Genomic DNA, 57,671 nt, shown 5'->3' with positions numbered 1-57,671 from the left:
CTTCACGACGATCGCGGCGACCTGCTTTGTCGTGCTTTACCTGCCGATCGTGGTGCTGGTGATCTATGCCTTCAACGCGGCGACCTCGACCTCCGAATGGGGCGGCTTTTCGCTGAAATGGTTCCAGTCGGCATACCAGAACACGCAGGTCATCGACGCAACGCTGCGCTCGTTCCAGATCGGCTCCATCGCGGCGGTGCTGTCGACGATCTTCGCCACTATGGCAGCACTCGCCACCACGCGCACCGCCTCCTATCCCGGCCTCACCTTCAAATACGCGGCGATCAACCAGCCGCTGATGGTGCCCGAGATCGTCACCGGCGTGGCGCTGCTGATCTTCTTCTCGCGTATCAAGATCTTCACCGGCTATTCCGGCATCGGCTACCTGGTCGCCGCGCATACGGCGTTTTGCATTCCGTTCGCCTATCTGCCGATTCGGGCGCGGCTGGAGAATATGGACCTGACGCTGGAGCGCGCCGCGGCCGATCTCTACGCCACGCCGTGGAAGACTTTTCGGCGCATCACGCTGCCGCTTTTGTGGCCCGGCATCCTCGCCGGCCTAATGCTGGCTTTCGTCATCTCGCTCGATGACGTCGTCATCACCGAGTTCGTCAAATCGGGCGGCCAGGACACGCTGCCCACTTACATGCTCGGCCAGATCCGCCGCGGCATCACACCCGAGATCAACGCGATATCGACCGCTTTCCTGCTGCTTTCGGTCGCGATCGTCACGTTGTTTTTCTTCGTCAGCAGGAAACGAGACTGAAACCGATAATGGGAGTTAGAACGATGAACTGGAAGACAACAGCGACCGCCATGGGGTTGGCGCTGCTCGCTTCGACGGGCCTGGCCCGCGCCGAAGGCGTGCTCAACATCTACAATTGGGGCAACTACACCAGCCCGGACGTGATCAAGAAGTTCGAAGACAAATACAACATCAAGGTGACCATCACCGACTACGATTCCAACGACACCGCGCTTGCCAAGGTCCGCCAGGGCGGCACCGGCTTCGACATCGCCGTGCCGTCGCAGACCTACGTGCCGATCTGGATCAAGGAAGGCCTCGTGCTCGAAACCGATCCAGGCAAGATGGAGAACTTCAAGAACGTCGCGCCGGAATGGGCCAATCCCGACTTCGACCCCGGCCGTAAATATTCGGTGCCGTGGGCGCTCGGCACCGTCGGTGTCGTCGTCAACACCGATACCTACAAGGGACCGGCCGACAGCTGGGGTATCATCTTCAACACGCCGGACGAGTTGAAGGGCAAGGTCAATGTCGTTCCCGAGATGAATGACGTCATCTTTGCGGCGATCAAATATGTCGGCGGCCAGCAGTGCACCGACGACAAGGCGGTGCTGAAGAAGGTGCGCGACACACTGGTCGCAGCCAAGCCGAACTGGATCGCGATGGAGTACAACACCATCGAGAAGATGGGCGCCGGCGACTTCAAGGCCACCAGCGACTGGAACGGTTCGGCGCTGCGCCAGCGGCTGGCCAATCCGGCCATCCACTACAATTATCCGAAGGAAGGCTACGGCCTGTGGAGCGATAACGTCGTCGTTCTGAAGGAAGCCAAGAACGTCGACAACGCCAAGCTGTTCCAGAACTTCATCATGGATCCGGAAAACGCGGCCGGCCTCTCGGCCTTCCACCGCTATGCCAACGCCATCACCGGCTCGGACAAGTACATGCCGGCCGACATGAAGGATGCGCCGGAAGTCGTCATTCCGGCGGACGCCAAGCCGAAAGGCGAATTCCAGAAGATGTGCGCGCCGGAAATCCAGGACATCTACACCAAGATCTGGACCGAACTGCAGAAGTAATCGCATGCCGGACCCGGCGGCCAGGGCATGATGCCGAAAAGTGTGAAACGGTTTTCTCGGACAAACGGGTACCCGTTTGTCCAGGCATCATGCCCGATCTCTCTGACTTAGAGACGGATTCAGATTTCAGGTCGAACCGACCTGAAATCATCCGTCTCTAGGCCGCCGGGTCTTTTCTTTTCCGGGAATGACCTTTCATGGACTCCTACCGCAACAGCGATCCGCGGCCGCCGATCATGCAGGGCTCGCCGCCCGCCTTGGTGCCGCCGAAGCTCGACTGGGACCGGCCGCCATGGAACCGCTGGGCGTTCCAGCACATCCGCGAAATTCTGCCGACGGCCGAAGTCTGGCGCGGCAATGGCCATCGCCATCGTCTCGAACGCGCCGAGGTCGATCTCGACGGGCTGGCGGTCGAGGACAGCGAGGGCAAGCCGACAACGCTCGCCGGGCTGCTCGACGAGACCTATGCGGATGGCTTCCTGGTGCTCAAGCACGGCAAGGTTGCCTATGAGCGCTATTTCAACGGCATGGACGAGCGCACGCTGCATCTGTCGCAGTCGATGGCCAAGTCCGTCACCGGCTCGGTGTTCGGCATATTGGCCGGGCGCGGCCTGATCGATCCGGCCAGGCCGGTGACTGACTATCTGCCGGAGCTCGGCGCCACCGGCTGGGCCGGCGCCAGCGTCCAGCACGTGCTCGACATGACGACGGGCGTGCGTTTTTCCGAGGAGTACACAGACCGCTATTCCGACATCGGCCAGGTCGATGTCGCCACCGGCTGGAAGCCGGTACCGCCGGGCAGCGATCCGGACTTTCGCTGGCCCTCGCATATGTTCGAGCTGATCCTGGGCCTGAAGGACACTGTCCGCCCGCATGGCGCCCAGTTCGAATACCGCTCGATCGAGACCGACGTGCTCGCCTTCCTCATGGAGCGGGTGACCGGCAAGCGGCTGGCGCAGTTGGTGTCCGAGGAACTTTGGCAAAAGCTCGGGGCAGACGAGAGCGCCTGCTTCACCGTCGATAGCGCCGGTTATGCGCTCGCCGATGGCGGCTTCAACGCGACGCTGCGCGATTATGGCCGCTTCGGCCAGTTGATCCTCGACAATGGCGGCGGCATCGTGCCGGCCGACTGGATCGAGGCGACGCGCAACGGCAGGCATGGCCCTGATTTCTCCCCCAGCCTGCCGCAGGGCAGCTACCGCAACCAGTTCTGGATCGAGAATCCGAGTTCGCGCGCGCTGATGTGCCGGGGCGTGTTCGGGCAGATGATCCATATCGACTGGGACACAGGAATGGTCGTGGTGAAACTTTCGACCTGGCCGGATTTCAGCAATCTCGCCTACTCCACAGCGACGCTGAAGGCCGTGCACGCCATCGCCGCCGCGCTGAGCTGAGCCCCAATAAGAAACGATCTGGAAGGAAACGCCATGGCCGGCAAGACCGCGTTCGAGAACCGCTACGGCTTCGGCCGCAACGAGGTGCTGCTTTCCAACTGGCGCGAAAACCCGTTCAACCGATGGTCGTTCCAGAACCTTGGCGAACTGGTGCCGACGGCACGTGTGGCTGCCGCATCGGGTAGTGTCGAGGCGCCCGTGCGGGATATGGGCGGCCTGCTCGGCGAAAAGGTTTCGGTGGCCAGTGCGCCGGAGACGGTGGCCGAATTCCTCACGCGCTCCAGCACCGACGCTCTGACGGTGATGAAGGGTGGCAAGATCATCGGCGACTGGTTCGCGCCGCATATGGATTTCGGCGCCCGCCACATCATTTTCTCGATCAGCAAGTCGGTGACATCAATCATCGCCGGCATATTGGAAGGCGAGGGGGTGTTCGATCCGGAAGCGCCGGTGACGCAGTATATCCCGGAAGCCGCAGGCTCGGCCTATGGCGATGCGAGTTGCCGGCACGTGCTCGACATGAGTGTCAGCCTCGATTTCGAAGAGGCCTATCTCGATCCGGAAAGCGCCTTTGCCCGCTATCGCCGCGCCACGCTGTGGAACCCGGGCGGCGGCACAGAAAGCCTGCGCGAATTTATCCTGAGCCTGCAGCGGCTGGCCGAGCCGCACGGCCAGAGCTTCCGCTACCGCTCGCCCAATTCCGACCTGCTCGGCCTGCTGCTGGAACGCGCGTCCGGTCAGCGCTTCACCGAGCTGATGCGCGAAAAGCTGTGGCTGCCGCTTGGCGCCGTCAGCGAAGCCTCGATCGGCGTCGACATGGAAGGCACGGCGCGCACTGCCGGCGGCATTTCGGTGACGCCGCGCGACCTGGCGCGCATCGGCGAGATGATGCGGCAAGGCGGCACCGCCAATGGCCGCCGCATCGTGCCGGAGACCTGGGTGCGCGACACGGTCAGCACCGGCGGCAGTGCGGAAGCCTGGCAGCGCGGCACGATGGCTTTCCTGTTTCCGAACGGCCGCTACCGCAGCAAATGGTACCAGACTGGACACAAGAACGGTGCCTATTGCGGCATCGGCATCCATGGCCAATGGCTTTATGTCGACCCGAGGACGGAAGTCGTCATCGCCAAGATGTCGTCGCAGCCGGTGCCGGTCGACGATCCGCTCGATGCCGAGATTGTCGCGTTTTTCGAGGCGTTGAGCCGGATGGTCTGAACCGTCCGGAACGGTTCCTTGCCGCGTGCTTTCTTGTGGACCGCCTGCGCCGGTGGAAAACGTCGCGGTTGGCGGGGCAGGCATCTGCGCCTATGGTCGCCGCTCTTTTGATGAGAGCAGGAACAACATGGCATCCGACATCAAGCGCATCGCAGCCATCATCGCGGCCGAGATCAAGGCGCGGCCTGAACAGGCGGCCGCGGCGATCGAACTGCTTGACGAAGGCGCGACGGTGCCGTTCGTGGCGCGTTACCGCAAGGAAGTGACTGGCGGGCTCGACGACACGCAGTTGCGCGACCTTGCCGAGCGGCTCGCCTATCTGCGTGAGCTCGACGCCCGCCGCGACACCATCCTCGGCTCGATCCGCGAACAGGGCAAGCTGACCGAGGAGCTGGAAACCAAGATCGCCGCTGCCGCCACCAAGGCGGAACTCGAAGACATCTACCTGCCCTACAAGCCCAAGCGCCGCACCAAGGCCGAGATCGCTCGCGAGCGCGGGCTAGGGCCTCTGGCCGAAGCAATCCTTGCGAATCGCGCGCTGGTGCCGACCGAACTGGCGCTGGCCTATGTCACCGAGGAGGTGGCCGACGTCAAAGCCGCATTGGAAGGCGCGCGCGACATCCTGTCGGAACAGTTCGCGGAAAATGCCGATCTGGTCGGCAAGCTGCGCAGCTACATGAAGGAACGTGCCTTCATGCGCGCCAGGGTGGTCGACGGCAAGCAGGAGGCCGGCGCGAAATTCTCCGACTATTTCGACCATGTCGAGCGCTGGGCAAATGTGCCGAGCCATCGTGCGCTCGCCATGCTGCGCGGCCGCAACGAGGAGATACTGTCGCTCGACATCGAGGTTGATGCCGATGATACCTCGCCAGTGAAGCCGGTCGAGCGGATGATCGCCAACGCCTATGCCATTGGCGCCAGCCTGCCGGGCGATCGCTGGCTGATGGACGTCGCCGGCTGGACGTGGCGGATAAAACTTTCGCTGCACCTGACTCTCGATCTGATGCGCGACCTGCGCGAACGGGCCGAGGAAGAGGCGATCCACGTCTTCGCCCGCAATTTGAAGGATCTGCTGCTCGCCGCGCCCGCCGGTTCGCGGCCGACGATGGGGCTCGATCCCGGCATCCGCACCGGCGTCAAGGTGGCGGTGGTCGATGGCACCGGCAAGGTGCTGACAACGACGACGGTCTATCCGTTCCCGCCGAAGAACGATGTGCGCGGCACGCAGGCCGAACTCGCCAAGCTCATCCGCCTGCACAAGGTCGAGCTGATCTCGATCGGCAATGGCACCGGCAGCCGCGAGACGGAAAAGCTGGTTGCGGACATGCTGTCCGACATGCCTTCCGACGGCGGGCCGAAGCCGCTGAAGGTGATCGTCAGTGAAGCCGGCGCCTCGGTCTATTCGGCCTCGGCGACGGCGGCGGCGGAATTTCCTGGCCTCGACGTGTCTTTGCGCGGCGCGGTGTCGATCGCGCGGCGCCTGCAGGATCCGCTGGCCGAACTGGTCAAGATCGAGCCGAAATCGATCGGCGTCGGCCAGTACCAGCACGATGTCGACCAGTACAGGCTCGGCCGCTCGCTGGAAGCGGTGGTCGAGGACGCGGTCAACGCCGTCGGCGTCGATCTCAACACCGCCTCGGCGCCGCTGCTCGCCCGCGTATCGGGCCTTGGCGCGTCGCTCGCCGACGCCATCGTTGCGCATCGCGATGCGACCGGACCGTTTGCCAGCCGCAAGGACCTGCTCAAGGTGCCGCGGCTTGGGCCGCGCGCGTTCGAACAATCCGCCGGCTTCCTGCGCATTGCCAATGGCAGCGAGCCGCTCGATGCCTCGTCGGTGCATCCGGAAGCCTATGGCGTGGCCAAGAAGATCGTCGCCGCCTGCGGCCGCGACGTGCGCTCGCTGATGGGCGACAGTGCGGCGCTCAAGGCGCTCGATCCGCGCGTCTTCGTCGACGAGCGTTTCGGCCTGCCGACGGTGCGCGACATTCTTGCCGAGTTGGAAAAGCCCGGCCGCGATCCGCGCCCCGGCTTCAAGACAGCGACCTTCGCCGACGGCGTCGACGACATCAAGGATTTGAAGCCCGGCATGCTCTTGGAAGGCACCGTCACAAATGTCGCCGCCTTCGGCGCCTTCGTCGATATCGGTGTCCACCAGGACGGCTTGGTGCACGTTTCGCAACTGGCCGACCGCTTCATCAAGGACGCGCATGAGGTGGTCAAGGCCGGCGACGTGGTCAAAGTGCGCGTCGTCGATGTCGACATAAAGCGCAAGCGCATCGCGCTTTCCATGCGCAAGGATGGCGGCGAGGGGGGCGCACCACGCGGCGGGCCGCGCGACAATGGCGGCGGTAGGCCGGCGCCACGCTCGCCAGCGCCACAGCGCCAGCCGGAACGGCCTGCACAGGGCGCGTTTGGTGCAGCGCTGGCGGATGCGCTGAAGCGGAAGTAGCTACCACGCCAGAACAGCCGGCTCCTTCTCAACCTGGCCCAGCAGCCAGTCGCGAAAATTGGCGATGGGCGGATGGCCGCGCTTGTCGTGCGGGACGACGAGGTAATAGGCGCTGCGGCTTTGCATGGGCTGGCCGGGCGCGAGAACGAGCTGGCCGCGCTGCAATTCACCGGCGATGAGGAGCAGTGGCAACAGCGCGACGCCGAGGCCAGCCATGCAGGCCTGGGCGGCGGTGCCGAACTGTTCGAACTGCATGCCGGGTCCGGTCGGCGCGCTCAGGCCCTGATGCTCGAACCATTCGGTCCAGGCGCCAGGACGTGTCGCCATGTGTAGCAGTGGCAGGCGGCCGATATCGGCCGCCGTGGCGATGGCGCGGCCGGCGAGGAAAGCGGGCGACACCACCGGCGCCACCGTTTCGCGCACCAGAAGCGTGGAGTCCGCTTCCGGCCAGTCCGGCAGGCCGTAATGGATGGCGGCATCCAGCCTCTCCCTGGCGAAGTCGAAGCGGCCGACGCGGGTGACGAAGTTGATGGTGATGTCGGGATTGTTCTCGACGAAATCGGGGATCATCGGCATCAGCCAGCGCGTGCCGAATGTCGGCAAGATGGCCAGGTTCAGGATGCCACTATGCCGATTGCTCATCAATCCAAGAGCGGCGTCGCGCAACTGGCCAAGCGCAGAGCGCACCGCCTCGGCGTAGATTTCGCCCGCCATCGACAGCCGCACATTGCGGCTGTCGCGTTCGAACAGCTGGCGGCCGAACTGATCTTCCAACAGCCTGATCTGCCGGCTGACCGCGCCCTGGGTCAGATCCAGTTCCTGGGCGGCGGCGGTGAAACTACCAAGCCTAGCCACCGCCTCGAAGGCGGCAAGCGCGCTGATGTTGGGTAAAAGGCGGCGCTGGACACTCATGATCCATTCCTAACGCTCATTGATCCGTGAAGCAATTTCGTTTGATTTTTTGAGTCCGCGGGCCGATAAGCCGGGCTTCACCGTTTTGAGGACCGAGAAGCCATGGCCGCCGACAAGAATGCATTCGTCTGGGAAGACCCGTTCCTGATCGAGGACCAGCTTTCGGAAGAAGAGCGCATGGTGCGCGACGGTGCGGCCGCCTTTGCCGCCGACAAGCTCGCGCCGCGCATCGAGGATGCCTATCTCAACGAAACCTTCGACACCGCGATCTTTCGCGAGATGGGCGATGCCGGCCTGCTCGGCATCAACATCCCTGAAGAATTCGGCGGGCTCGGCGCCAATTATGTGACCTACGGGCTGGTCGCGCGGGAGGTTGAACGCGTCGACTCGGGCTATCGCTCGATGATGTCGGTGCAGTCGTCGCTGGTGATGTATCCGATCTACGCCTATGGCTCGGACGAACAGCGCAAGAAGTATCTGCCCAAGCTCGCCAGGGGCGAGTGGATCGGCTGTTTCGGCCTGACCGAGCCGGATGCCGGCTCCGACCCGGGCGGCATGAAGACGCGCGCCGAGAAGACCGCCAGCGGCTACAAGCTCTCCGGCTCCAAGATGTGGATTTCCAACTCGCCGGTTGCCGACGTGTTCGTCGTCTGGGCGAAGTTGAAGGGCGAGAATGGCAAGGATGAGATCCGCGGCTTCGTGCTGGAAAAGGGCATGAAGGGGCTGTCGGCGCCGAAGATCGGCGGCAAGCTGTCGCTGCGCGCATCGATCACCGGCGAAGTGGTGATGGAAGGCGTCGAGGTCGGCGAGGACGCACTGCTGCCCAACGCCAAGGGCCTTGGCGGCCCGTTCGGCTGCCTCAACCGAGCTCGCTACGGCATCTCCTGGGGCTCGATGGGCGCTGCGGAAGATTGCTGGCACCGCGCCCGCCAGTATGGTCTCGACCGCAAGCAATTCGGCAAGCCGCTGGCCGGCACGCAGCTTTACCAGAAGAAGCTCGCCGACATGCAGACCGAGATCGCGCTCGGGCTGCAGGCATCGTTGCGCGTCGGGCGCCTGCTCGACGAAGGCAAGATGGCGCCGGAAATGATCTCGATCGTCAAGCGCAACAATTGTGGCAAGGCGCTCGACATCGCCCGCCAGGCCCGCGACATGCATGGCGGCAACGGCATCCAGATCGGCTACCACGTCATGCGCCACGCGCAGAATCTGGAAACGGTCAACACCTATGAGGGCACGCATGACGTGCACGCGCTGATCCTGGGACGGGCGCAGACGGGTATCCAGGCGTTCTTCTAAGCTGCGCCTTAGGCCAGCTTTGGCTGCTTAAATTAGGTGCACCGCAACATCTGTGCTTGGAGAATGGCCGGCAGATGTGTCAGGGTTCGGCGAATTCATTTGAAACGCCGATCTCCGGGGACCCATGGCAATTTTGGCAGCCGTCTACCATCTGACCCATTACAAATACGACCGGCCGGTGGTTCTCGGGCCCCAGATCATCAGGCTGCAGCCGGCACCGCATTCCCGTACCAAGGTGCTCAGCCACTCTTTGAAGGTCGAGCCGGCGAACCACTTCGTCAATTTGCAGCAAGACCCTTACGGCAACTTCCTTGCTCGTTTCGTCTTCCCGGAGCCGGTGAGCGAGCTGAAGATCGAGGTCGACCTGGTCGCCGACATGACGGTCTACAATCCGTTCGATTTCTTCGTCGAGCCGTCAGCCGAGACGTTTCCGTTCGAGTATCCTGAAGAAATCCGCGACGATCTCGCCATCTACCGCACACCGGAGCCGGCGGGGCCGCTGCTCTCGGCCTTCCTGAGAACCGTCGACACCAGCGCGAAAAACACCGTCAATTTCCTCGTCGATCTCAATGCAAGGCTGCAGCGCGAGATCGCCTATATCGTGCGCATGGAGACCGGCGTGTTCTCGCCGGAGGAGACGCTCTCCGCCGGCAAGGGCTCGTGCCGGGATTCGAGCTGGCTGCTGGTGCAGATCCTGCGCAATCTCGGCATCGCCGCCCGCTTCGTGTCGGGCTATCTGATCCAGCTCAAACCCGACCTCATTGCGCTGGATGGGCCGGCCGGCACATCGGTCGATTTCACTGATCTGCACGCCTGGTGCGAGGTCTACCTGCCGGGCGCCGGCTGGATCGGCTTCGACCCGACCTCGGGCCTGCTCACCGGTGAAAGCCATGTGCCGCTTGCCGCGACACCGCATTTCCGCAATGCAGCACCGATTTCCGGCCTGGCGAGCTTCGCCAATGTCGAATTCGGCTTCGACATGCGGGTCGACCGCATCGCCGAGCATCCGCGCATCACCAAGCCATTTTCCGATGAAAGCTGGCAGGCGCTCGATGCGCTCGGCAACAAGGTCGATGCAGCACTTGGCGCAGGCGACGTGCGGCTGACGATGGGCGGCGAGCCGACCTTCGTGTCGATCGACGATTTCGAGTCCGCCGAATGGAACACCGCCGCCGTCGGTCCGACCAAGCGCGAAAAGGCAGATGCGCTGATCCGCAAACTGCGCGAGCGCTTTGCGCCGGGCGGCTTCCTCCATTACGGCCAGGGCAAATGGTATCCCGGCGAAAGCCTGCCGCGCTGGACCTTCTCGCTCTACTGGCGTGCCGATGGCCAACCGGTGTGGAGCGATCCGTCGCTGATCGCGCGCGAAAAGAGTTCGGCCGATATCGGCCCGCAGCAGGCCGAAAGCCTGCTTACCGCGATCGCCGGTGAACTCGGCATCGAAAAAACCATGGTCAGCGAAGCCTATGAGGATCCGGCCGAATGGCTGCTCAAGGAAGGCAAGCTGCCCGAAAATGTCGATCCGTCCAATTCGAAGCTGGAGGACCCGGAAGAACGCAGCCGCATGGCAAGAGTGTTCGAGCGTGGGCTGACCAAGCCGTCCGGCTATGTGCTGCCGGTGCAGCGCTGGAACAGCCAGGCGTCGGGCCCACGCTGGCGCTCGGAAAAATGGAAGACGCGGCGCGGCCGGCTGTTCCTGGTGCCGGGCGATTCACCGGTCGGCTACCGCCTGCCGCTGGGCACGCTGCCCTATGTGCCGCCGGCGCAGTTCCCCTATATCGTGCCGGTCGACCCGTCGCTGCCACGTGGGGCGTTGCCGGCGCGTGAAGCAATCTTGCCTGTCGTCGCTCCAGCCGAACTTGAAGGCGCCGACGAGATGGCACGCCGCCAGCAGGCGGTGTCGTTCACAGCAGCGACCGGCCAGCAGGATCGGGTCGAGCAGGAGATCACCGAGATCGGCGGCGCGGTGCGCACGGCATTGTCGGTCGAGCCGCGCGACGGCCGGCTCTGCGTGTTCATGCCGCCGGTCGAGGCGCTGGAAGACTATCTCGAATTGGTCGCCGCCGCCGAGAACGCGGCCAAGGCGATCGGCCTTCCGGTGCATATCGAGGGCTATGGCCCGCCGCATGACCCGCGCCTCAACGTCATCCGTGTGGCGCCCGACCCGGGCGTCATCGAGGTCAACATTCATCCGGCTTCCAGCTGGCAGGATTGCGTGGCGACGACCACGGCGATCTACGAGGAAGCACGGCTGACCCGGCTTGGCGCCGACAAATTCATGATCGATGGCCGCCACACCGGCACCGGCGGCGGCAATCATGTCGTCGTCGGCGGCGCGACGCCCAATGACAGCCCGTTCCTGCGCCGGCCCGATCTGTTGAAGAGCCTGGTGCTGCAGTGGCAGCGGCATCCCTCGCTGTCCTATCTGTTCTCCGGCCTGTTCATCGGCCCGACCAGCCAGGCGCCGCGCTTCGACGAGGCGCGTCACGATTCGCTCTACGAGCTCGAAATCGCCATGGCCCAGGTGCCGCATCCGGACCAGGGCGCGGCCCCCTTGCCGTGGCTGGTCGACCGGCTGTTCCGCAATCTGTTGACCGATGTCACCGGCAACACGCATCGCTCGGAAATCTGCATCGACAAGCTGTTCTCGCCGGATGGACCGACGGGGCGGCTGGGACTGGTCGAATTCCGGGGTTTCGAGATGCCGCCAAATGCGCGCATGTCGTTGGCGCAGCAATTGCTTGTCAGGGCGATCATTGCCCGTGCGTGGAAGAACCCGCTCGATGGCCGCTTCGTGCGCTGGGGCACGTCGCTGCACGACCGTTTCATGCTGCCGCATCATGTCTGGGCGGATTTTCTCGACGTGCTCGACGACCTCAAGCTCAACGGCTTCGAGTTCCGTCCTGAATGGTTCGATGCGCAGCTCGAATTCCGCTTTCCCTTCTGCGGCGAAGTCCAGCATGCCGGCATCAAGCTGGAGTTGCGGCAGGCGCTGGAGCCATGGCATGTCATGGGCGAGCAGGGCGCTATCGGCGGCACCGTACGCTTCGTTGATTCCTCGGTCGAGCGGCTGCAGGTCAAGACCGAAGGCCTCAACCCGGAACGCCATGCCATCGTCTGTAACGGCCGCATCGTGCCGATGAAGGTGACCGACAACCGTGAGGTCGCGGTGGCGGGCGTGCGCTTCAAGGCCTGGCAGCCGGCTTCGGGCCTGCATCCGGCGCTGCCGGTCAACACACCGCTGGTGTTCGACATCTATGATCGCTGGTCGGGCCGGGCGGTCGGCGGCTGCGTCTACCATGTCGCGCATCCCGGCGGCCGCAACTACGACACTTTCCCGGTCAATGGCAACGAGGCGGAAGCGCGGCGGCTCGCCCGCTTCGAACCGCGCGGCCACACGCCATCAGGCTACGTGCTGCGCGAGGAACAACCGGCGGAAGATTTCCCGATGACCCTTGACCTCAGGCGGCCGGCAAGACTCTGATCAGCGATGGCAAAGGGGAATCACAAAAGGATACGCGGCAAGCCGCAGATCCACAGCCTGCTGGAGCACTACCAGCCGATCGACGGCGTCGTCGACGAGATGGTCGACGCTGCCGGCAATCCCCGTCCGGTCTGGAAGCATTTCATCGAGGCGCTCGACGATCTCGGTGCCGAGAAGCTCGGCCAGCGTTTTGCCCGCGCCGACCAGTATCTGCGCGATGCCGGCGTTTACTACCGGGTCTACGACAAGGCCGGCGCCAATGAGCGCGAATGGCCACTGGCGCATGTGCCGCTGCTCATCGAAGACGCCGAATGGGCAGCGATCAGCGCCGGTCTCGTGCAGCGGGCCGAGCTGTTCGAGGAAACCATCGCCGATATCTATGGGCGCAACCGGCTGATCGAAAAAGGCATCCTGCCGGCAGGATTGATCGCGGCCAGTCCTGAATATTTGCGGCCTGTCGTGGGTACCACGCCGGCCGGTGGCCATTACCTGCATTTCTGTGCCTTCGAGCTTGGCCGCGGGCCTGACGGCCAGTGGTGGGTGCTGGGTGACCGTACGCAGGCGCCGTCCGGCGCCGGCTTCGCGCTTGAGAACCGCGTCGCCACGACGCGCGCGCTCTCCGATATCTATGGCGAGATGCACGTGCACCGGCTTGCCGGCTTCTTCCGCCGTTTTCGCGATGCGCTGATCGGCATGGCCAGGGAAAGCGAAGGCCGCGTCGCCATATTGACTCCGGGGCCGCTCAACGAAACCTATTACGAACACGCCTACATCGCCCGCTATCTCGGCATCATGCTGCTCGAAGGGGAGGACCTGACCGTTTCCGGCGGCAGGCTGATGGTGCGCACGGTTTCCGGCCTGATGCCGATCAGCGTGCTTTGGCGCCGCCTCGATGCCGCCTTCGCCGATCCGCTCGAATTGCGCTCGGATTCGCAGATCGGCACGCCGGGGCTGGTGGAAGCGATCCGCCAGGGGGCGGTTGCGACCGTCAATGCTCTGGGCTCCGGCCTGATGGAAACGCGGGCGCTGCTCGCCTTCCTGCCCAAGATCGCGCGCGAACTGCGCGGCGAGGAGTTGCTGCTGCCGAGTGTCGCAACGTGGTGGTGCGGGCAAGCCACCGAACGCGCCCATGTGCTTGCCAATATCGACCGCATGGTGGTCGGCCCGGCGCTCTCGACAAGGCTTGCCTTCGAGGATGACGGCCAGACCACGCTCGGCTCGACGCTGTCGGCCGGGGAACGGGCGGAACTGGTGGCACGCATCGAACGCGACGGCGGCGCTTTCGTTGGCCAGGAAGCGGTGACGCTGTCGACGACACCGGTCTTTGTCGGCGGCTGGCTGGAGCCGCGGCCGGCGAGCCTGCGCGTCTACCTGGCGCGCACGCCCGAGGGCTGGACGGTGATGCCGGGCGGGTTCGCCCGTGTCGGCCTGTCGCTCGACCCGACGGCGATCGCCATGCAGCGCGGCGGCCAGGCGGCCGACGTCTGGGTGGTCAGCGACAGGCCGGTCGAGCGCGAGACGCTGCTGCCGCAAGAGGGCGACAGTTTTACGCGCACCAGGCCGGGCAGCCTGCCCAGCCGCGCGGCGGAGAACCTGACCTGGCTCGGCCGCTATATCGAGCGCTCGGAAGACACGGTGCGCATCTTGCGCGCCTATCATGTGCGGCTGGCCGAGACATCCGATCCGGACATGCCGCTGCTCGCCGACATCAGGGACTATCTCGAGCCGTTCGGCATCGATGTCGAGACGGCAATCCCGTTGGGGCTGATCGGCACGCTTGACAGCGCCGTCTACAGCGCCGGACAGATCCGCGATCGCTTCTCGCCCGATGGCTGGCTGGCGCTCAAGGACCTGTCGAAGACCATCCATCAGTTTGCGACGACAGTGGCGCCGGGCGACGACGCGACGCGGGCGATGACGGTGATCCTGCGCAAGCTCGCCGGCTTCTCCGGCCTGCTGCACGAGAACATGTACCGCTTCGCCGGCTGGCGTTTCCTCGAGATCGGCCGGCGGCTGGAGCGCGGCATCCAGATCGCCCGTACGCTCGCCCGGCTGACCAGTCTCAAGGCGCCGGACGGCGCGCTCGATATGATGCTGGAGATCGGCGACAGCGTCATGACCCACCGCCGGCAATATCCGGTGCAGGCCGGCCGGCGCACGGTGATCGATCTTCTGGCGCTCGACCCGCTCAATCCGCGCTCGATCCTGTTCCAGTTGGAAAGGCTGAAGGCCGAGATCGGCCTGCTGCCGTCGGTCGGTGGCGAGGGGCACATGTCGCCGGCGGCGAAAGAGATCCTGCAGCTTAACACCCAGATCGCCATCAAGGAGCCTTCGGACATGACGGCAAAGGCGCTGGACGAACTCGCCTATGAAATCGGCGGCCTCTACAACAGCCTCGCCAAGGCCTATTTCGGCTAAGCAGGTTCCGCAAAAGTGTCGCGCGGTTTTGCGACAAGAACCTGCGTCAGGACAGAAAAGTTTGCATGCTTTACGACATCAGGCTTCATCTCCATTACGACTATGCCGCGGCGGCGGGTGGCGGCCGCCACCAGATCCGCGTGCTGCCATCGACGATATCAGGCGTGCAGCGGGTCATCGCCGCATCCCTGTCCTTCGCGCCGGCGCCCAATGAACGGTCGGATTTCTCCGATTTCTTCGGCAACAACGTCACCTCCATCGCCTTTCGCGACGCGCATGATGCGCTCGACATAAGGATGAGCGCCCGCGTTTCGGTGTCGCGGCCGGAGCCCGGGCTCGACGTCTCGCCCGATATCGGGCGGCTGCGGCAGGAGCTGGCCGCGGTGCGGTCGTTGGCGTCTGCTTCGCCACATCACTTTCTGGCGGGAAGCGCTCACTCCGGCATTGATGCGGCGATCACCACCTACGCCCGAGACAGCATCGCCGGCTCGGCCGCCGGCACGGCAATGAACCTATGCAACCGCATTCATCGCGATTTCACCTATGACGGTGACGCAACCACAGTGCGGACCCGGGCTAGCGATGCATTCAAACTGAAGCGCGGTGTTTGCCAGGACTTTTCGCACATCATGATTGCCGGGCTGCGCGGGCTCGGCATTCCGGCCGGCTATGTCAGCGGCTTCCTGCGCACCATTCCGCCCAAGGGCAAGCCCCGGCTGGAGGGCGCCGATGCCATGCATGCCTGGGTCAAGGTCTGGTGCGGGCGTGACGCCGGCTGGCAGGAGTTCGATCCGACCAACGGCATGCGGGCCAGCAACGACCACATCACTGTCGGTTACGGCCGTGACTATTCCGATGTCGCGCCGATCGTCGGCGTGCTGAAAACCACCGGCGGACAGGTCGGCGAGCAGGCTGTCGACGTCATTCCCGTCGCGCTCGAAAAGGCGTGAAAAGGGACCTGCTCACGCAAGGTGGTCCACTGGTACAATTCGGCATGAACAAAGATGACTTCTCAAATGGTGACGTGGCAGCTACCCTTTAGTCGGTTTCGAGAGGACCAATAATTGCAGTATTGATGCGCGTGGGCGCGGGGTTTGGTATTGAAAGCGGTCAGCGTCGTCATCCCTGCCCACAATGCGGCGAAAACCATCGCTACAACGCTGGCGTCCCTCGCCAGCGAGGCGGGGGTTATCGGCGAGATTCTGCTCGTCGATGATGCATCGATAGACGGTACGGCTGCCGCCGCGCTGCAGGCCGCGGCGAAATTGTCTCTGCCGCTGCGTGTGCTGCCGGCCAATTGTCGCGATGCCGGTGGCGCGCGCAACATTGCACTGGCGCAGGTGCTGTACCCCTGGGTGTACCTCATCGACGCTGACGACCTGCATCTTGAGCGCGGCTTGCGCGCGTTGCTCGAGCAGGCAGATCGCCAGCCAAAAGCCGACATGATCGTTGGCGCTTACCGGCGTCGGGTGAATGGCCAGGACCGCCAGATCAAGGTGCCGAACGGATATCAGGCCGGCTGTCTGGCAAACGCTGCGGCCTATGTGAAAGGCGACATTCGCTCCGTCGCGGTGGGCAGTGTGCTTGCTTCGCGGCACCTCATCGGCCAAACGCGGTTTCCGGTCGGGCTGGCCTATGATGAGGACACATTGTTTTGGGCGCGGCTGATGAGCACGGCGTCGCTGGCCATGATCGAGCAGCCTGTGATGGTCTACGAAGTCTCGCCGATGCGCTCCGACGATCGTTTTACGATCAACCCGGTGCGGCGCTTCCTTGATTGGCGCCGGGAACTGCGCACACTCACCGATTGCAGCATCCCGGTCTCGGCACTCAAGACCAGGGAGGGACTTGTCGCCCTCAAGATTGCTCGCGTCCACTATGCTCGCGGCGGCCTGGCCATGGCCGCGCGCTTCCTGGCGGTGGCCGCGGCCGCGCCGAAGCGACGGTCTGAGGCCTGGCGCTGCCTGCGTTACAGGCTCAAGCTCGCGGTGCGACGCCGGCTGTCGGCTCCACTGAACCAAATGCAGGACGCGCTGTAACCTGCCAGCCGCCAACACGTTCGGGATCGCCTGCTTTTCAGACGGTGTGTGGAACCAGCAGTCGGCCAACAGCTTATCTACGCATATTTGCGTGGAGCTTACATGCTGCAGAGATCCGGATTGCCGCACGGCCGGTCGACCGACGAAGACGCTGCGCCGAAGAATGGGGCGCAAAGCTCGGCCAGGGATGCCGCACTCACCTATGTCAGCGATGCCGAGCCTGGTATCCGCCGGCTGAGGACCAGCAAAGGATTTTCCTACACAGGACCGGACGGGAAAGCGGTCTCCGATGCCGCCAGGGCGCGTATCGAGGCGATCGTCATTCCGCCGGCCTGGACGGATGTGTGGATCTCGCCCGATGCCGATGGGCATATCCAGGCGACTGGAAGGGATCAGCGGGGGCGCAAGCAGTATCGCTATCATCCACAATGGGCCGAGGAGCGCGACGGCGCCAAATATTCGAGCCTCGTTGCTTTTGCTGAAAGCTTGGTCGACCTGCGGCGCACGATAGACAGCGATTTGCGCCGTCACGGCCTGCCATTTGAGCGTGTCGTCGCCGCAGTCGTCTGGCTGCTCGACAACACGATGATCCGCGTCGGCAATGCCGCCTATGCGCGCGACAATAAGAGCTTCGGCCTGACGACATTGCGGGACCGCCATGTCGACATCAAGGGATCGAGCCTGCGCTTTGCCTTCAAGGGCAAATCCGGCAAGGAATGGAAATTGAAGCTGGTCGATCGCCGCATCGCAGGGATCGTGCGGGGCGCGCAGGATCTGCCCGGCCAGAAGCTGTTCCAGTATCTCGACGAGGACGGCAACAGGCGCCCGGTCCGCTCCGACGACGTCAACCGCTATATCAGGGACGCCGCCGGCGATGCGTTCAGCTCCAAGCATTTCCGCACCTGGGGCGGCACCATCCACGCCGCGTCGCTGTTTGCGCAGACGGAGCTGCCCGAAGCCCAAGCCCAGCAAAAGCGGGTGATGAACAGCGTCATCGACAGAGTGGCCGAGCGGCTGGGCAACACACGCGCCGTCTGTCGCAAATGCTACATCCATCCGCAGGTTTTCGAGGCCTGGTCGCAGGGACGGTTGCTGGCCGAAATGGCGGAGGCCAACAAGCGCAAGCGGTCCATAGACGGTCTCGATGACGAGGAAGCGCTCGTGTTGAGATGGTTGAAAACGCACGAAGGGTGACACGCAACAATTGGCGGTCGCCATGTCAGATTTTTTTATCGACGCCGTGTCGGGATCAGTCTTACTGTTTCGTCCTTTGATACAGAAAAGGACGAAACATGCTCTACGCCATCCTCTGTTATGCCTCCGAAGACGTCGTCAGCTCCTGGAGCAAGGCACAGGATGACGAGGTTATGGCCAATCTCCTCAATGTTCAGGACAAGTACGCCAAGGCCGGCCGGCTTGGTCCGGTGGCCCGGCTGCTGCCGACGACGGCAGCGACCACGCTGCGGAAGGTCAAGGGCGAATCGGTGGTCATAGACGGGCCATTCGCCGAGACCAAGGAACAGTTCCTCGGTTTCTATACGCTGGAGTGCGCCGATCTCGACGAGGCCGTCGAATTCGCCCGTGAGCTCTCCGAGGTCAACCCGAGCGGCGGCTCCTATGAGATCCGACCGGTCTCGGTGTTTAATCCCACCAAGGTGGCCGTATGACCGAACTTGCCTGGATCAGCTCGGCGATCAGTTCTGCCCGCCCGCAGGCGATGGGCGCGCTGCTGCGCTATTTCCGCGATCTCGATACGGCGGAGGAAGCTTTCCAGGATGCCTGTCTCAGGGCGTTGAAGAACTGGCCGCAGAACGGGCCGCCGCGCGATCCGGCGGCCTGGCTGATCTTCGTCGGCCGCAACAGCGGCATCGATGCGGTGCGCAAACGCGCCAAGCAGGCGCCGATGCCGGAAGAGGACCAGATTTCCGATCTGGAAGATGCCGAGAGCGACATCGCCGAGCGGCTGGACGGGGCACATTACCGCGATGACATTTTGCGGCTGCTGTTCATCTGCTGCCATCCCGATTTGCCGGCAACGCAGCAGATCGCGGTCGCGCTGCGCATCGTCTCCGGTCTCACCGTCAAGCAGATCGCGCGCGCCTTCCTGGTTGGCGAGAGTGCCATGGAGCAGCGCATCACCCGCGCCAAGGCGCGCATCGCGGACGCCGGCGTGCCGTTCGAGACGCCGGGCGCGGTTGAACGGTCGGAGCGGCTCGCGGCTGTTGCTGCAATGGTCTACCTGATCTTCAACGAAGGCTATTCGACCAACAGCGGCGAGGCGCCGGCCCGCGCGCCGCTGTGCGAGGAGGCGATCCGGCTCGCCCGGCTGCTGCTGCGGCTGTTCCAGACCGAGCCGGAGATCATGGGGCTGACGGCGCTGCTTCTGCTGCAGCATGCACGTGCACCGGCCCGTTTCGACGAGAACGGTGAGATCGTCTTGCTCGAGGACCAGGATCGTAGCCTGTGGACCCGCAAGATGATCGACGAGGGGTTGGCGCTGGTCGACAAGGCATTGCGCCATCGCAAGCCCGGCCCCTACCAGGTGCAGGCGGCAATTGCCGCGCTGCATGCGCGGGCAGAGAAGGCCGAGGACACCGACTGGGTGGAGATCGACCTGCTCTACGGCCTGCTCGAACAGATGCAGCCGTCGCCGGTCATCACGCTCAATCGCGCGGTGGCGGTCTCCAAGGTGCGCGGGCCGGAAGCCGCGCTTGCCATGATCGAGCCGCTGGAAGAAAGGCTTTCCGGCTATTTCCACTTCTTTGGTCTCAAGGGCGGGCTGCTGATGCAGCTCGACCGCGGCGAGGAGGCGCGGGTCGCCTTCGACCGCGCCATCGCCCTTGCCAACACGGCGGCGGAAGCGGCCCATATCCGCATGCATATCGACCGTTTGATGAAAGACGGTGCCGTGCGCGCGCCGGCGAAAAAGGCGAACTGAGCCGCGTTTGCCCCTCTGGCTCAATCGTGTCGCCTGGATCAATCGTGTAATTTGGCCTTGGACCATGCCGGGGTGGCGATTTTCCCTCGAAACGAGTAAGGCCACGCCATGACTGCGCCTGAAGTGCCTTTCGGCATGCGGGGCGACATGGCGCGAGGCTTTGACCCGACGCCATATGGGATCTGAAAGGGATAAAAATGACCATAGCAAAGGAAACGGCCGAGCTTCTGGCGAAACTGGGTGTGGCGAAGGACACGCTGGTTGGCGGCGACCTGATCGTGCGCAGCCCGGTGACGGGTGAACAGATCGCGGCGCTGAAGACCATTTCGCCGGCCGATGCGGCCAAGACCATCGATGCCGCGCACAAGGCGTTCCAGTCCTGGCGGCTGGTGCCGGGCCCGAAGCGCGGCGAACTGGTGCGGCTGCTCGGCGAGGAATTGCGTGCGCACAAGGCCGAGCTTGGCCGGCTGGTGTCGATCGAGGTCGGCAAGATCCCGTCCGAGGGCCTCGGCGAAGTGCAGGAGATGATCGACATTTGCGATTTCGCCGTCGGTCTGTCCCGGCAATTGTATGGCCTGACCATCGCCACCGAGCGTCCGGGCCATCGCATGATGGAAACCTGGCATCCGCTCGGCGTGGTCGGCGTCATTTCGGCCTTCAATTTCCCGGTCGCGGTGTGGTCGTGGAATGCCGCACTGGCGCTGGTCTGCGGTGACGCGGTGGTGTGGAAGCCGTCGGAGAAGACGCCGCTGACCGCACTTGCCTGCGAGGCGATCTTCAAGCGGGCTGTGAAGCGTTTCGGCGCGGACGCACCGGCAGGATTGGCGCCGGTGCTGATCGGCGACCGTGCCGTCGGCGAAATCCTGGTCGACCACCCCAAGGTGCCGCTGGTTTCGGCGACCGGCTCGACCCGCATGGGCCGGGATGTCGGGCCGCGCCTGGCCAAGCGCTTTGCCCGCGCCGTGCTGGAACTCGGCGGCAACAATGCCGGCATCGTCTGCCCGACCGCCGATCTCGACATGGCGCTACGCGCCATCGCTTTCGGCGCCATGGGCACGGCCGGGCAGCGCTGTACGACGCTACGGCGGCTGTTCGTGCATGAGAGCGTCTACGATGCCTTGGTGCCGCGCCTGAAGAAGGCCTATCAGAGCGTGTCGGTCGGCAATCCGCTGGAGACGTCGTCGCTGGTCGGGCCGCTGATCGACAAGGCGGCGTTCGACGCCATGGAGAAGGCGTTGAAGGAAGCAGCCGCCCATGGCGGCAAGGTGACCGGAGGTACGCGCGTCGAGAACGGCCACCCGGATGCCTATTATGTGCATCCGGCCCTGGTCGAGATGCCGAAGCAGGTGTCGCCGGTGACCGAAGAGACCTTCGCGCCGATCCTCTATGTGATGAAATATTCGGATTTCGACGCGGTACTCGATGAGCACAATGCGGTGGGTGCCGGCCTGTCGTCGTCGATCTTCACCCGCGACCTGCAGGAATCCGAGCGGTTCCTTGGCGTCGACGGTTCGGACTGCGGCATCGCCAATGTCAATATCGGCACGTCGGGCGCTGAGATCGGCGGTGCTTTCGGTGGCGAAAAGGAAACCGGCGGCGGCCGCGAGAGCGGCTCCGATGCATGGAAGGCCTATATGCGCCGCGCCACCAACACGGTGAACTATTCGAAGGCGCTGCCACTTGCCCAAGGCGTCTCGTTCGACATCGACTGAGGCGCCGAGGCGTGCCTCGGGTCAATGTCGATCAAGCTTGTCGAGCGTCAAGTGAGACAGACGGAGGACCCACATCCCGCCGTGACGCTGGACAGCTTTCCGCGCTTGTCCAGCGTCGGTTTTTCGTACCGTCTTTTCATTTGGGGTCCCTCTCCAATCATAGCGCCGCGCGCATAGCGGGCATTGGAGTGCTAACGGGCATGATGGATTCGTGGATCCCCCGCGCGGGGGATGCCGCACCGGTCAGCGGCCTGCCGTCGGACCAAAGGCGTCGGCGAAGGCGGTATCCATAATGGCCAGCTTCACCGCCTGGGCGGTTATGTATTCCTGATGGAAGTCGCGCGACACCCACATCACCGAGTTACCGCGTTGGCCGAGCCAGCCGACGCTGCCGAGATTTTCGGCATCACGCAGCTTGCGGGCCAAATGGGTTCGCGACAGTTTCAGCCATCTGGCGAAATCGCCGATCGAGACGATGCCGGTCGGGATCCGATCGAGGCCGGCATGGTCGGGATCGACGCTCGATATCAGCCAGTCCATGACGACGCCGCCATTGTTGAGCCAGGTGAACAAGGAAAAGGTCCGCTTGGGCTCGCGCACTGGATTGGACGACAGCAAGCCATCGGCAATCCGTGGCTGCACCATGGCGAGTGCGTCCGGCCGAGCCAGGAACGCAGCGAGCCGGTTCCCGCCGTCGAGACTGTCCAGCGTCTGCAGATGCGCCGCAGCCAGAGCGTAACCGGCTCCAGCGAGGCCACCGACGGCTGCAGGGGCCGGATGCGGCGGTCCTGGGTTGCGGGCACATATTCGATGAAACCGTAGTGCAGCATTTCCTTGACGAAGGCGTCGGCGGTGTTGCGGCTGGCCACGGCATTCTGCCGGATCACGTCGATGAAGCGCGCAGCCGTCAGTTGCTTGCGATAGTCGTCATGCTCCCGCCTGAAATGCAGGGCGAGGCCGATATGGGCCATCAGCCAGCGTTGCTGCGTGGCGAACACCGAGGAAAGCCGCGGGTTCGTCTCATAGGTCTGGTTCATCGCCTGCGCCTGGACGCGAACACAGCGATGCAATGCCGGATGGCCGGCAATTTCTTCCAACGTGAGCGCCATTCTCCCCCGCTGCGATAAGCCCCCTTGTCGCGAAGACGCAAAAATACATTTTCAGCCTTCGCGGCTCGTGTCCAGACGCCGGCCGTCAATAGTGGGTGAATGTGTACAGTGGGAGCGAATTGCGGGAGCGCTACGTGCGCGCCGCCGCTCAGCCACCGCCTTGCGATGGCGGAAAACAAGCCTTGAAGGCGCTGTCGACGACAGCCAGCTTGGCGGCCTGCACGGTCATGTATTCCTCGTAGAAGCCGTGCGACACCCACATCACCGAATGGCCACGCTGGCCAAGCCAGCCAATGCTGCCGAGCTCCTCGGCGGTGCGCAGTTTGCGGCCGAGATGGGTCCGCGACAGTTTGAGCCATTTGGCGAAGTCGCCGATCGAAACCACGCTGGTCGGAATCCGCTCCAGGCCGGCATGGTCCGGATCGATGCCGGACATCAGCCAATCCATAACGATGCCGCCATTGTTGAGCCAGATGAACAGGGAAAAGGTCCGGTTGGGTTCGCGCACCGGCTCTGAGGCAAGCAGGCCGTCAGCGATCAACGGCTGCAGCGTGGCAAGCATATCGGGCCGGTCCAGGTACCTGGCCAGCCGGTGGCCGCCATCGACATGGTCAAGCGTGCGCAGATGGGCGATCACCCAGCCGGTGAATCTCTCGATTGTCGCCGCCGTTGGTTGCAGGGGATGCGTGCGGCCGTCGCCGCCCGCCACATACTCGGCGATGTTGTAGTGCAGCATCTCCTTGATGAAAGCATCCGCGGTGTTGCGGCTGGCCACCGCGTTCTTGTGCACGACCTCGATGAAACGCGATACGGTCAGCTCCTTGCGGCGGTCGTTCGGGTCTCGCCTGAAGTGCATGGCAAGGCCAACATGGGCCATAAGCCAGCGCTGCTGGGTGGCAAAGATGGAAGCCAGTCGCGGGGTTTCCTCATAGATGCGGATCAGGGACTGTGACTGTTCCTGAACGTAGCGGTGCAAGGCCGGATGGGCCGCTATGTCTTCCAGTTTCAGCGCGGATCTCCTGATCTCTTGAATCAACTCGTATCGCGAATTTGCGTTCCCCATTTTCCAGCCTTCAACACTTGTGTCCAGACGTACCAATTACGGAGAACAGGGCCAGCCGGGACACGCATCCACGGCGACGGGCTCATGGTTCAATCTGCTAACCGATTGCTATGGCTTGGAAAACCCCTCCCAATAATAGTCAGCCGAACGGCCGCTCGTTGAATTGACCTTCATCAGGGCCAGGCATTGTTTCCGCCTCATCCGACCGGCGGGGGCACGCCTTTCGGACAAGAGTGCAGACCAGCCGTGGTTTTGACGAGCGATAAGACATCGCGCGGCGGCGAAGCTTTGCCGCGTTCTACTTCGAAATGCGAGTGATGCACCGCGTAGGCGCTGGACAGTGGCACCGCCGCCAGAAGCGATGCGATTGCTATGATCTTCGGTGTAAAACTGCGCATGGTTGCGCCTCCCTTCAACGGGAAAAGCGGTATGGATATCGCTTTCCGATCTCGGGCCAATCTGCTCCCGTCGCGTCACGATGATCCTCTCATCGCCGGCGGTTTGCGGCCCGCACAATCCATATAGGGGTCTTCCAATCCGTTAGACGGCAAGGAACGCAAAGTTGACAGCTTGTGATCGGCGGAGAGAGCCGGCTCACTCTCCGGGTTGCACACCTGGCTGCCAGCGGTAGCGTGCCCGCGAACGCAACTGCCGGCACCAGCGTCCGAAACGGTCGACGTAGATGTAGATCACCGGCGTCGTATAGAGGGTCAGGATCTGGCTCAGGATCAGACCACCGACGATGGCGATGCCGAGTGGCTGGCGCAGTTCCGCGCCTTCGCCAAGGCCGATGGCCAGCGGCACGGCGCCGAACAGCGCCGCCATGGTCGTCATCATGATCGGGCGGAAGCGCAGCAGGCATGCCTGGTAGATGGCGTCATGTGCCGATCTGCCCTCGTTGCGCTCCGCGGCCAGCGCGAAGTCGATCATCATGATCGCGTTCTTCTTGACGATGCCGATCAAGAGGATGATGCCGATCAGCGCCATGATCGAGAATTCGATGTTGACCAGCGTCAATGCCAGCAAGGCGCCGACGCCGGCCGACGGCAAGGTCGACAGAATGGTCAACGGGTGCGCGTAGCTTTCGTAGAGAATGCCAAGCACGACATAGACGGCGATCAGCGCGGCAAGGATCAGCAGCGGCTGGTCGGAGAGCGAGTCCTGGAAGACGCGCGCCGTGCCCTGGAAGCTGCCATGGATGGTGGCCGGCATGCCGATGCGGTCGGCGGCCGCGTTGATCGCCGCGACGCCTTCGCTGAGGGCGACGCCCGGCGCCAGGTTGAACGACAGGGTGGTGGCGACGAACAGGCCCTGGTGATTGACCGACAGCGGCGTGCTGCCGGGGCCGTAATGCGCGACGGCCGACAGCGGCACCATGGTCTCGGCTCCGGTGCTGACCGCCGAACCGGTCGAGGCCGCCGTCCTGCCGGTGCTGGTGATGGAATTGTTGGCCTGGTTGCGCGCGGCATCGGCGGCGACCGATTGGGCAGTGGTGGACCGGCCCGGCGCGACGAATGTGCCGGCAACCGCGTTGCTCGACTGCGATCCACCAACCGATCCGCCCGATGTGCTGACATAGACTTTTTTCAACGCATCGGGGTTTTGCCAGTATTGCGGCGCCACCTCCATGATGACGTGGTACTGGTTGCGCTGGACATAGATGGTGGACACCTGGCGCTGGCCGAAGGCGTCGTAAAGCGTGTTGTCGATCTCGCTGGCCGATATGCCGAGGCGCGTTGCGGTGTCGCGATCGATGGTGACGTCGGCTTCCAGGCCCTTGTTCTGCTGGTCGGAGTTGACGTCGGTGAGCCTGGGTTCCGTTTGCAGCGCCGCTGCCAGCCTCGGCGCCCACTCTGCCACCTCGTCGAAACTGTCGCCTTGCAAGGTGTACTGGTACTGCGCGTTCGATTGCCGCCCGCCGACGCGTATATCCTGCACCGCTTGCAGGAAGAGCGTGGCACCTGGCACCACAGCCAGTTTGGGCCGCAGCCTGGCGATGACCTGGTCGGCGGAGATCTTGCGCTCGGCCAGCGGCTTCAGCGACACGAACATGGAACCGGAATTGGTCTGCCCGCCGCCGGTGAAGGCGACAGCGGCATCGACGGCCGGATCCTTGCTGACGATGCCGGCGAACTGGGTGAGCTTCTGCGACATCGACTGGAAGGAGGTTGCCTGGTCGGCCTGGATCGAGCCGGTCAGCCGTCCGGTGTCCTGTTGCGGGAAGAAACCTTTTGGGATGGTGACATAGAGATAGCCATTGAGGCCGAGCGTTGCCGCGAGCACCGCCGTGATCAGCAGCGGATTGTCGAGTGCCCAGGACAGCGACCGGCGATAGAAGCTCAGCATGGCCTCGAAGATGCGCTCGCTGAAGCGGTAGAGCCGGCCGTGTTCGCGTTGTCCCTCGGGGCGCAGCAAGATCGAGCACATCATCGGTGTGGTGGTCAGCGAGATGGCGAGCGAGACCAGGATCGCCGCCGACAGCGTGACGGCGAATTCGCGGAACAGCCGGCCGACAATACCGCCCATCAGCAGGATCGGAATGAAGACGGCGATCAGCGACAGGCTCATCGACAGCACGGTGAAGCCGACCTCCTGGGAGCCCTTGATGGCGGCTTCCATGCGGCCCATGCCGGAAGCGGTGTGGCGGGCGATGTTTTCGAGCACGACGATGGCGTCGTCGACGACGAAGCCGGTGGCCACCGTCATCGCCATCAGCGACAGATTGTCGATGCTGAAGCCCATCAGGTACATGGCGCCCAGCGTGCCGACCAGGGATACGGGCACCGCCACGATCGGCACCAGCGCCGAGCGCACGTCGCGCAGGAAGGCGAAGACGACGAGGATCACTAGGCCGATGGCGATCATCAGCGTTTGTGCGACCTCGCTCAGCGAGGCGCGGATGGTGGTCGAGCGGTCGACCGCCAGCGACAGGTCGATGGCCGGCGAGATCGAGGCGCGCAGCGTCGGCAGCAGCGCCTTCACCCGGTCGACCGTCGCGATGATGTTGGCGTTGGGCGAGCGGTTGAGGATGATCAGCACGCCCGGCTTGCCGTTGGCGAGACCGGCATTGCGGATGTTCTCGACGGAATCATTGACCTGGCCGACATCGGAAAGCCTGACCGGCGCACCGTTGCGGTAGGCGACGACCAGCGAGCGGTAGGCGTCGGCCTGGTTGGCCTGATCGTTGGCGTAGATCTGGTAGCGCTGGTTGCCGACATCGATGGCACCCTTGGGGCTGTGGGCGTTGGCCGAGGCGAGTGCGGCGCGCACATCCTCCAGCCCGATGCCGTAATCGTAGAGCACCTGCGGGTTGAGTTCGACGCGCACCGCCGGCAGCGAGCTGCCGCCAACCGACACCTCGCCAATGCCGTCGACCTGCGACAGCTTTTGCGCCAGCACGGTGCTGGCGGCATCGAAGAGCTGGCCCTTGGACAAAGTGTCCGATGTCATCGACAGGATGAGGATCGGGGCGTCGGCGGGATTGACCTTGCGATAGGTCGGGTTGGAACGCAGGCTGGACGGCAGGTCGGCGCGCGCGGCGTTGATCGCCGCCTGGACGTCACGCGCGGCGCCGTCAATGTCGCGGTCCAGCCCGAACTGCAAGGTGATGCGGGCGCTGCCGACGCTGCTCGACGAGGTCATTTCGTTGACGTCGGCGATCTCGCCGAGATGCCGCTCGAGCGGGCTGGCGACGGTGTTGGCCACCACCTGGGGGCTGGCACCCGGCAGTGAGGCCGATACCGAGATCACGGGGTAGTCGACCGCCGGCAGCGGCGCCACCGGCAGCTGCGGGAACGCTACCAGCCCGGCCGCCAGCAGGCCGAAGGTCAGCAGCGTTGTCGCCACCGGACGCCGGATGAAGGGGACCGACAGGTTCATGGCCTGGCGTCCGCACCATGTCCGCGGGGAAGATTGGGGCCACGGGGAAGATCAGGGGCACGGGGCAGATTGGGTTCGATGCCGCGGAGACGCGCGGCAAGGCGGTCGAACCAGAGATAGATCACCGGCGTGGTGAACAGGGTCAGCAACTGGCTGAGCAGCAGGCCGCCGACAATGGAGACGCCCAAGGGATGGCGCAATTCCGAGCCGACGCCGGTGCCGAGCATCAGCGGCAAGGCGCCGAGCATCGCCGCCAGTGTCGTCATCAGGATCGGGCGGAAGCGCAGCAGGCAGGCCTGGTAGATGGCCTCGCGCGGTGCCTTGCCTTCATTGCGCTGCGCGTCGAGCGCGAAGTCGATCATCATGATGGCGTTCTTCTTGACCACGCCGATCAAGAGGATGATGCCGATGATCGAGATGATGGTCAGGTCCTGGCCGGCGATCATCAGCGCCAGCAGCGCGCCGATGCCAGCCGAAGGCAGCGTCGACAGGATGGTGATCGGGTGGATAAAGCTCTCATAGAGCACGCCAAGCACGATGTAGACCGTCACCACCGCCGCCAGGATCAGGAACAGCGTGTTGTCGAGCGACGCCTGGAAGGCGCGCGCCGCGCCCTGGAAGCTGGTGATGATGCTGAGAGGCATGCCGATATCGGCCTGCGCTTGCTCGATCGCGGTGACCGCCTCGCCGAGCGACGCACCGGGCGCCAGGTTGAACGAGACGGTGGTCGCGGGGAATTGCCCCATATGGGTGATCTGCAGCGGCGTGGTGGCGATATGGGTGGTTGCCACCACCGACAGCGGCACCGGCGCGCCACCCGTCGACGAGGGCAGGTAGACGGACGAGAGCGCCTTGAGCGAATCCTGCTCCGAAGGTGCGGCCTCGAGAATGACGCGGGACTGGCTTGACGTGGTGTAGATGGTCGAGACCATGCGCTGACCGAAAGCGTCGTAGAGCGCGTTGTCGACGGTCGCCGGCGTGATGCCGAAGCGCGCGGCCTGGTCGCGGTCGATGTCGACAAAGACGGCAAGGCCGCTGTTCGACAGGTCACTCGCGACATCGGCGAGTTGCGGCAGCGTGTTCAGCTTGGCGAGCAGCTTCGGCGTCCATTCTCCCAATTCGTCGGCATTGGCGTCCTGGAGCACGAATTGATACTGGGTGCGGCTGACCTGGCCGTCGATGGTCAAGTCCTGGACCGGCTGCATGTAGAGCGTCACGCCCGCCACCGGAGCGGCTTCCTGTTTCAGGCGGGCGATGACTTGCGTGATATCGGCGCTGCGCTGCTCATGCGGTTTTAGGTTGATCAGGATGCGGCCGACATTCATCGTGGTGTTGGTGCCGTCGACGCCGATGAAGGACGACAGGCTGTCGACATCGGGGTCCTTCAGGATGATGGCGGCGAGCTGCTGCTGTCGGTCGGCCATCGCCGCATAAGAGATCGACTGCGGCGCCTCTGATATGGCCTGGATGACGCCGGTGTCCTGCACCGGGAAGAACCCCTTGGGGATGACCACGTAGAGGGCCGCCGTAAGCACCAGGGTCGCCGCCGCCACCACCAGCATCAGCGTTTGGCGGTCGAGTACCCAGGTCAGCGCGCGGCCGTAGCCCCGGATCACCCAGTCGAAGAAGTCGCGGCTGGCGTGCTGCAAGGCGTTCTCGCGCACCGCCGCCACCGGCTTGAGCAGCTTGGCGCAGGCCATAGGCACCAGCGTCAGCGACACCACGGCTGAGATCAGGATGGTGGTGGCAAGCGTGATGGAGAATTCGCGGAACAGGCGGCCGACGACATCGCCCATGAACAGAAGCGGGATCAGCACCGCGATCAGCGACACGGTCAGCGAGATGATGGTGAAGCCGATCTGTTGCGAGCCCTTCAGCGCCGCCTGCAGCGGTGTCGCGCCTTCCTCGACATAGCGCGCGACGTTCTCGATGACGACGATGGCGTCGTCGACGACGAAGCCGGTGGCGATGGTCAGCGCCATCAGCGACAGATTGTCGAGGCTGAAGCCGAACAGGTACATGACGCCCAGCGTGCCGACCAGCGACAGGGGCACCGAAAGGCTCGGGATGAGCGTGGCGCGCGCGCTGCGCAGGAAGACGAAAATGACCAGCACGACCAGGATGATCGACAGCGTCAGCTCGTATTCGACGTCGCGCACGGAAGCGCGGATGGTCGTGGTGCGGTCGGTCAGCACCTTGACGTCGACGGCGTTGGGCAGCGAGGCCTGGAGCTGCGGCAACAGCGCCTTGATGCGGTCGACCACGTCGATGACGTTGGCGCCGGGCTGGCGCTGGATGTTGAGGATGATCGCCGGCGTGCTGTTCATCCAGGCCGCCAGCCGGTTGTTCTCGGTGGCGTCGACCACATCGGCCACATCGCTCAGCCGCACCGGCGCGCCATCCTTGTAGGCGACGATCAGCGAGCGGTATTCGTCGGCGCTCTTCAGCTGGTCGTTGGCGTTGATGGTGTAGGCGCGCGACGGCCCGTCGAAATTGCCTTTCGGCGTGTTGACGTTGGCGCTGCCCAAAGTGGTGCGCAGATCGTCGAGATTGAGGCCATAGGCAGCGAGCTTGCGCGGATCGGCCTGGACGCGCACGGCCGGGCGCTGGCCGCCGCTGAGGCTGACGAGGCCGACACCCGGCAGCTGCGATATCTTCTGCGCCAGTCTTGTATCGGCAAGTTGCTGGACGTCGCGCAGCGGCATTGTGGCCGAGGTCAGGCCGAGGGTGAGCACCGGCGCGTCGGCCGGGTTGACCTTGGCATAGATCGGCGGCGCCGGCAGGTCGGCCGGCAGAAGATTGCCGGCGGCATTGATGGCGGCCTGTACCTCCTGCTCGGCGACATCGAGCGAGATCGCCAGGCTGAACTGCAGCGTGATGACGGAAGATCCCGCTGAACTGACGGAGTTCATCTGGTTGAGGTTGGCGATCTGGCCGAGCTGGACCTCCAGCGGTGCCGTGACCGAGGACGTCATCACGTCCGGGCTGGCGCCGGGATAGAAGGTCTGCACCTGGATGGTGGGATAGTCGACCTCGGGCAGGGCCGAGACGGGCAGATAGCGATAGGCCAGCAGGCCGGACAGCATGATCGCGACCATGAACAGCGATGTCGCCACCGGCCGCAGGATGAAGGCGCGCGACGGGCTCATTGCTGCTGCCCGGACTCCGAATGGCGGTGCTTGTGGCCCTGATGCTTGTGCGCCGTGCCATCCAGCGCCTGTCCGTCTGACGTCTCCCCATTTGGCTTCTGTCCGTCCGATGGGGCTGCTGCCTGTGGCGGGGTCTGGGCGGGTGTCTGTGCCGGCGTCTGGCCCGCCGCGGGGGGTGGTGCCGTCGCCCGGGGCTGTGCCGGGGCCTGGCCGTCCTGCTGAAGGTTGATATGGGCGCCGTCGCGGAGCTTGTCGGCGCCGTCGACGACGACGCGGTCGCCGGGGTTCAGGCCGGCGAGGATCTCGACGTGCTCGCCATTGGTGACGCCAAGCGTGACCTTGCGCACGGCGACCGTGCTGTCGGGGTTGACCAGATAGACGAAGGTGCCGGGCAGGCCACGCTGGATCGCGGCGATCGGGGCGATCGCGACGTCCTTGTGCTCGTCGACGAGAAGCCCGACGTTGACGAACTGGTTCGGATAGAGGAGGCGCGCCTCATTGGCGAAACCCGCGCGCAGCTTGATGGTGCCGGTGCTCGGGTCGATCTGGCTGTCGAAGGTCTCGAGCTGGCCGTCGGCGAGCTTCTTGGCTCCGGCGCGGTCGAAGGCAGAGGTGGGCAGCGTGGCGCCGAGCTGCATGCGCTGCGCGATCGCGGGCAATTCATCCTCGGGCACGGTGAACAGCACACTGATCGGCTGCACTTGTGTGATGATGACGATGCCGTTGGCATCGCTTGGGGTGACATAGTTGCCCTCATCGACCTGGCGCAGGCCGGCCCGTCCATCGACTGGAGAGAGGATGCGGCAATAATCGAGATTGAGGGTGGCGGTCTGTATCATCGCCTGGTCGACCTGGACTGAACCGGCGTCCTGAGCGACCAGGGCGACCTGCGCGTCGAGGGTCTGGGGTGTCGCCGCCCCCTGCGCCACCAGCTTCTGATCACGGACGAGATCGAGCTGGGCGTCTTTCAGCATGGCCTGGTCGCGCACCAGCTGGCCCTGGGCCTGGGCGAGCGCCGCCTGGAAGGGGCGGGGGTCGATCTCAGCCAGCAGGTCGCCCTTCTTGACGTCCTGGCCCTCTTTGAAATTGACCTGGATGAGGGGGCCGGTGACCTGCGACTTGACGGTGACGGTGGAGAGCGAGGTCACCGTGCCGAGGGCATTGAGGGTGACGTCTATCGCGCCTTTTTCGATGGCGGCGGCACCGATCGTCGTCGGTTGCGCGCCGCGTCTGCCGCCGGGCTGCCTGGCCTCGACATGCGGACGTTGATAGAGATAGGCGCCGGTTGCGGCGACAATGGCAATGAAGATCAGCCACGGAATCCAGCCACGCGAACGGCGTGGCGCGACGGTCGTCTGCAGGGGCATTTCCAATTGCTGGTCCATGGCGGCATCTTTCACCCCCATCCACCAATATGGCCGAACCCAGACGAAGTCGAATTAACAGTTGGACAGGTTTGGCGGGGTCTTGCGGGCCGCTCAATCGCCCCGGGGGCCGCTGCTCACTCGGCCGCTTGAACGCGGTTGGCCTGGATGAGGGCGCGGATCTCGGAGCGGCAGGAGCCGCAATTGGTGCCGGCCTTCAGGGCACTGCCGATGGCTTCGACGGTCGTACAGCCAGCCGCCACCGCGGCCACGATCTGGTTAGCCCCGACGCTGAAACAGGAGCAGACGGTGGCACCGGCATCGGGCCGTTCGGCACCGGCGCGGCCGGCGACGATCCGGAAGCGCTCGCGCTGGCTGGCGTGGACTTCTTCAAGCTGTTCCACCGCCCAGCCGCGCGACACAGCGACCGGGCCGGGCGCGACGAACAGCGCGCCCACGAGGCGCTCGCCATCGAAGGCAGCGATGCGGTGCTGGCCAGCGTCGCGGTCGTGATACGCGAGCATTTCGGCTGCGGGGGTGCCGAAGAGTGAGCCGGCAAAGGCTGTCCAGTCGATAGCGTCGTCGGCAAAGGCAAGCTCGACCCGCCATCCGCCCCGGCACTTGGCAACCGCCCAATAGCTCGCGTCAATCCGTTCCGGCTTCTGGCGCATCACGGCGAAACCAAAGGCCTTGGCGACAAATCTCTCGATGCGGGCCGCGACATGCTTCAACGCGGGTTGGCCTGAGACCGGATCGATGAGCGGTGCGGTCAGTGCGTCGAGCCGGCCTTTTGCCGCGAACTGATCGGTCCAGTGCATCGGTGCGAAGACGCTGCCCGGGCGCTGGCGGGGCGTGATCAAGGCGCGGACCAGCACGTCGCCGCGCGGGCTGGCAATACGCACGATGTCGGCGTCGCCGATGCCGTGGTGCTGCGCGTCCACGGGGTGGATTTCGACAAAGGGCTCGGCGATGTGCTGGGACAGACGCGGGCTTTTGCCGGTGCGCGTCATGGTGTGCCAGTGGTCGCGGATCCGGCCGGTGTTCAGGATGAGGGGGAAATCGGATGTGGCGCGGGTTTCGGTGGTGGCGCGGATGGCGATGAAGCGTGCCTTGCGGTCGGGTGTGTAGAAATTGCCGTTGGCGAAGAAGCGAATGGGTTGGTGCTCCGTAGTGCCGCCTCGTGGGCTCGGCGCTGGCCATTGGAATGGCTCAAGTGACGCGTAGCTTTCAGCATCAACCCCGGCATACGCCCCGATATCGAAATCGCGCACGCCATCATTCTCAAACCCAGACAGCGCGGCGTGCTCGCCAAAAATCTCCGCCGGCGTCTCATGCGCGAACGCCTCGCCAAACCCCATCCGCTGCGCCACCTCGGCGATGATCCACCAGTCCGGCCTCGCTTCACCGGGCGCGGGCAGAAAGGCGCGCTGGCGCGAGATGCGGCGCTCGGAATTGGTGACGGTGCCGTCCTTCTCGCCCCAGGCGGCGGCGGGCAGTCGGACATGGGCGTGACGCACTGTGTCCGTGCTGGCCAGCACATCCGACACCACGACGAACGGGCAAGCCTTGATTGCCGCTTCGACGGCGTCTGCGTCCGGCATCGAATCGACCGGGTTGGTGGCCATGACCCACAGCGCCTTGATGCGCCCGTCGGCAACGGCCTGAAACATCTCGACCGCCTTCAGGCCGGGCTTTTGCGCGACATCGGGCGCGTTCCAGAAGCGGCGCACACGGTCGCGGTGTTCAGGGTTGTCGATCTCCATATGGGCAGCGAGCATGTTGGCCATGCCGCCGACCTCGCGGCCGCCCATGGCGTTGGGCTGGCCGGTCACCGAGAACGGCCCGGCTCCCGGCCTGCCGATGCGACCGGTGGCGAGATGGCAATTGATGATGGCGTTGACCTTGTCGGTGCCGGACGACGACTGGTTCACGCCCTGGCTGTAAACGGTCACCGTCTTCGCGGTCGCGGCAAACAGGCTGTAGAAGCGGACAAGTTCGTCTTCGCTCAGGCCGGTGGCAGCGGCAACATCGGCGAGATCAAGCGCGGAGGCGGCGAAAAGGGCTTGCTCGAAGCCGGTCGTGTGCGCCGTGATATAGGCGCGGTCGAGCGCATTGTGCTGGCCGAGCCAGGCGAGCAGGCCTGTGAACAGAGCGACATCGCCATCCGCCGCGATCGCCAGATGCATGTCGGCGATATCAGATGTCATGGTGCGGCGCGGGTCGACCAGCACGATCTTCATCTCCGGCCGCTTTTCCCGGGCGGCGGCAATGCGCTGGAAGAGCACGGGATGGCACCAGGCGAGGTTGGAGCCGACCAGCACGATGAGGTCGGCGCGTTCCAGATCCTCATAGGTTCCCGGCACCGTGTCGGAGCCGAAGGCGCGGCGGTGGCCGGCGACCGACGAGGCCATGCAGAGGCGCGAATTGGTGTCGATATTGGCCGAGCCGACAAAGCCCTTCATCAGCTTGTTAGCGAGGTAATAATCCTCGGTCAGCAACTGGCCCGAGACGTAGAAGGCGACCGCATCCGGCCCGTGCTCGGCGATGGTCTGCGAGAAGGTCGAGGCAACGTGGTCGAGCGCCTCGTTCCAGCCCGCGCGGCGGCCGTGGATTTCAGGATGAAGCAGCCTGCCGTCGAGGTCGATCGTCTCGGCCAGGGCAGAGCCCTTGGAGCAGAGGCGGCCGAAGTTCGCGGGATGATCGGGGTCGCCGCGGACGGACACTTGCCCGTCCGCGGCGACCTTCGCCAGCACGCCGCAGCCCACCCCGCAATAGGGGCAGGTGGTCCTCACCTCGCGTGCTGCGTCGATCTCCATGTTCAGGCGGCGCGGCTGGCCAGCGCTTCCAGCGCCAGGAACAGGCGTTCGCCCTCGACCTTGACCGGAATGGTGCGCACCACGCCTTCGTCGGCACCGAGCGCCTTGCCGGTCTCCAGCGAGATCACCCAATTGTGCAGGGGACAGGTCACCGCCGCGCCATGGACAATGCCCTGGCTGAGCGGCCCGCCCTTGTGCGGGCAATGGTCGTCGATGGCATAGACCTGATCGTCCTGGGTGCGGAAGACCGCGACCTTGCCTTGCGGGGTGGCCACGCAGCGCGCGCCACGCCGCGGGATGTCGGAGATGGTGCCGATGGCGATCCAGTTCATGTGAATTCCCTTTTTGCGCGTGTTCTTAACCGAAAACCGGTTCCCACTTTTCGGGAACACGCGCTCACTCCGCCGCCTCGGCAAACCCGACCGAAGCCATCGGCCGGAACTCGTGCTTGTCCTTGCCGGAGACGCGCTCCGACCATGGGTCGACCTGGGCGAATTTCTGGCTGAAGACGAAGCGGTCGTAATAGGCCTTGCGCTTCTCGCCATCGTCCATGATCTGGCGCTTGATCTCGGGGATGCCGATACGCTTGGCCCATTTGTAGATGCGTTCGAGATAGCGGCCCTGCTCGCGGTACATCTGGGTCAGCGCGACGATGTGCTCCAGCGCTTCGTCTTCTGTCTTCACAAGACCGAGCACTTCGGTGCCCTTGATGTCGAGGCCGGCGGCGCCGGCGAAGTGGATCTCGTAGCCGCTGTCGACGCAGATGACGCCGACATCCTTGCAGGTCGCCTCGGCGCAGTTCCTCGGGCAGCCCGACACCGCCATCTTGACCTTGGCCGGCGTCCACGAACCCCACATGAATTTTTCGATACGGATGCCGAGACCTGTCGAATCCTGCGTGCCGAAGCGGCACCAGTCGGAGCCGACGCAGGTCTTCACCGTGCGCAGGCCCTTGGCATAGGCATGACCGGAGACGAAACCGGCCTGGCCGAGATCGGCCCACACCGCCGGCAAATCTTCCTTGCGGATGCCCAGCATGTCGATGCGCTGGCCGCCGGTGACCTTGACCATCGGGATCTCGAACTTGTCGACGACGTCGGCGATGGCGCGCAGTTCGGCGGCGTTGGTGACGCCGCCCCACATGCGCGGGACCACCGAATAGGTGCCGTCCTTCTGGATGTTGGCGTGCACCCGCTCATTGATGAAGCGCGACTGATAGTCGTCGGCATAGTCGTTTGGCCAGTCGCAAACGAGGTAGTAGTTGAGCGCCGGACGGCATTTGGCGCAGCCGCAGGAGGTCTTCCATTCCAGCTCCTGCATGACGGCGGGAATAGTCTTCAGGTGCTTGGCCTTGATCAGCCGGCGCACCTCGTCATGGCCGAGCGTGGTGCAGGAGCACATGGGTTGGACGGCCGCCGGGTTGTATGTGTCGCCGAGGGTCAGCACCATCAGCTTCTCGACCAGCCCGGTGCAGGAGCCGCACGAGGCCGACGCCTTGGTGTGGGCGCGCACGTCGTCGAGCGAGGTCAGGCCTTTGGCCGTGATCGCGCCGGTGATCTTTCCCTTGCAAACGCCGTTGCAGCCGCAGATTTCCGCATCATCCGGCAAGGCTGCAACGGCCGCCATAGGGTCCAGCGGGGCACCCCCCTGGTAGGACTGGCCGAAGATGAGCGTGTCGCGCATCTCCGAAATATCGGTTTGCTTCTTCTTGAGGTCGTTGAACCAGGCGCCATCTGACGTCTCGCCGTAGAGCACCGTGCCGATGATGCGGTCGTCCTTAAGCACCAGCCGCTTGTAGACACCGGCTGAAGCATCGCGCAGCACAATCTCCTGGCGGTCGTCGCCATCGGCGAAGTCGCCGAGCGAGAACAGCTCGATGCCGGTGACCTTGAGCTTGGTCGGCGTGTCCGAATGGACGAAAGCAGCGGTCTCGTCGCCGGCAAGCTGGCTGGCGGCAACGCGTGCCATCTCATAGAGTGGTGCCACCAGCCCGTAGACCATGCCGTTGACCTCGGCGCATTCGCCGAGCGCGTAGATGTCGGGGTCGTTGCTGCGCATGCCGGCATCGACAACGATACCTCTGTTAACGGCGATGCCGGCATCTTTCGCCAGCGCCGAATTCGGCCGGATACCGACGGCCATGACCACCAGGGTCGCCGGTATGATGGTGCCATCGGCGAGTTCCACCTGCTCGACCTTGCCGTTGCCCGTGATCGCCTGCGTGTTGGCCTTGGTGATGACCTTGATGCCGCGTTGCTCCACCGCGCGCTGCAAGAGGTAGCCGGCGGCCGGATCAAGCTGGCGCTCCATCAGCGTCGGCATAACATGCAGCACGGTGACGTCCATGCCTTGCGCGTTGAGGCCGGCCGCGGCCTCCAGGCCGAGCAGGCCGCCGCCTATGACGACCGCCTTGGCCCGCGACTGGGCGGCAAGCATCATGGCGCGTACGTCGTCGAGATCTCGGTAGGTCAGCACGCCGGGCAGATTGTGGCCCGGCACCGGGATGATGAACGGCACTGAGCCGGTGGCGATGACGAGCTTGTCGTAGGGCTCGGTTACGCCGTGATCGGAGGTGACGGTCTTCGCCTGCCGGTCGATGGCAATGATCTTGTGGCCCTTGTAGAGGGTGATGCCGTGCTTGATGTACCAGCCGTCACCATGGATGATGATCTCCTCATAATCCTTTTCGCCCGACAGCACCGGCGACAGCATGATGCGGTCGTAGTTCACACGCGGCTCGGCGTTGAAGATGGTGACCTGGTAGAGGCCGGGCGCCTTTTCCAGCAGATGCTCGAGCATGCGCCCTGGCGCCATGCCGTTGCCGATGATGACGAGTTTCTCTGTCATGTCCGGTCTCACTCAGCCGCGTAGGAAAGGGGTGAAGGTTCGGCGGATGCCGCGCGCTCCATGCGCCGGATGGAGACATGCATCCAGGCAAGGCAGGTGACGACGATGACGAAGAGCAGCATGAAGCAACTCGACCACACGCCGGTGAGGTCGTTGAGGGCGCCGAAGGCGATCGGCAGGATGAAGCCGCCGAGCCCGCCGATCATGCCCACCACACCACCGACCGCGCCGACGCTCTGCGGATAGTAGGCCGGGATGTGCTTGTAGACGGCGGCCTTGCCGAGGCTCATGAAAAAGCCGAGCACGCAGGCGACGGCGATGAAGGCGAGCGGGCCGATCTCGAAATGGAAGGCGATCGGCCCGCTAATGCCGCGCACGACGTAGTCTGCCGAGGGGAGAGACAGAACGAGAGTCGCGACGGCACTGACGGCGAACGTCGAATAGAGTACGGTCCGGGCGCCGATCCGGTCGGCAAGCACGCCGCCATAGGCGCGGAACACACTTGCGGGAATTGAATAGGCGGCGCCGATCATGCCGGCGGTCGCAAGCCCGAAGCCGTAGACGCCGATCAGGTAGCGCGGCAGCCACAGCGACAGCGCCACGAACGCGCCAAAGGCGAAGAAGTAGTAGAAGGCGAAGCGCCAGACCTGCACATTCTTGAGCGGCGCGAATTCCTGCCAGAAGCTTCTCGTGGGTGCTGCCTTGCCGGCGCGGCGCTCGCGGATGACGGGATCATCGCCGGTGGTGAACCAGAAGATGGCAGCCATGACGACGAGCGCTGCCGCCCAGATCAGAGCCACCGACTGCCAGCCCCAGGAGAGAAGCACGAAGGGCGCCAGGAATTTGGTGACCGCGGCCCCGACATTGCCGGCACCGAAGATACCGAGGGCCGTGCCCTGCTTGTCGGCCGGGAAGAAGCGCGAGACATAGGACACGCCGACAGCGAAGGAGCCGCCGGCGAGCCCGACGCCGAGCGCCGCAACCAGCATCTGCCCGTAGGTGTGCGCGAAAGCCAGCAGGAAGGTCGCAACCGCCGCCGCAAGCATGGTCGCGGTGTAGACCAGCCGTCCGCCAAAGCGGTCGGTCCAGACGCCGAGCACCATGCGCACGAGCGAACCGGTGAGGATCGGCGTGCCGACGAGCAGGCCGAACTGCGTCTCGTTCAGTCCGAGCTCCTGCTTTATGCGCACGCCGATGATTGAAAAGATCGTCCACACCGCGAAGCATACGGTGAAGGCGATGGTGGACATCACAAGCGCCTGCCGGGGAGCACTGTCCTGGCTGGGCGCGGCTGGGAGATTTGCGGTCAATGTCTGGCTCCGGTTTGCGGCGTGGGAGGCGCCGCGGATATTTTGTGGGTGAATGGTCAGCGGCGCGGCATCGATGGGGGCAACGAGACCCGGTTCGCGACGGTCAAGTCCTTGCTTTGGGTTTTGGCGCCGATCGGAAACAGCAGGAGCGCGGCGGTGAACAGTGCCGCCGTCAGCGCGCTGCTGGCCAGAAAATCGCGGCGCGTGAAGTCCGCGAGGGATGCGCCAGTTCCGATCCGTTTCGTCATCGTCGTCTCCGGTTGGGCGCCGCTTGGACCAGCGCCGTCGATCGCGCAAAAAACAAAAAAGCCGCCGGCCAGGTCTTCGCGCGTCCGTCCATCCGGGATCGCGCATTGACCTGAGCGGCAGCTTTGCCTGTGGCGCCCGCCATTGGACGCCGTGTCACTTGGCCCTTGCGGACCTACATTCTGCAAAGCAGGAAGCGTGCCAATTCGACAGCGCCCTAGATTATCGAATGAAATCAATGTGGGCCGCAGCTGGGCGACTTTTGACCGAGCCCGGCAGCGGATCAAAGATTAGTCAGACTGCCTTGCACGGCAGCATAATATTTGTGCAGTGCGGTAGGCTGCCTATTGTCGATGCAGATTGCCAATTGGCGATGATTGCGCGTTTTTCGGTCATGATCTTACTCCGCGGCTGCGACGAAGCGGTGGCGCTCGTAGAGGAACTTCAGCACCGCCTCGCGGCAGCGCAGGAAGGTGCGGTCGGAGGAAAGCTCGACACGCCGGCGTGGTCGGGCCAGCGGCACGGCAAGCACCTCGCCGATGGTCGCGGCCGGGCCGTTGGTCATCATCACGATACGGTCGGACAAGAGCACGGCCTCGTCGACATCGTGGGTGATCATGATGGTCGTCGAGTCCAACCGCGAATGGATGTCCATCACCGCGTCCTGCAGATGGGCGCGCGTCAGCGCGTCGAGCGCGCCGAACGGCTCATCGAGCAGCAGGATCTTCGGCTCCATGGCCAGTGCTCGTGCAATGCCGACACGCTGCTTCATGCCGCCGGAAATTTCGGCCGGGCGCTTGTCCCTGGCATGCGCCATCTGCACGAGGTCGAGATTGCGCATGATCCAGTCGTGCCGCTCCGCTCGGCTCTTGCTGCGGCCGAAGACCTTGGATACTGCGAGGTTGATGTTCTCGTAGACGGTGAGCCAAGGCAGCAGCGAGTGGTTCTGGAACACCACGGCGCGTTCCGGGCCGGGGCTGTCGACCTCCTTGTTTTCGAGCAGCACGGCGCCGGCGGATACATTCGTCAGGCCGGCGATCAGGTTGAGCAAGGTCGACTTGCCGCACCCGGAATGGCCGATGATGGAGACGAATTCTCCCTTGTTGATGGTCAGCTTGATGTCCTTCAGCACCTCGCTGACCTGACCGCCGCGCGAAAAGGATTTGTCGATATGGTCGAGCTTCAGATAGGCCGTCATCTTGCCCCCCCTCATTTTGCCGTTGTGCCGCGGGTGACAAAGGCGCCGACCGCCGCGACCAGCCGGTCGAGGCAGAAGCCGGTGACGCCGATATAGGCGAGCGCGACGATGATGTCGGGTAGCCGCGACGAGTTCCACGCGTCCCAGATGAAGAAGCCAATGCCGACGCCGCCGGTCAGCATTTCGGCGGCGACGATGGCGAGCCAGGACAGGCCGATGCCGATGCGCAGACCGGTGAAGATGTAGGGGGCCGCGGCCGGCACCATGATCTTGACGAAGAATTCGAACGGGTTGAGCCGCAGGATGCGGGCGACGTTGCGGTAATCCTGCGGGATGTTGCGCACGCCGACGGCGGTGTTGATGATGATCGGCCAGATCGACGTGATGAAGATGACGAACAGCGCCGACGGGCTGGAATCGCGGAACGCCGCCAGCGACAGTGGCAGCCAGGCCAGCGGCGGTACGGTGCGCAGGATCTGGAACACCGGATCGAGGCCGCGCATCGCCCAGACCGACTGGCCGACCAGCGCGCCGAGCGCGACCCCGACCACCGCCGCCATGCCGAAGCCGATGGCGACGCGCTGCAGCGAGATAAGCACCCGCCACGCCAGCCCGATATCCTGCGGGCCGTTGTCGAAGAACGGATGCGCGATCAGGTCATAGGCCTCGTTCCACACCTGGCTCGGCGGCGGCAGGCTTGATGTGGGTGACGAGCAGGCGACCTGCCAGACGACGAGCAGGACGAGGATGACGACGGCCGGCGGCACCAGCGCCGTCGCCAGCTTGCCGGCAATGGCGAGCGGGTCGATGCGGCGCCGGGCCTTGGCTGTGAAGGTGACCAGTTCGGCGGGCTTTGCCGGAAACGCCTTCACCTTGGTGTCCTCGATGGTTTGGATGGACATGTCTTGGAAAACTCCTGGGCGTTGGGCGACAACGCGCGAGCGGCGTTGCGCCTAAGCCGATGCCTTGATCTTGAGGCTGTCGAGGTAGGCGGACGGGTTGGCCGGATCGAAGACCTTGCCGTCGAAGAAGGTCTCGACGCCCCGCGACGAGGATGCCGGAATGTCGGTGGCCGCCACGCCGAGATCCTTGGCTGCCTCGCGCCACAGATCCTCGCGGTTGACCTGATCGACCAGCGCCTTGACGTCGGTGGTTGGTGCGAATTTGCCCCAGCGGATGTTCTCGGCGAGGAACCACGAATCATGGCTCTTGAACGGATAGGAGACGCCGCCCTTCCAGAACTTCATGTAGAGGTCGGTGCCCTTGGCGACGCGGCCATTGCCGTAGTTGATATCGCCCTTGAGGCGACCGATGATGTCAGCGACGGGCACATTCATCCACTGCCGCTTGCCGATGATAGCGGCCATCTCGTCCTTGTTCTCCATGGCCTCGCACCATTGCTGGGCTTCCATGACGGCCATCAGGATCGCCTTGGTGGCGTTCGGGTTCTTCTCGATGAAGGCGGCGCGCAGGCCGAGCGCCTTTTCCGGATGGCCCTTCCACAATTCGCCCGTGGTGGCGGCGGTGAAGCCGACGCCCTGATGGACGAGTTGCTCGTTCCACGGCTCGCCGACGCAGAACACGTCCATGTTGCCGACCTTCATGTTGGCCACCATCTGCGGCGGTGGCACGACGATGGTCGAGACGTCCTTGTCGGGATCGATGCCGCCGGCGGCCAGCCAGTAGCGTATCCACAGGTCATGTGTGCCGCCCGGGAAGGTCATGGCGGCCTTCACTTCCTTGCCGGCGGCCTTCTTGGCGGCGAAGGCTTCCTTCAGCTTGGAGGCGTCGAGGCCGACGCCGGTGGCGGCGTATTCCTGAGCGACGGAAATTCCCTGGCAGTCGTAGTTCAGCCGCGCCACGATCGCCATCGGCATCGGCTGGTTGTTCTGCGTCACCTTGCCTGTGTGCATGAGGTAGGGCAGCGGCGTCAGGATGTGGGCGCCGTCAATGCCGTTGGCCTCTCCGCCGAGCATCAGATTGTCGCGCGTGGCGCCCCAGGAGGCCTGCTTCAGCACCTCGACATCGGGCATGCCGTATTTGGCGAACAGGCCCTTCTCCTTGGCGATCATCAGGGGCGCCGCATCGGTCAGCGCGATGAAGCCGAGCTTGGCGCCGGTGACTTCCGGGGCGGCGGTCGCGGCATAGGCGCCAGAGGGGAGCAGCGCACGCGCGGCTGCCAGGGTTGCCGCGGTGGCAGCACTTGCCATCAGAAAATTGCGACGGGTCATGCCTTCAAGGGGGGCTTCAGTCTTGATGCGTTTCGTCATCGTCGTCTCCCGTTGGGCACTGCTCGGGATCAGCGCCGTCGATTGCGTGTTCGGTCAAAACAAAAAAGCCGCCGGCCAGGCCGCGCGCGTCCGTCCATCCGGGATCGCGTGTTGACCTGAGCGGCAGCTTTGCCTGTAGCGCCCGCCATTGGACGCCTGTTACGTGACCCGAGAAGAGTCTGCCCATTGCAACGCAGGAACCGTGCCAGTTTTGGAATGGATGATAAATATCAATAAAATCAATGATATGGTACGGTATCGGCGCACGGGCCCGCAGGGCGAGCAAGCCAAAGATTGTTCATCAACGCACGTGCACGCACAATTTTTGTGCAATGCACAAGAGTGGCGCGGAAATGATCAGGCTTCCGCGCGGGCCGATTTCTGATGCGCTATGTAGGCGTCGATCTCGTCGGGATCGAAAATCTGGCCGTCGAAGAAACCGTCCGGGCCGAGCACCAGGCCGGCGCCGGTCGCGCCGACCGCGGTGGCGACCTTGAGCGCGCCTTCGACCTTCGCATTGGCGCCGGGGAGGGCGACACCAAGCGGCTTCAGCGCCGAGCGATAGAGGTCGGGCCGATAGCAATCCCGGGCGATCGCAAGGTTTTCCGGCGTGTGCGCCACATGCCCCCAACGCACCATCTGGGTGTAGAACCACAGCGCATGGCTCTTCCACGGAAAATTCGCCGCCTTGTCGAAGGGCAGGAAGAAATCGTCGATATCTCGCTCTGCCCCGCCGCCCAATTGGAGATGGCCGGTCAGGATCGGCATCTGCACGGCCGGCGGCAGGCCGAGGAAGCCGGGCTGCGCCATCACATTGGCCAGTTCGCCGTGGTTGACCGGATCCTGGCACCAGCGCGCCGAGTGATGCAGCGCGCGCAGCAGTGCCGCCAGAGCCTCGGGATTCTCGTCCGCCCAGACTTTGCGCACGCCGATGACCTTCTCCGGGCTGTTTCGCCATATCTGTGCCTTGACGGTGACGATATGCCCGGTGCCGGCGGCCACCGCAGCGCTGTTCCAGGGTTCGCCGACGCAGTAGCCGTCGATGCGCCCGGTGGCCAGCGCGTCGGCCATGAAGGGCGGCGGCACGATGACGATCTCGATTTCACGGTCTGGGTCGACGCCGCAGGCGGCGAGCCAGTAGCGCAGTTCGTAATTATGCCCGGAATGCGGATGCACGACGGCAAAGCGCAGCGGCTCGCGGCCTGCCACCGCCCGTTCCCGGATGAATGCGCCAAGTGCCGCCCCGGCGCGCGCCGGATCGAGATCGGCTTCAGCGCCATGCGCCGCCATGCCGGCCCAGACAGCGTTGGAGATGGTGACGCAATTGCCGCCGAGCCCGAGCGAGAACGGCACGATGGTTTCCGAAGCGAGCGGCGTCAGCCCGAGATTGCAGGCGAGCGGCATGGGTCCCAGCATATGGGCGAGATCGAAGTGGCCGATGGCGATGCGGTCGCGGATGTTGGCCCAGGACGTCTCGCGGTGCAGCGTCAGGTCAATGCCTTCGCGTGCGGTGAAGCCAAGCTCGCTTGCGGCGACCAGCACGGCGCTGTCGAAAAGCGGCATGAAGCCGGCGGTGATCTGGTGCCTCATGCTCATTCGTCCTCCGCCGGCCCCAGCAAACCGGCCGCGGTCACCAGGCTCTGGGCGATATCGCTGATCTTGCGGTTCTGGTTCATCGCCGTCTTGCGCAGCAGCGTATAGGCGGCCTCTTCGGAGAGGCCGCGCGACTTCATCAATATGCCCTTGGCGCGGTCGATCACCTTGCGGCTCTCGAGTTCGCTGCGCGCCTCTTCCAGTTCGCGCGCCATGCGCGAGAAGGCATTGAAGCGGCTGACGGCCATGTCGAGGATCGGCTTGACGCGCTCTTGCCGCAACCCATCGACGACATAGGCCGAGACGCCGGCATCGACCGCCGCCTCGATCGAGGCCTGGTCCGAACGGTCGACGAACATGGCGATCGGGCGCTTCACGGCACGCGACAACTGGAACATGTTTTCGAGCATGTCGCGGTTGGGGTTTTCGAGATCGATGACGATGACGTCGGGTTCGATCTCGGCGATCCGCCGGGCAATGCCGGTCACGTCATGGATGACGGTGACCCGCTGATGGCCGGCCTCGCGCAAGCCGGCCTCGATGATCGAGGCACGGATGCGATTTTCATCGATCACCAGGACGGCTAGGGAGGATCGGACCATGCCTGCATTGTGGGCAAGGTCACGAAATTGTGCAATGCGGCATAGCCACGTCCTTTTGAAGGGCGTGGCTATGCCGCATCATCGCTTACCGCTGTGGATTGCTTCCTGCTCGGAAGCAGATCACGTCGTCTTGCTGCAAAGGCAGGGTGTGGGTCAGCCGCAGACGCGAACCTGCTCGATCACCCTGTGATGGTGGCGCCAGTGCTTGATGATCTCGATATGACAGCGGTGATGCCGGTGGTGGCGGCGATACTGGCCATCGTTGTTGTCATCATATTGCACGTTCTGGTCGTCGCCATACTGGTTGTCGTAATTCTGCCGGTGATGGCGGCGAACGATAATCTGGCCGTTGTCGGATTCATCGTCCGGTGAATACCGGTTGCCGTCGTCCGACTGGATAATCACGCTTGCGGCTTGCGTCGGCGCAATGACTGCGGCTGTGGCGGCCAATGCCACCATAGAAGCCAGAAATAACTTCTTCATGTTTCGTTCTCCTGAGGTTCAATGCGTATCAACTCGCAGAAAGAATTAGCGTTCCAAAATGAATCCCGAGCTTTTCGAAGCCCTGCATGACAAGCCGGGCCTATAGGCGAACAAACGCCGTGAGCGGCAGATGGTCGGAGGCAACGCGCGAAAGTGGCGTATCATGCGCTTCCACCGCTGCGATCATTCCGTGCCGATTGGTCATGATCCGGTCGAGCGCCAAAAGCGGCAGGTTCGAGGGGAAGGTGGGGACCGCCGGTGGCTGCGGCCCGAAAGTCGCATGCAGCGTGTTGAGCGCGGAGCGGTTGCCGAGCCGCCATTCGTTGAGGTCGCCGAGCAGCAAGGTCGGCTTTTCATCGGCGCTGCTCATGATGTCCAGCACGACGCGGGCCTGCTGCGAGCGCGAGTGGCGCAGCAGGCCGAGATGGGCTGCGATGATGCGCAAGGTCCGGTCTCCGTCGAGGTCGATCTCCGCCACCACCGCACCGCGCGGCTCCAGGCCCGGAAGCCTGATCTGATGCACGTCGCGGACGACGCCCTTCTTGAACAGCAGGACATTGCCGTGCCAGCCATGGCCCTTGCCGGTGGCTGAAATCGGCACCGGCACAAGGCCGGTTTCCCGCTCGAGGCGCGGCAGGTCGAGAAGCCCGTCACGGTCGCCGAAACGGTTGTCCGCTTCCTGCAGGGCGATGACGTCAGGATCGATTTCGCGGATGACGCGGCTGGTGCGCTCAGGATCGAACTTGCGATCGACACCGATGCATTTGTGGACGTTGTAGGAAGCGACCAGCGTGCCTGTGGTGGCGGTCGCCTTGTGCGCAGCCGCGTTTGCCTTGCGCATCCGCCTGTCGCGGATGGACAAAAGCATGGTTGCCGGGAGGCTGCGTCCGTTCATCCGCACCGTGTGCCTGCCATGCGTGCTGCTTCCACCATGCACCTCAAATAGAGTCTCTGCGCGTATGTTCCATGGCCGACACCAAACTATCCGTCAAACACGTCGTTTTGTTAAAGACGAGAGACCTTTCTAGAGATAGGGCGATCCCAGCCACAGGATGCGGTCGAACAACCGGATGATGAACGGCCGGGCCCGCAAGGAGTCCAGCGTGACAGGAATGGCCGTTTCGATTGCCGAGCCAATCCGGGCTTCGATCTCGTGGGCAAAGCCTGCGTCGAGGACCTCCAGATCGATCTCGAAGTTCAACCGCAGCGACCGGGCGTCGAGGTTGGACGAGCCGACATAGGCCCACACGCCGTCGATTGACAGCAGCTTGGAATGGTCGAATGGGCCCTCCGTTCGCCAAATGCGGCAATAATTCTTCAGGATCTGGTCGAACTGCGCGGTCATGGCGCGGTCGACAAGGAAGAGATTGTTGACCGCGGGAACCACGACATCGATCTCGACGCCGCGTCGGGCGGCGGTGATCAAGGCGCTGATCAGTTCCCGGTCCGGCAGGAAATAGGGCGACATCAGGCGGATCGACTTGCGCGCGACCGAGAAGGCGCCGATCAGCAGCTTGTGGTTGGTCTCATTGCTGGCATCCGGCCCGGACGCGACCGCCCGCACCAGCATCGGCTGGCCGGGTGCCGGCGATAGCGGGGCAATATGCCAGGCATCGCCCTTCAGCGCTTCGTTGGCGGCGAAACGCCAGTCTTCGGCAGCAACCGAGAACAGGTCGGCGACGACAGGTCCGGTGACCTTGAAATGCGTGTCCCTGGCGCTGCTGGAGCCTGCGAACTCGGCGGAAAAACCCTTGCGGATGTTCATGCCGCCGGTGAAGGCGACCGTGCCGTCGACCACCAGGATCTTCCGATGGGTCCTGAGGTTGGCGTAGGGCAGGCGCAGGCCCATGACGATGTTGCCGTTGAAGACATCGGCGGGGATGTTGGCGCGGCGCAGATGGCCGAGGATGCTGGGGACGGAGTAACGGGCGCCGACGGCGTCGATCAGCACGCGAACGGTGACGCCGCGCGCGACGGCGCCGGCCAGCGATTCGACGAAAAGCAGGCCGACGGCGTCATTGTCGAAAATATAGGTCTCGAGCAGGACGCTGCGTTCGGCGCCATCGATCGCCGCGCACATGGCGGCATAGGCCTCGTCGCCGGTCTCCAGCACGTCGATGGCATTGCCCGGATTGAGCGCGCGCCGCGCCACCCTGTCGCCCAGCGTGCGCAGGCCGGTGAAGCGCTGACCGTAGCGCTCGACGATCAGCGCCTCCTCGGCGGCGATGTCACGCTCATCCTTGGCGGATACTGCGTCGCCGGCAAGCGGGCGCTGCGCGGTGATCGTGGCGCGGCGGATGCGGTTGATGCCGGCCACGGCATAGATCAGCACGCCGAGGATCGGTGACAGCACCATGACGCCGACCCAGCCGGTGGCGGCGCGCACATCTTCCTTGGTCATGACGGCGTGGGCGATGCCGACGGTCGCCATCACCACCGAGATGATCGCCAGGATTTGGGTCCAGTGAGTCGCAATAGTCTCGAACATTGCCGGGACTATCCAGCGGGCGATTGCAGAAGGCAATGCAGGCGGTCATGCCTGGCATTCGCCGGATGGCGGTCGCGACCTGGCCAGCGCCTCGGCTGAGGAAATCTATTCCCAGGTTGAGTTTGGGTCGATGAAATTCCCCGGAAATCCCGCCTGGGAAAGCCAACTTGACCCGAGGTAAAGCATAGAGACGGCGTGGTCCGGCATCGTCCTGTGCTGCCTTGGTGGTCCAAGACCTGCTGTACTTTGGTACCACGTCTGTTGTATATCAGAGGGAACGAAAATAACGATATAACACTTTGATCGGAGGCGGGGGGAGCGCCGAATGATGAGATTCAACTTCGAGGGACCTCTGGTGGGGGACGGCGACATGTCGGCCGCATGCCAGGGCCAGTTGCTTCCTCTTGTCCATGAGATCGTCCAGGCGGCGCTCGCGGCCGGCTGGAATCAGGACGATGTCCTCCTGGCTTTTGTGGAACTCACCTGGGATCTGTACGAGCAACGTCGCGGTGATCTTTAGCAGCCTGCCGGAATCAGTCGGTTCGGCGCCCCGTCTTGCCTTGCCGCCGATTTCGGTGGCAAAGAAACAAGCAGTGGATTCGCGGAAGCCGCACCAAGGCTGATGAGCGAAACTCAGGGATGGCGAAGACCTGCCAACCCTATGAAATAGAATTCTCGCCTACTTCCTCGATCGGTCATTTTTTTTGTCTTTTCGCGAATAAAAATTTTTCTTTGCGCGGGGGAGTTCTTCCCTAGCCGAGTTGTGTGCGTTACGCTGTTTTCGGGTCGGGCAAAGGGGGATTCGAGCGGCAGCAAGACGGCCGAGGCGATGTAATGAAAAATGCGGACGAGGCTCGGGAGGGCGGCGTTTCCCGAGGCGTCGATCGGACAGCCCGATACGTCTTGGACATCATTCCGGAAAGTGCTGGTCCCAGAAGAGCCACCGCGCGCGGCAGCGTCATCCATTCCGTCCGCGGTCCTGGGTCGCAGACGTTCCTGGCCATGGAACATTCCGCGGGCATTGTGCTGAGGCCAGGGCGCAAATTCAGAGCCTCGCTCGGCAGCGACAAGATCACGGAATACGATGCGCCGGTCGGATGCCTCATCATCAACCCGGCGGGGGTCGACAGCACCTTCGCCTGGTCGGAGACCAGGGAAAACGCCGTCGTCTCCATATCGCCGGAAGCGCTGTCGGAACTGGCCGCGCATGAGTCCGATCGCGCCGACGTGGAGCTTGCGCCGCCTGCGTTCGGCACGGTCGACCTGAGAGCCCTCAACATAGCCCAGATGATCACCGCCGAGCTGACCGGGACGCTGCCACCGAATGAGCTCTATCTGGATTCGCTACTCACCGTATTCGGCGTGCATCTGCTGCGCACATATACGAGCCGCAGCAGGCCGGCCGTGTTGCCCAAAGGCGGGCTCTCTGCGGTTGGGGCCCGACGCGTGCGCGAGTATCTCGACGAGAACTTCGTGCGAAAAGTCATGGTCGCCGAGCTTGCCTCGGTCGCGGGGGTTTCCCCCAATCATTTCATAGCAAGGTTCGCCAGGACATTCGGCATGCCGCCGCATCGCTATCTGATCAATCTGCGCCTGGACCTCGCGGAAAAGCTGCTGGCCGGCGGCGAGTTCGCGATAGCCGAAGTCGCCTACCTCGCCGGATTTTCAGATCAGAGCCACCTGGCCGCGACCATGAAGAAGTACAGGGGAAGGACGCCGACCAAGACCGGATATGCGCCGGGCAGAAACTGAAAGCTCGGTATGGCAAAGTGGCAACACCTGCCGTCCGACAATCCAAGACCGGAATTTCCTACAAAGCTTCCGGAGTTTTCCAAAATACGTCCATCACTACTTTGCCCCAAGGCATAACGGGAGTCATTCGGAATGGCATGGAGCCTGCGCATTGTTCGCCATCTGGTCGGACTGATCGAATGAATTGGAGCGACATTGCAGCCACGGCTCGATCGATCACGAATTGTTTTTGGGAGGAACGGCGAGGGCGGTCCCGGGTTGAATTCCATCTGCGAAATATCAAGGGACCGAAAGATGCGGTCTGATGATGGCGCTTCGGAATCGGCGTCCGGACCTCCCGCGCGACAACCGGCGCTGAACGTGAAAGGCGGGCTTTCCACACACGGCGCGCGCAAGGTGCAGGAATTCCTGGGTCAGAACTTTACGCGCAAGCTGGCGCTTGCCGAGATGGCGGCGGTTTGCGGCCTTTCATCCTATCACTTCGTGCGGGCTTTCTCCCGCACGTTCGGGGTGCCGCCGCATCAATACGTCCTCGATCTGCGGCTGGACTTTGCCGAAAGACTGCTTGCCGAAAGCCACATGACGATCGCCGATATCGCCCATTTGAGTGGTTTTTCGAGCCAGAGCCATTTTACTACTGTGATGAAGAAATATCGGCATGTAACGCCATTGCAAGCGCGCTTTGGTAAGCTTAACTCAAAGCGTAAGTGATGTATGCACGCCTCAACATTGTTTTGCGTTACCTTATCATAGCGCTAACTAAAGTAACTATCCGTTAACTCCTGCGAAGTTGTGCTGATTTTTCTCAAAAAACAGCAATTTCCTGAAATACGGCAAACCAGAATCGTGTCTTTCTGCGACGTGCTGGAATTGTCAGACATTTCCTGACGGCTGGCGAACGGAGAGGGACCATGGCCGACAATCGCATTTCAAGTGGCTCGCTTGTTCAGCGTCGCGCGGCGCCTTTCGCCGGACATTGGATTGCTGGCGCCGATCACGGCTCCCGCTCGGTCCGCCGGCGCCTGATGGCGGTCCTGCGCATGGCGCATCGCGTGCTCGGCATGCGCCGCAAGGGACATGGACTCGGCATGCTCGGCACCGGCAGGATTTTGGCGGCGGCGCTGGGTGCGATCGCATTGGGCGGCATCGCCACGCCGGCATCAGCACAGGTTTTCGGCGGCGGCGGCACGGCAAACGGAGTGCGCGGTATCGCGTTTGGGTCCGGAGCCGTGCAAAACGGAGCCGACTCGATAGCCGAGGGCACCAATGCCAGCGCGGGCGCCCAGAATGCCGTAGCGGTTGGCTTCCAGTCGCTCGCGACCCAGATCAATTCCATCTATCTTGGCTCGCGCACCGCAGTAGGAACGGGCGCTCTTGCACAGAGCGCCATCGGCATCGGCACGGATGTCACGGCATCTCAGGCCGACGCCATCGGGATAGGGCGTTCATCCGTTGCGTCGGCACAATACTCGGTGGCTCTCGGCCTGAATGCGAAAGCCACAGGCACTGGCGGCGCGATGGCGCTCGGCCAAGGCACGATCTCCAACGGCGTTAATTCAGTAGCGCTCGGTGTTCAGGCCCAAGCCCTCGGGGCTGGCGCCAACGCCTTGGGCACTTTCTCCGTTGCTTCGGGAGGGAACTCCACCGCCCTTGGCACCAGCTCCACGGCCAGCAACAACTATGCGACAGCCGCAGGCTGGGGATCCGTCGCCAGCGGCGCCGATTCCGCTGCCGTAGGACGTGAGGCCGCCGCGTCGGCGCTTGACTCAACGGCGATGGGGTACATAGCCAAGGCCTCGGGCCAATACAGCACCGCCGTCGGCGCCAACGCCAATGCCTCAGCGACGTCTAGCACCTCGATCGGCCAGAACACGGCTGCGTCGGGCGTTCAAGCGACCGCTCTCGGCTTCAACGCCAATGCCAGCTTCCTGAATGCGACCGCGCTAGGCGCCAACTCCACCGCCAGCGCCACGAGCGCCATCGCCGTCGGCAACAATGCCAAGGCCGATTCCGCCGAAGCGGTCGCCATGGGCACCAATGCGGTGGCGACCGGCGGCAAAGCCGTCTCCATAGGTTCCGGCAACACGGCCTATGGCAACGGTGCCGTCTCCATCGGTGATCCGAGCTATGCCAGCGGCACCGGTGCTTTCACCGGCGGCGCCAACAACATCGCCAACAGCGACGGCACGGCAACCGCGACCGCCGCCAACCAGGCCAACGGCGCGGTCGCCATCGGCAACAACAACAAGGCCATCGGCCAAGGCTCCGTGGCGCTGGGCAACGGCTCCACCGCGGGTGCTTCGGGTCTCGCCGGCAATGTCGCGCTCGGCAATGGCGCCACCGCGGCGGCAAGCTCCGGCGACGTGGCGCTGGGTTCGGGCTCGGCGACCGTCGCAGCGGTAGGCACTCCCAATGCGGTGATCAACGGCACGACCTATGCTTTCCAGGGCACCAATCCGACCTCGACGGTCAGCATTGGCGCGCCCGGCGCGGAACGCACGCTCACCAACCTGGCGGCGGGGCGGATCAGCGGCTCCTCGACGGATGCGATCAACGGCTCGCAGCTCTTCGCCACCAACCAGGCGGTCAACGCCATCGGCACCACGCTCAACAACATCAATGTCGGCGGCGGCATTAAGTATTTCCATGCCAACTCGACGCTGGCGGACTCGTCGGCGACGGGTACGGACTCCGTCGCGATCGGACCCGTCGCGACCGCGGTAGGAGACAATTCTCTCGCCGCCGGCGTCAGCGCCAACGCCGGCGGACTCGACAGCACCGCTCTCGGCATCGGGACCATTGCCAGCGCCGACAATTCCACAGCCGTCGGACGTGAAGCCCGCGCCACCGGACTCAACAGTACCGCGCTCGGCCGCGGCGCCCAAAGCAGCGCCGTGAACTCCATCTCTCTCGGCGCTGGGACGAGGGCGACCGGGATAGGCGCCGTCTATGTCGGCTCAAGCACTTTTGCAACGAGCGCCAGTGGAGACAACGCCATCGGCATCGGCACGGACGTGACGGCATCCGAGGACGACGCCATTGCAATGGGGCGTGACAGCCAGGCGACGGCAACCAACGCCGTCGCGGTCGGTCTACAGTCCGCCGCGCTCTCCGCCGACTCTATCGCCATCGGCACGGGCGCGACTACCGACGGTGGCAAGGCCGTGGCCATCGGCGCCGGCAACACCGCTTATGGCGACGGCGCGGTGGCCATCGGCGATCCGAGCTACGCCAGCGGCACCGGCGCCTTCACCGGCGGCGCCAACAACATCGCCAACAGCGATGGCACGGCGAGCGCCACCGCGGCCAATATGGCGGCGGGCGCCGTCGCCATCGGCAACAACAACAAGGCGATCGGACAGGGTTCCGTGGCGCTGGGCAACGGCTCCACCGCGGGTGCTTCCGGCCTCGCCGGCAATGTCGCGCTGGGCAATGGCGCCACGGCGGCGGCGAGCTCCGGCGACGTGGCGCTGGGTTCGGGCTCGGTGACCACGGCGGCGGTGGGCACGGCCAGTGCCGTGATCAACGGCACGACCTATGCCTTCCAGGGCACCAATCCGACCTCGACGGTCAGCATCGGCGCGCCCGGCGCGGAACGCACGCTCACCAATCTGGCGGCGGGGCGGATCAGCTTGACGTCGACCGACGCGGTCAACGGTTCGCAGCTCTTCGCCACCAACCAGGCAGTCGACGCCATCGGCACCACGCTCAACAACATCAATGTCGGCGGCGGCATCAAGTATTTCCACGCCAACTCGACCTTGCCGGATTCCCAGGCGCTTGGAACGAATTCCGTCGCGGTCGGACCGAATGCCGTGGCCAACAATGCCGGTGACGTGGCGATCGGCCTGAATTCCGCATCCGGCACCACGACGGCGGTGGGCGGCACGACGATCGGCGGCGTGAACTACACCTTCGCCGGCACCACGCCAGCCGGAGCGTTCTCTGTCGGTTCGGTGGGAGCCGAACGCCAGATCCAGAACGTCGCGGCCGGACAGTTGAATGGCGGCTCGACCGACGCGGTCAACGGCTCGCAGCTCTTCGCCACCAACCAGCAGGTGACGCAGAACACCACCAATATCGCTGCCAACACCGCCGACATCACCAATCTCGGCAACACGATCACAAACATCAACGGCGGCGGCGGCATCAAGTATTTCCATGCCAACTCGACCTTGCCGGATTCCCAGGCCGTTGGAACGAATTCCGTCGCGGTCGGACCAAACGCCGTGGCCAACAATGCCGGCGATGTGGCGATCGGCCTGAATTCCGCATCCGGCGCCACCACGGCGGTGGGCGGCGCGACGATCGGCGGCGTGAACTATACCTTCGCCGGCACCACGCCGGCCGGCGCCTTCTCGGTCGGCTCGGCTGGAGCCGAGCGCCAGATCCAGAACGTCGCGGCCGGACAGTTGAATGGCGGCTCGACCGACGCGGTCAACGGCTCGCAGCTCTTCGCCACTAATCAGCAGGTCACGCAGAACACGACCGATATTGCCAACATCGGCAGTGGCGTCACCAATCTCGGCAACACGATCAGCAACATCGCCGGCGATACCTCGACGGCCTATACCGACGCCAATGGCATCGGCATCCGCTACGCCCGCACCAACGAGACCGGACTGGCGCAAACCGATTCCTTCGCGCAAGGGGTAGGCTCCACCGCCGTCGGCTACCAGGCGACCGCGACCGGCGTCAGCGGGCTCGCACTCGGTCGTGGCACACAGGCCAGCATCGATGGCAGCGTCGCCCTTGGTTCCGACTCGGTTTCCGATCGCGCCTTGGCACCGGCCACCGGCCAGATCGCTGCCGGTCCATCCAACTTCATCCAGTACAACACCACCGACAAGACGCTGCTCGGCGCCGTGTCGGTCGGCACCAGCACTTCCTACCGGCAGATCACCAATGTCGCCGACGGTACACAGGATCAGGATGCGGTGACGGTGCGCCAGCTCGCCGGCGCCATCGCCTCGGTCTCGTCGACGTCGACCAAATATTTCCATGCCAATTCGACGGCCGGCGACTCGCTCGCGGTTGGCGCGGAATCGGTCGCGGTCGGTCCGACGACGGTCGTCAATGGTGACAATGGCATCGGCATCGGCAATGGCGCCATTGTCGACCAGACCGCACCTGGCGGCACCGCGATCGGCCAGAACGCCCATGTCATGCTGGCCGACGGCCTTGCTCTCGGCACCAATTCGCTGGCGTCCGGTATCCAGTCGGTGGCGCTCGGCGCCGGTGCCCAAAGCACCTTCATCAACAGCGTCGCGCTGGGCGCGCAGTCCATCACCACGGTCGGCGCTCAAACCGGCTACACGGCCTTTGCCTTGACCGCCCCGCAGACCTCGGTCGGCGAGGTGTCGATCGGCTCAGCCGGGGCAGAACGCAAGCTCACCAATGTCGCCGCCGGCTCGGCCGATACCGATGCCGTCAACGTCTCGCAGCTCAAGGGCGTGTCGCAAAATGTCGCCAACCTGTTCGGCGGCGGCACCACGGTCAATCCCGACGGGTCGATCACCGGACCGACCTACACCATCCAGGGCAACAATTATACGACCGTCTCCGACGGCTTCACCGCGGTCGACAATGCGCTCACCAACATCACCAATGGCGGCGGCATCAAGTATTTCCACGCCAATTCGACGCTGGCCGACTCCACCGCCAGCGGCACCGACAGCGTCGCGATCGGCCCGGCCAGCGTGGCGAGCGGCACCAACAGCCTTGCCGCCGGCAATGGCTCGACAGCTACAGGGCAAGGCGCGGTGGCGCTCGGCCAGGGCGCCAAGGCCAACAATGCCAACGATGTGGCGCTCGGTTCCGGCTCGGTGACGCAGACTGCCGTCGGCACGTCCAGCACCGTCATCAACGGCAAGACCTACACCTTCGCCGGCACCGCTCCGATCGGCACCGTCAGCGTCGGCAGTGCCGGCGCCGAGCGCACGATCACCAATGTCGCCGCCGGACAGATCAACGCCAACAGCACCGATGCGGTAAACGGGTCGCAGCTCTACGCCACGAACACGGCGGTCGAGGACTTGAAGAACGGCCTCGGATCGCTCAGCCAGAATGCTGTGGTGTATGACACCAATCCGGACGGCAGCAAGAAGAACAGCATCACGCTGCAGGGCGGCGACGTCAACGCGCCGGTTGTCATCTCCAATGTCGGCCCCGGCGTTGCCGGCACCGATGCGGTCAACGTCAACCAGCTCAACCAGGGCCTGACCGCGGGCAAGACCTATACGGACACCCAGGTGAACTACGCCATCAGCACGTCCAACACCTATACCGACAAGGTGGCTGCCACGACCTTGCAGTCGGCGAATGACTACACCGACCAGAAGCTCAGCCAGCTCAATACCGACATCAGCGGCATTCGCGACGAAGCCCGGCAGGCGGCGGCGATCGGGCTTGCCGCTGCCTCACTGCGCTACGACGACCGTCCCGGAAAGCTGAGCGTCGCGGCGGGCGGCGGCTTCTGGCGTGACGCGGGCGCCTTCGCCTTCGGCGCGGGCTACACCAGCGAGGACGGTCGCATCCGTGGCAATGTGTCGGGCACGGCGGCGGGTGGAAATGTCGGCGTCGGCGCCGGCATCAGCTTCACCTTGAACTGAGGCAGGAATGAAGGGACTTGCCGCACTGACTTGCCTGGCGCTCTGCGGCGGCCTCGTGCCGGCTGCCGGGCAGGTTGCCTCGCCTTACAGGATCAAGCCTTCGGATGTGGTGCTGCCGCCCGACGTGAAACTGGGCGATTACCAGCGCACCATCCGTCCATTCGAGAATTGGACGCTGATCTGCGACGAGAACCTCAAGGCCCGCAAGAAGGTCTGTAATGTCTCGCAGGTGATCGAGGATGCGTCCGGCAAGATGGCCTTCAGCTGGTCGCTTGCCGCAACGCAGGACGGCAAGCCCTACATGATCCTGCGCACCGCGCCGAATGCCAGGAGCGATGGCCTGGTGTCGCTGAAGTTCGACGGGCGAGGCCAGGCGATCGACGTCCACCTGAACGGTTGCAACGAGATGGTCTGCGTCGGCATGTTGCCGGTCGGCCCCCTCATGCGCCAGCAGATCTCGCAGAATGCGACGCCGGCGGTCTCCTATTCCACCGTCGACGGCAAGACGATCACCGTGACCGCAACACTCAAGGGGCTGTCGGAGGCCCTTTCGCCACTCAAATAACCGGGACAGCACCATGAGCCAGCAGGACCAGTTCATGTCCGCAAAACGCAGCAGCCCGACCGTCGAGGCGGATCGGCAGCGGCTCGTCGAACCCAAGCGGCGGCGATGGCCACGCGTCGTCGGATTTTCATTGTTGGGGCTCGTGGTGGCGGGCCTTGGCTTCGCCGCCGGCAACTATGCCGCGATCGCCAATCTGGTCGGCAGCGCGACGGCCGCACAATCCGAGACAGCCAACCCGGCGCTTCCGGACACGCCTTTCCTCGAGCATGTCAAGCAGGCCGGGGTGCAGGCCTGTTCGACCATCTATCCGGTGCTCGGACAGATTTTGACGACCGGCGCGAAATACAGCGTCAAATCCCTGTGGAACGACCAGGCCGCCGACAAGCATGCCGTCCAGGCCTTCGTCGGCATGGACTATGCGACGGAACGCTATAGCGGGCCGGCCGCCGGCGTCGTTTTCGCATCGCCCACCGCTTCGGGTTGCGAGGGGACGATGGTGCGGGTGGCGCCATTCGCCAGCCCGTGTGCCGACATCCCGTCCATTCTTCCGCAAGGCAGCAAGATCACCGACCATCTTGGACAGGTCGAGGTGTACGAGCTCGGCGGCAACGCCGGTGAGGCCCTTCTCCTGCCGACGGGCAA

40 protein-coding genes and 1 pseudogene (2 of these 41 cut by a window edge) are annotated in these 57,671 nt (G+C 64.2%); 20 read left to right on the top strand and 21 right to left on the bottom strand.

What is annotated here, in order from left to right; translation table 11 throughout:
• The 5 genes from CKW40_RS07435 to CKW40_RS07415 form a co-directional block, all read left to right on the top strand.
• Nucleotides 1–766, top strand: partial view of an ABC transporter permease gene (locus tag CKW40_RS07435; protein WP_095199313.1) — the 3' portion only. It extends 35 nt beyond the left edge of the window; only the last 766 of its 801 coding nucleotides appear in the window; its start codon lies off the left edge, out of view; its stop codon occupies nt 764–766.
• 23 nt (nt 767–789) lie between these two features.
• Nucleotides 790–1,824 carry an ABC transporter substrate-binding protein gene (locus tag CKW40_RS07430; RefSeq protein ID WP_095199312.1) on the top strand — a complete coding sequence of 345 codons (1,035 nt, stop codon included), beginning with the start codon at nt 790–792 and terminating at the stop codon, nt 1,822–1,824.
• A gap of 197 nt (nt 1,825–2,021) precedes the next feature.
• Complete coding sequence (locus CKW40_RS07425; protein WP_095199311.1) at nt 2,022–3,218, top strand: serine hydrolase domain-containing protein; 1,197 nt, start codon at nt 2,022–2,024, stop codon at nt 3,216–3,218.
• Nucleotides 3,219–3,251: 33 nt separating this feature from the next.
• A complete protein-coding gene (locus CKW40_RS07420) occupies nt 3,252–4,433 on the top strand; it encodes a serine hydrolase domain-containing protein (protein WP_095199310.1) in 1,182 nt (393 codons plus the stop codon).
• Between the two features lie 127 nt (nt 4,434–4,560).
• The gene (locus CKW40_RS07415) at nt 4,561–6,882 is read left to right on the top strand and encodes a Tex family protein (RefSeq protein ID WP_095199709.1); all 2,322 of its coding nucleotides are present in this window, start codon (nt 4,561–4,563) and stop codon (nt 6,880–6,882) included.
• Here CKW40_RS07415 and CKW40_RS07410 read toward each other — a convergent pair whose 3' ends face one another.
• A complete protein-coding gene (locus CKW40_RS07410; protein ID WP_095199309.1) occupies nt 6,883–7,794 on the bottom strand; it encodes a LysR family transcriptional regulator in 912 nt (303 codons plus the stop codon).
• Nucleotides 7,795–7,896: 102 nt separating this feature from the next.
• Between CKW40_RS07410 and CKW40_RS07405 the strand changes: the two genes are divergently transcribed.
• The 9 genes from CKW40_RS07405 to amaB all read left to right on the top strand — a co-directional run bounded on the left by CKW40_RS07405 (nt 7,897) and on the right by amaB (nt 21,684).
• Nucleotides 7,897–9,093, top strand: a complete 1,197-nt coding sequence (locus CKW40_RS07405) for an acyl-CoA dehydrogenase (protein ID WP_095199308.1) — start codon at nt 7,897–7,899, stop codon at nt 9,091–9,093.
• A gap of 124 nt (nt 9,094–9,217) precedes the next feature.
• Nucleotides 9,218–12,577, top strand: a complete 3,360-nt coding sequence (locus CKW40_RS07400; RefSeq protein WP_095199307.1) for a transglutaminase family protein — start codon at nt 9,218–9,220, stop codon at nt 12,575–12,577.
• 6 nt (nt 12,578–12,583) lie between these two features.
• The gene (locus tag CKW40_RS07395; protein WP_095199306.1) at nt 12,584–14,995 is read left to right on the top strand and encodes a circularly permuted type 2 ATP-grasp protein; all 2,412 of its coding nucleotides are present in this window, start codon (nt 12,584–12,586) and stop codon (nt 14,993–14,995) included.
• A 65-nt stretch (nt 14,996–15,060) separates the two neighbouring features.
• Nucleotides 15,061–15,945 carry a transglutaminase family protein gene (locus tag CKW40_RS07390; RefSeq protein WP_095199305.1) on the top strand — a complete coding sequence of 295 codons (885 nt, stop codon included), beginning with the start codon at nt 15,061–15,063 and terminating at the stop codon, nt 15,943–15,945.
• 150 nt (nt 15,946–16,095) lie between these two features.
• Nucleotides 16,096–17,034 (top strand): glycosyltransferase family 2 protein, encoded by a 939-nt coding sequence (locus CKW40_RS07385; RefSeq protein WP_095199304.1) that lies wholly within the window; start codon nt 16,096–16,098, stop codon nt 17,032–17,034.
• A 102-nt stretch (nt 17,035–17,136) separates the two neighbouring features.
• Nucleotides 17,137–18,228 carry a DNA topoisomerase IB gene (locus tag CKW40_RS07380; protein WP_095199303.1) on the top strand — a complete coding sequence of 364 codons (1,092 nt, stop codon included), beginning with the start codon at nt 17,137–17,139 and terminating at the stop codon, nt 18,226–18,228.
• Nucleotides 18,229–18,326: 98 nt separating this feature from the next.
• On the top strand, nt 18,327–18,701 hold the full coding sequence (locus CKW40_RS07375; RefSeq protein WP_095199302.1) for a YciI family protein: 375 nt from the start codon (nt 18,327–18,329) through the stop codon (nt 18,699–18,701).
• Complete coding sequence (locus tag CKW40_RS07370) at nt 18,698–19,972, top strand: RNA polymerase sigma factor (RefSeq protein ID WP_095199301.1); 1,275 nt, start codon at nt 18,698–18,700, stop codon at nt 19,970–19,972. The genes CKW40_RS07375 and CKW40_RS07370 overlap by 4 nt, the downstream gene beginning before the upstream one ends.
• 197 nt (nt 19,973–20,169) lie before the next feature.
• Complete coding sequence (gene amaB / locus CKW40_RS07365; RefSeq protein WP_095199300.1) at nt 20,170–21,684, top strand: L-piperidine-6-carboxylate dehydrogenase; 1,515 nt, start codon at nt 20,170–20,172, stop codon at nt 21,682–21,684.
• A gap of 243 nt (nt 21,685–21,927) precedes the next feature.
• Here the strand turns inward: amaB and CKW40_RS07360 are convergent.
• The 20 genes and pseudogenes from CKW40_RS07360 to CKW40_RS07270 form a co-directional block, all read right to left on the bottom strand.
• Nucleotides 21,928–22,793, bottom strand: a pseudogene (locus CKW40_RS07360) (hypothetical protein).
• Between the two features lie 148 nt (nt 22,794–22,941).
• Nucleotides 22,942–23,856, bottom strand: a complete 915-nt coding sequence (locus CKW40_RS07355) for a hypothetical protein (protein ID WP_095199299.1) — start codon at nt 23,854–23,856, stop codon at nt 22,942–22,944.
• A 197-nt stretch (nt 23,857–24,053) separates the two neighbouring features.
• Entirely contained in the window at nt 24,054–24,254 is a 201-nt protein-coding gene (locus tag CKW40_RS07350; protein ID WP_095199298.1) for a hypothetical protein, read from the bottom strand.
• Nucleotides 24,255–24,450: 196 nt separating this feature from the next.
• Nucleotides 24,451–27,735, bottom strand: a complete 3,285-nt coding sequence (locus tag CKW40_RS07345) for an efflux RND transporter permease subunit (protein WP_095199297.1) — start codon at nt 27,733–27,735, stop codon at nt 24,451–24,453.
• Nucleotides 27,732–30,884 carry an MdtB/MuxB family multidrug efflux RND transporter permease subunit gene (locus CKW40_RS07340; RefSeq protein WP_095199296.1) on the bottom strand — a complete coding sequence of 1,051 codons (3,153 nt, stop codon included), beginning with the start codon at nt 30,882–30,884 and terminating at the stop codon, nt 27,732–27,734. Before CKW40_RS07340 ends, CKW40_RS07345 begins: the two co-directional genes overlap by 4 nt.
• Nucleotides 30,881–32,269, bottom strand: a complete 1,389-nt coding sequence (locus CKW40_RS07335) for an MdtA/MuxA family multidrug efflux RND transporter periplasmic adaptor subunit (RefSeq protein ID WP_095199708.1) — start codon at nt 32,267–32,269, stop codon at nt 30,881–30,883. The genes CKW40_RS07340 and CKW40_RS07335 overlap by 4 nt, the downstream gene beginning before the upstream one ends.
• 116 nt (nt 32,270–32,385) lie before the next feature.
• Nucleotides 32,386–35,064: a nitrate reductase gene (locus CKW40_RS07330; protein WP_095199295.1), complete on the bottom strand. Its 2,679-nt coding sequence runs from the start codon at nt 35,062–35,064 to the stop codon at nt 32,386–32,388.
• A gap of 2 nt (nt 35,065–35,066) precedes the next feature.
• Nucleotides 35,067–35,396: a nitrite reductase small subunit NirD gene (gene nirD / locus CKW40_RS07325; RefSeq protein ID WP_095199294.1), complete on the bottom strand. Its 330-nt coding sequence runs from the start codon at nt 35,394–35,396 to the stop codon at nt 35,067–35,069.
• Between the two features lie 64 nt (nt 35,397–35,460).
• Nucleotides 35,461–37,911, bottom strand: a complete 2,451-nt coding sequence (nirB, locus tag CKW40_RS07320; protein ID WP_095199293.1) for a nitrite reductase large subunit NirB — start codon at nt 37,909–37,911, stop codon at nt 35,461–35,463.
• Between the two features lie 8 nt (nt 37,912–37,919).
• Nucleotides 37,920–39,161 carry an MFS transporter gene (locus CKW40_RS07315; RefSeq protein WP_416361789.1) on the bottom strand — a complete coding sequence of 414 codons (1,242 nt, stop codon included), beginning with the start codon at nt 39,159–39,161 and terminating at the stop codon, nt 37,920–37,922.
• 116 nt (nt 39,162–39,277) lie between these two features.
• Nucleotides 39,278–39,469 carry a twin-arginine translocation signal domain-containing protein gene (locus CKW40_RS07310; RefSeq protein ID WP_095199707.1) on the bottom strand — a complete coding sequence of 64 codons (192 nt, stop codon included), beginning with the start codon at nt 39,467–39,469 and terminating at the stop codon, nt 39,278–39,280.
• 398 nt (nt 39,470–39,867) lie between these two features.
• A complete protein-coding gene (locus tag CKW40_RS07305) occupies nt 39,868–40,665 on the bottom strand; it encodes an ABC transporter ATP-binding protein (RefSeq protein WP_095199706.1) in 798 nt (265 codons plus the stop codon).
• Nucleotides 40,666–40,676: 11 nt separating this feature from the next.
• Nucleotides 40,677–41,567 (bottom strand): nitrate ABC transporter permease, encoded by an 891-nt coding sequence (ntrB, locus tag CKW40_RS07300; RefSeq protein ID WP_095199291.1) that lies wholly within the window; start codon nt 41,565–41,567, stop codon nt 40,677–40,679.
• Between the two features lie 51 nt (nt 41,568–41,618).
• On the bottom strand, nt 41,619–42,935 hold the full coding sequence (locus CKW40_RS07295) for a CmpA/NrtA family ABC transporter substrate-binding protein (protein ID WP_095199290.1): 1,317 nt from the start codon (nt 42,933–42,935) through the stop codon (nt 41,619–41,621).
• Entirely contained in the window at nt 42,913–43,221 is a 309-nt protein-coding gene (locus CKW40_RS42795; protein ID WP_143748257.1) for a hypothetical protein, read from the bottom strand. Before CKW40_RS42795 ends, CKW40_RS07295 begins: the two co-directional genes overlap by 23 nt.
• 71 nt (nt 43,222–43,292) lie before the next feature.
• Nucleotides 43,293–44,531: a CmpA/NrtA family ABC transporter substrate-binding protein gene (locus tag CKW40_RS07290; RefSeq protein WP_095199289.1), complete on the bottom strand. Its 1,239-nt coding sequence runs from the start codon at nt 44,529–44,531 to the stop codon at nt 43,293–43,295.
• A complete protein-coding gene (locus tag CKW40_RS07285) occupies nt 44,528–45,130 on the bottom strand; it encodes an ANTAR domain-containing response regulator (RefSeq protein ID WP_027045429.1) in 603 nt (200 codons plus the stop codon). The genes CKW40_RS07290 and CKW40_RS07285 overlap by 4 nt, the downstream gene beginning before the upstream one ends.
• A 153-nt stretch (nt 45,131–45,283) precedes the next feature.
• Nucleotides 45,284–45,613, bottom strand: coding sequence for a hypothetical protein (locus tag CKW40_RS07280; protein ID WP_095199288.1), 330 nt, complete (start codon nt 45,611–45,613; stop codon nt 45,284–45,286).
• A gap of 100 nt (nt 45,614–45,713) precedes the next feature.
• Nucleotides 45,714–46,514 (bottom strand): endonuclease/exonuclease/phosphatase family protein, encoded by an 801-nt coding sequence (locus CKW40_RS07275; protein ID WP_095199705.1) that lies wholly within the window; start codon nt 46,512–46,514, stop codon nt 45,714–45,716.
• A gap of 123 nt (nt 46,515–46,637) precedes the next feature.
• Complete coding sequence (locus CKW40_RS07270) at nt 46,638–48,101, bottom strand: phospholipase D-like domain-containing protein (protein WP_095199287.1); 1,464 nt, start codon at nt 48,099–48,101, stop codon at nt 46,638–46,640.
• A gap of 325 nt (nt 48,102–48,426) precedes the next feature.
• Here CKW40_RS07270 and CKW40_RS07265 point away from each other — a divergent pair, with 325 nt between their 5' ends.
• The 6 genes from CKW40_RS07265 to CKW40_RS07240 form a co-directional block, all read left to right on the top strand.
• Complete coding sequence (locus CKW40_RS07265) at nt 48,427–48,621, top strand: hypothetical protein (RefSeq protein WP_095199286.1); 195 nt, start codon at nt 48,427–48,429, stop codon at nt 48,619–48,621.
• Nucleotides 48,622–49,103: 482 nt separating this feature from the next.
• Nucleotides 49,104–49,853 carry an AraC family transcriptional regulator gene (locus CKW40_RS07260; RefSeq protein ID WP_244571122.1) on the top strand — a complete coding sequence of 250 codons (750 nt, stop codon included), beginning with the start codon at nt 49,104–49,106 and terminating at the stop codon, nt 49,851–49,853.
• Nucleotides 49,854–50,147: 294 nt separating this feature from the next.
• Nucleotides 50,148–50,564, top strand: coding sequence for a helix-turn-helix domain-containing protein (locus tag CKW40_RS07255; RefSeq protein WP_244571121.1), 417 nt, complete (start codon nt 50,148–50,150; stop codon nt 50,562–50,564).
• Nucleotides 50,565–50,764: 200 nt separating this feature from the next.
• Entirely contained in the window at nt 50,765–56,464 is a 5,700-nt protein-coding gene (locus CKW40_RS07250; protein ID WP_095199283.1) for a beta strand repeat-containing protein, read from the top strand.
• Nucleotides 56,465–56,471: 7 nt separating this feature from the next.
• Entirely contained in the window at nt 56,472–57,029 is a 558-nt protein-coding gene (locus CKW40_RS07245) for an invasion associated locus B family protein (RefSeq protein ID WP_095199282.1), read from the top strand.
• Between the two features lie 13 nt (nt 57,030–57,042).
• Nucleotides 57,043–57,671 carry the 5' portion of a hypothetical protein gene (locus CKW40_RS07240; RefSeq protein WP_095199281.1) on the top strand. It continues 40 nt past the right edge of the window, so only the first 629 of its 669 coding nucleotides appear in the window; it begins with the start codon at nt 57,043–57,045; its stop codon lies beyond the right edge, outside the window.

The organism is Mesorhizobium carmichaelinearum (genome assembly GCF_900199455.1).
Classification (GTDB): Bacteria; Pseudomonadota; Alphaproteobacteria; order Rhizobiales; family Rhizobiaceae; genus Mesorhizobium; species Mesorhizobium carmichaelinearum.
This window is presented reverse-complemented; position numbering and strand designations above follow the sequence as displayed.

Coding starts and splice junctions, on each gene's coding strand:
- CKW40_RS07245 (WP_095199282.1), top strand. CDS start 56,472: ATGAAGGGACTTGCCGCACTGACTTGCCTGGCGCTCTGCGGCGGCCTC.
- CKW40_RS07355 (WP_095199299.1), bottom strand. CDS start 23,856: ATGGGGAACGCAAATTCGCGATACGAGTTGATTCAAGAGATCAGGAGA.
- CKW40_RS07250 (WP_095199283.1), top strand. CDS start 50,765: ATGGCCGACAATCGCATTTCAAGTGGCTCGCTTGTTCAGCGTCGCGCG.
- CKW40_RS07395 (WP_095199306.1), top strand. CDS start 12,584: ATGGCAAAGGGGAATCACAAAAGGATACGCGGCAAGCCGCAGATCCAC.
- CKW40_RS07400 (WP_095199307.1), top strand. CDS start 9,218: ATGGCAATTTTGGCAGCCGTCTACCATCTGACCCATTACAAATACGAC.
- CKW40_RS07345 (WP_095199297.1), bottom strand. CDS start 27,735: ATGAACCTGTCGGTCCCCTTCATCCGGCGTCCGGTGGCGACAACGCTG.
- CKW40_RS07375 (WP_095199302.1), top strand. CDS start 18,327: ATGCTCTACGCCATCCTCTGTTATGCCTCCGAAGACGTCGTCAGCTCC.
- CKW40_RS07285 (WP_027045429.1), bottom strand. CDS start 45,130: ATGGTCCGATCCTCCCTAGCCGTCCTGGTGATCGATGAAAATCGCATC.
- CKW40_RS07265 (WP_095199286.1), top strand. CDS start 48,427: ATGATGAGATTCAACTTCGAGGGACCTCTGGTGGGGGACGGCGACATG.
- nirD (WP_095199294.1), bottom strand. CDS start 35,396: ATGAACTGGATCGCCATCGGCACCATCTCCGACATCCCGCGGCGTGGC.
- CKW40_RS07290 (WP_095199289.1), bottom strand. CDS start 44,531: ATGAGCATGAGGCACCAGATCACCGCCGGCTTCATGCCGCTTTTCGAC.
- CKW40_RS07270 (WP_095199287.1), bottom strand. CDS start 48,101: ATGTTCGAGACTATTGCGACTCACTGGACCCAAATCCTGGCGATCATC.
- CKW40_RS07305 (WP_095199706.1), bottom strand. CDS start 40,665: ATGACGGCCTATCTGAAGCTCGACCATATCGACAAATCCTTTTCGCGC.
- CKW40_RS07310 (WP_095199707.1), bottom strand. CDS start 39,469: ATGACGAAACGGATCGGAACTGGCGCATCCCTCGCGGACTTCACGCGC.
- CKW40_RS07350 (WP_095199298.1), bottom strand. CDS start 24,254: ATGCGCAGTTTTACACCGAAGATCATAGCAATCGCATCGCTTCTGGCG.
- CKW40_RS07425 (WP_095199311.1), top strand. CDS start 2,022: ATGGACTCCTACCGCAACAGCGATCCGCGGCCGCCGATCATGCAGGGC.
- CKW40_RS07390 (WP_095199305.1), top strand. CDS start 15,061: ATGCTTTACGACATCAGGCTTCATCTCCATTACGACTATGCCGCGGCG.
- CKW40_RS07260 (WP_244571122.1), top strand. CDS start 49,104: ATGGAACATTCCGCGGGCATTGTGCTGAGGCCAGGGCGCAAATTCAGA.
- CKW40_RS07335 (WP_095199708.1), bottom strand. CDS start 32,269: ATGGACCAGCAATTGGAAATGCCCCTGCAGACGACCGTCGCGCCACGC.
- nirB (WP_095199293.1), bottom strand. CDS start 37,911: ATGACAGAGAAACTCGTCATCATCGGCAACGGCATGGCGCCAGGGCGC.
- CKW40_RS07315 (WP_416361789.1), bottom strand. CDS start 39,161: ATGTCCACCATCGCCTTCACCGTATGCTTCGCGGTGTGGACGATCTTT.
- CKW40_RS07370 (WP_095199301.1), top strand. CDS start 18,698: ATGACCGAACTTGCCTGGATCAGCTCGGCGATCAGTTCTGCCCGCCCG.
- ntrB (WP_095199291.1), bottom strand. CDS start 41,567: ATGTCCATCCAAACCATCGAGGACACCAAGGTGAAGGCGTTTCCGGCA.
- CKW40_RS07420 (WP_095199310.1), top strand. CDS start 3,252: ATGGCCGGCAAGACCGCGTTCGAGAACCGCTACGGCTTCGGCCGCAAC.
- CKW40_RS07330 (WP_095199295.1), bottom strand. CDS start 35,064: ATGGAGATCGACGCAGCACGCGAGGTGAGGACCACCTGCCCCTATTGC.
- CKW40_RS07415 (WP_095199709.1), top strand. CDS start 4,561: ATGGCATCCGACATCAAGCGCATCGCAGCCATCATCGCGGCCGAGATC.
- CKW40_RS07280 (WP_095199288.1), bottom strand. CDS start 45,613: ATGAAGAAGTTATTTCTGGCTTCTATGGTGGCATTGGCCGCCACAGCC.
- CKW40_RS07410 (WP_095199309.1), bottom strand. CDS start 7,794: ATGAGTGTCCAGCGCCGCCTTTTACCCAACATCAGCGCGCTTGCCGCC.
- CKW40_RS07255 (WP_244571121.1), top strand. CDS start 50,148: ATGCGGTCTGATGATGGCGCTTCGGAATCGGCGTCCGGACCTCCCGCG.
- amaB (WP_095199300.1), top strand. CDS start 20,170: ATGACCATAGCAAAGGAAACGGCCGAGCTTCTGGCGAAACTGGGTGTG.
- CKW40_RS07340 (WP_095199296.1), bottom strand. CDS start 30,884: ATGAGCCCGTCGCGCGCCTTCATCCTGCGGCCGGTGGCGACATCGCTG.
- CKW40_RS07430 (WP_095199312.1), top strand. CDS start 790: ATGAACTGGAAGACAACAGCGACCGCCATGGGGTTGGCGCTGCTCGCT.
- CKW40_RS07295 (WP_095199290.1), bottom strand. CDS start 42,935: ATGACGAAACGCATCAAGACTGAAGCCCCCCTTGAAGGCATGACCCGT.
- CKW40_RS07405 (WP_095199308.1), top strand. CDS start 7,897: ATGGCCGCCGACAAGAATGCATTCGTCTGGGAAGACCCGTTCCTGATC.
- CKW40_RS07380 (WP_095199303.1), top strand. CDS start 17,137: ATGCTGCAGAGATCCGGATTGCCGCACGGCCGGTCGACCGACGAAGAC.